Annotated in this window: 58 protein-coding genes and 1 riboswitch (2 of these 59 cut by a window edge); of the genes, 32 read left to right on the forward strand and 26 right to left on the reverse strand. The window is 71.4% G+C overall.

The genetic code is table 11. The features are described from left to right. Positions 1-1,030, reverse strand: partial view of a cytochrome ubiquinol oxidase subunit I gene (locus Vau01_RS32275; RefSeq protein ID WP_204000511.1) — the 5' portion only. The gene continues 254 nt to the left of window position 1, outside the view; only the first 1,030 of its 1,284 coding nucleotides appear in the window; its start codon is at positions 1,028-1,030; the stop codon falls past the left edge of the window. A gap of 50 nt (positions 1,031-1,080) precedes the next feature. On the opposite strand from Vau01_RS32275, the gene Vau01_RS32280 reads away from it, so the two are divergent. Both Vau01_RS32280 and Vau01_RS32285 read left to right on the forward strand, forming a co-directional pair. Then, positions 1,081-1,428 carry a BlaI/MecI/CopY family transcriptional regulator gene (locus tag Vau01_RS32280; RefSeq protein ID WP_204000513.1) on the forward strand — a complete coding sequence of 116 codons (348 nt, stop codon included), beginning with the start codon at positions 1,081-1,083 and terminating at the stop codon, positions 1,426-1,428. Next, positions 1,425-2,147 carry a M56 family metallopeptidase gene (locus Vau01_RS32285; RefSeq protein ID WP_204000514.1) on the forward strand — a complete coding sequence of 241 codons (723 nt, stop codon included), beginning with the start codon at positions 1,425-1,427 and terminating at the stop codon, positions 2,145-2,147. Before Vau01_RS32280 ends, Vau01_RS32285 begins: the two co-directional genes overlap by 4 nt. Here Vau01_RS32285 and Vau01_RS32290 read toward each other — a convergent pair. Then, a complete protein-coding gene (locus Vau01_RS32290; protein ID WP_204000515.1) occupies positions 2,124-2,480 on the reverse strand; it encodes a BlaI/MecI/CopY family transcriptional regulator in 357 nt (118 codons plus the stop codon). The genes Vau01_RS32285 and Vau01_RS32290 overlap by 24 nt on opposite strands. Before the next feature lie 46 nt (positions 2,481-2,526). Here Vau01_RS32290 and Vau01_RS32295 point away from each other — a divergent pair, with 46 nt between their 5' ends. The 3 genes from Vau01_RS32295 (at position 2,527) to Vau01_RS32305 (ending at position 6,878) form a co-directional block, all read left to right on the forward strand. After that, positions 2,527-3,648, forward strand: coding sequence for a sensor histidine kinase (locus Vau01_RS32295; protein ID WP_239152024.1), 1,122 nt, complete (start codon positions 2,527-2,529; stop codon positions 3,646-3,648). Then, the gene (locus tag Vau01_RS32300) at positions 3,645-4,310 is read left to right on the forward strand and encodes a response regulator (RefSeq protein WP_204000516.1); all 666 of its coding nucleotides are present in this window, start codon (positions 3,645-3,647) and stop codon (positions 4,308-4,310) included. The genes Vau01_RS32295 and Vau01_RS32300 overlap by 4 nt, the downstream gene beginning before the upstream one ends. An 81-nt stretch (positions 4,311-4,391) precedes the next feature. Then, complete coding sequence (locus Vau01_RS32305; protein WP_239152025.1) at positions 4,392-6,878, forward strand: ABC transporter permease; 2,487 nt, start codon at positions 4,392-4,394, stop codon at positions 6,876-6,878. 8 nt (positions 6,879-6,886) lie between these two features. Here the strand turns inward: Vau01_RS32305 and Vau01_RS32310 are convergent, their stop codons facing one another. The 3 genes from Vau01_RS32310 to Vau01_RS32320 form a co-directional block, all read right to left on the reverse strand. After that, the gene (locus tag Vau01_RS32310) at positions 6,887-9,745 is read right to left on the reverse strand and encodes an Hsp70 family protein (RefSeq protein ID WP_204000519.1); all 2,859 of its coding nucleotides are present in this window, start codon (positions 9,743-9,745) and stop codon (positions 6,887-6,889) included. Positions 9,746-9,810: 65 nt separating this feature from the next. Next, complete coding sequence (locus Vau01_RS32315) at positions 9,811-10,737, reverse strand: serine protein kinase RIO (protein WP_204000522.1); 927 nt, start codon at positions 10,735-10,737, stop codon at positions 9,811-9,813. 120 nt (positions 10,738-10,857) lie between these two features. Next, on the reverse strand, positions 10,858-11,511 hold the full coding sequence (locus Vau01_RS32320) for an HAD family hydrolase (protein ID WP_204000525.1): 654 nt from the start codon (positions 11,509-11,511) through the stop codon (positions 10,858-10,860). A 152-nt stretch (positions 11,512-11,663) separates the two neighbouring features. Here Vau01_RS32320 and Vau01_RS32325 point away from each other — a divergent pair, with 152 nt between their 5' ends. The 4 genes from Vau01_RS32325 to Vau01_RS32340 all read left to right on the forward strand — a co-directional run bounded on the left by Vau01_RS32325 (position 11,664) and on the right by Vau01_RS32340 (position 14,451). Continuing rightward, the gene (locus tag Vau01_RS32325; RefSeq protein ID WP_204000528.1) at positions 11,664-12,233 is read left to right on the forward strand and encodes a TetR/AcrR family transcriptional regulator; all 570 of its coding nucleotides are present in this window, start codon (positions 11,664-11,666) and stop codon (positions 12,231-12,233) included. A 31-nt stretch (positions 12,234-12,264) separates the two neighbouring features. Continuing rightward, a complete protein-coding gene (locus Vau01_RS32330) occupies positions 12,265-13,116 on the forward strand; it encodes a TIGR04222 domain-containing membrane protein (protein WP_204000531.1) in 852 nt (283 codons plus the stop codon). A gap of 64 nt (positions 13,117-13,180) precedes the next feature. Further along, a complete protein-coding gene (locus Vau01_RS32335; protein ID WP_373320337.1) occupies positions 13,181-13,999 on the forward strand; it encodes an MbnB/TglH/ChrH family RiPP precursor modification enzyme in 819 nt (272 codons plus the stop codon). Continuing rightward, a complete protein-coding gene (locus Vau01_RS32340; protein WP_204000537.1) occupies positions 13,996-14,451 on the forward strand; it encodes an SCO6045 C-terminal-like domain-containing protein in 456 nt (151 codons plus the stop codon). Before Vau01_RS32335 ends, Vau01_RS32340 begins: the two co-directional genes overlap by 4 nt. Here the strand turns inward: Vau01_RS32340 and Vau01_RS32345 are convergent. After that, the gene (locus Vau01_RS32345) at positions 14,448-15,929 is read right to left on the reverse strand and encodes a class I SAM-dependent methyltransferase (protein WP_204000540.1); all 1,482 of its coding nucleotides are present in this window, start codon (positions 15,927-15,929) and stop codon (positions 14,448-14,450) included. The genes Vau01_RS32340 and Vau01_RS32345 overlap by 4 nt on opposite strands. Before the next feature lie 136 nt (positions 15,930-16,065). Here Vau01_RS32345 and Vau01_RS32350 point away from each other — a divergent pair, with 136 nt between their 5' ends. Beyond that, entirely contained in the window at positions 16,066-18,042 is a 1,977-nt protein-coding gene (locus Vau01_RS32350; RefSeq protein WP_204000542.1) for a putative bifunctional diguanylate cyclase/phosphodiesterase, read from the forward strand. Here the strand turns inward: Vau01_RS32350 and Vau01_RS32355 are convergent. After that, positions 18,039-19,253: an ArgE/DapE family deacylase gene (locus tag Vau01_RS32355; RefSeq protein ID WP_204000545.1), complete on the reverse strand. Its 1,215-nt coding sequence runs from the start codon at positions 19,251-19,253 to the stop codon at positions 18,039-18,041. The two genes, Vau01_RS32350 and Vau01_RS32355, sit on opposite strands and share 4 nt — an antisense overlap. Positions 19,254-19,462: 209 nt before the next feature. Here Vau01_RS32355 and Vau01_RS32360 point away from each other — a divergent pair, with 209 nt between their 5' ends. From Vau01_RS32360 to Vau01_RS32375, 4 genes are read left to right on the forward strand one after another with little or no spacing between them, the layout of a single operon-like run. Further along, positions 19,463-20,020 (forward strand): snapalysin family zinc-dependent metalloprotease, encoded by a 558-nt coding sequence (locus Vau01_RS32360; RefSeq protein ID WP_239152026.1) that lies wholly within the window; start codon positions 19,463-19,465, stop codon positions 20,018-20,020. Then, the gene (locus tag Vau01_RS32365; protein ID WP_204000548.1) at positions 20,020-20,760 is read left to right on the forward strand and encodes a S1 family peptidase; all 741 of its coding nucleotides are present in this window, start codon (positions 20,020-20,022) and stop codon (positions 20,758-20,760) included. Before Vau01_RS32360 ends, Vau01_RS32365 begins: the two co-directional genes overlap by 1 nt. 19 nt (positions 20,761-20,779) lie before the next feature. Continuing rightward, positions 20,780-21,646 (forward strand): CHAD domain-containing protein, encoded by an 867-nt coding sequence (locus Vau01_RS32370; RefSeq protein ID WP_204000550.1) that lies wholly within the window; start codon positions 20,780-20,782, stop codon positions 21,644-21,646. Between the two features lie 9 nt (positions 21,647-21,655). Continuing rightward, entirely contained in the window at positions 21,656-22,411 is a 756-nt protein-coding gene (locus Vau01_RS32375; protein ID WP_204000552.1) for an SDR family oxidoreductase, read from the forward strand. Here Vau01_RS32375 and Vau01_RS32380 read toward each other — a convergent pair. The 4 genes from Vau01_RS32380 to Vau01_RS32395 all read right to left on the reverse strand — a co-directional run bounded on the left by Vau01_RS32380 (position 22,376) and on the right by Vau01_RS32395 (position 27,236). After that, entirely contained in the window at positions 22,376-24,286 is a 1,911-nt protein-coding gene (locus tag Vau01_RS32380) for an ABC transporter ATP-binding protein (protein ID WP_204000554.1), read from the reverse strand. The genes Vau01_RS32375 and Vau01_RS32380 overlap by 36 nt on opposite strands. Positions 24,287-24,350: 64 nt before the next feature. Beyond that, positions 24,351-25,124 carry an enoyl-CoA hydratase/isomerase family protein gene (locus Vau01_RS32385; protein WP_204000556.1) on the reverse strand — a complete coding sequence of 258 codons (774 nt, stop codon included), beginning with the start codon at positions 25,122-25,124 and terminating at the stop codon, positions 24,351-24,353. Positions 25,125-25,134: 10 nt separating this feature from the next. Next, positions 25,135-25,359, reverse strand: coding sequence for a helix-turn-helix domain-containing protein (locus Vau01_RS32390; RefSeq protein WP_204000558.1), 225 nt, complete (start codon positions 25,357-25,359; stop codon positions 25,135-25,137). Positions 25,360-25,631: 272 nt separating this feature from the next. Then, positions 25,632-27,236: an ABC-F family ATP-binding cassette domain-containing protein gene (locus Vau01_RS32395; RefSeq protein WP_204000559.1), complete on the reverse strand. Its 1,605-nt coding sequence runs from the start codon at positions 27,234-27,236 to the stop codon at positions 25,632-25,634. Positions 27,237-27,465: 229 nt separating this feature from the next. Here Vau01_RS32395 and ypfJ point away from each other — a divergent pair, with 229 nt between their 5' ends. The 8 genes from ypfJ (at position 27,466) to thiD (ending at position 33,158) form a co-directional block, all read left to right on the forward strand. Then, positions 27,466-28,404: a KPN_02809 family neutral zinc metallopeptidase gene (gene ypfJ, locus Vau01_RS32400; protein ID WP_204000562.1), complete on the forward strand. Its 939-nt coding sequence runs from the start codon at positions 27,466-27,468 to the stop codon at positions 28,402-28,404. Between the two features lie 16 nt (positions 28,405-28,420). Then, positions 28,421-29,131, forward strand: coding sequence for a DNA alkylation repair protein (locus Vau01_RS32405; protein WP_204000563.1), 711 nt, complete (start codon positions 28,421-28,423; stop codon positions 29,129-29,131). 13 nt (positions 29,132-29,144) lie between these two features. Beyond that, positions 29,145-29,254, forward strand: a riboswitch (TPP riboswitch). Further along, a complete protein-coding gene (thiE, locus tag Vau01_RS32410) occupies positions 29,250-29,870 on the forward strand; it encodes a thiamine phosphate synthase (RefSeq protein ID WP_204000564.1) in 621 nt (206 codons plus the stop codon). Its footprint overlaps the riboswitch before it by 5 nt. Next, positions 29,867-30,895 carry an FAD-dependent oxidoreductase gene (locus tag Vau01_RS32415; RefSeq protein ID WP_373320338.1) on the forward strand — a complete coding sequence of 343 codons (1,029 nt, stop codon included), beginning with the start codon at positions 29,867-29,869 and terminating at the stop codon, positions 30,893-30,895. Before thiE ends, Vau01_RS32415 begins: the two co-directional genes overlap by 4 nt. Then, positions 30,892-31,095 (forward strand): sulfur carrier protein ThiS, encoded by a 204-nt coding sequence (thiS, locus tag Vau01_RS32420; protein WP_204000565.1) that lies wholly within the window; start codon positions 30,892-30,894, stop codon positions 31,093-31,095. Before Vau01_RS32415 ends, thiS begins: the two co-directional genes overlap by 4 nt. Beyond that, a complete protein-coding gene (locus Vau01_RS32425; protein WP_204000566.1) occupies positions 31,088-31,858 on the forward strand; it encodes a thiazole synthase in 771 nt (256 codons plus the stop codon). Before thiS ends, Vau01_RS32425 begins: the two co-directional genes overlap by 8 nt. Then, positions 31,852-32,397 carry a thiamine phosphate synthase gene (locus Vau01_RS32430; protein ID WP_204000567.1) on the forward strand — a complete coding sequence of 182 codons (546 nt, stop codon included), beginning with the start codon at positions 31,852-31,854 and terminating at the stop codon, positions 32,395-32,397. The genes Vau01_RS32425 and Vau01_RS32430 overlap by 7 nt, the downstream gene beginning before the upstream one ends. After that, positions 32,373-33,158, forward strand: coding sequence for a bifunctional hydroxymethylpyrimidine kinase/phosphomethylpyrimidine kinase (thiD, locus tag Vau01_RS32435; RefSeq protein ID WP_204000568.1), 786 nt, complete (start codon positions 32,373-32,375; stop codon positions 33,156-33,158). Before Vau01_RS32430 ends, thiD begins: the two co-directional genes overlap by 25 nt. A 3-nt stretch (positions 33,159-33,161) precedes the next feature. On the opposite strand, the gene Vau01_RS32440 is transcribed toward thiD, so the two are convergent. Together Vau01_RS32440 and Vau01_RS32445 are read right to left on the reverse strand one after the other, a co-directional pair. Further along, positions 33,162-34,091 (reverse strand): diacylglycerol/lipid kinase family protein, encoded by a 930-nt coding sequence (locus Vau01_RS32440; RefSeq protein ID WP_239152027.1) that lies wholly within the window; start codon positions 34,089-34,091, stop codon positions 33,162-33,164. A gap of 33 nt (positions 34,092-34,124) precedes the next feature. Beyond that, a complete protein-coding gene (locus Vau01_RS32445) occupies positions 34,125-35,120 on the reverse strand; it encodes a phosphatase domain-containing protein (protein WP_204000572.1) in 996 nt (331 codons plus the stop codon). Between the two features lie 150 nt (positions 35,121-35,270). Here Vau01_RS32445 and Vau01_RS32450 point away from each other — a divergent pair, with 150 nt between their 5' ends. Further along, positions 35,271-35,606, forward strand: a complete 336-nt coding sequence (locus Vau01_RS32450; protein WP_204000574.1) for an ArsR/SmtB family transcription factor — start codon at positions 35,271-35,273, stop codon at positions 35,604-35,606. Then, positions 35,596-36,021: an SRPBCC family protein gene (locus tag Vau01_RS32455; RefSeq protein WP_204000577.1), complete on the forward strand. Its 426-nt coding sequence runs from the start codon at positions 35,596-35,598 to the stop codon at positions 36,019-36,021. Before Vau01_RS32450 ends, Vau01_RS32455 begins: the two co-directional genes overlap by 11 nt. Here Vau01_RS32455 and Vau01_RS32460 read toward each other — a convergent pair. Genes Vau01_RS32460 through Vau01_RS32495 form a run of 8 tightly spaced genes read right to left on the reverse strand, consistent with a single transcriptional unit; the run spans position 36,018 to position 42,452 of the window. Further along, entirely contained in the window at positions 36,018-36,386 is a 369-nt protein-coding gene (locus Vau01_RS32460) for a metal-sulfur cluster assembly factor (RefSeq protein WP_373320339.1), read from the reverse strand. The two genes, Vau01_RS32455 and Vau01_RS32460, sit on opposite strands and share 4 nt — an antisense overlap. After that, positions 36,353-36,811: a Fe-S cluster assembly sulfur transfer protein SufU gene (gene sufU, locus Vau01_RS32465; protein ID WP_204000582.1), complete on the reverse strand. Its 459-nt coding sequence runs from the start codon at positions 36,809-36,811 to the stop codon at positions 36,353-36,355. Before sufU ends, Vau01_RS32460 begins: the two co-directional genes overlap by 34 nt. Then, positions 36,811-38,055 carry a cysteine desulfurase gene (locus Vau01_RS32470; RefSeq protein ID WP_204000585.1) on the reverse strand — a complete coding sequence of 415 codons (1,245 nt, stop codon included), beginning with the start codon at positions 38,053-38,055 and terminating at the stop codon, positions 36,811-36,813. Before Vau01_RS32470 ends, sufU begins: the two co-directional genes overlap by 1 nt. A gap of 4 nt (positions 38,056-38,059) precedes the next feature. Next, on the reverse strand, positions 38,060-38,833 hold the full coding sequence (sufC, locus tag Vau01_RS32475; protein WP_204000588.1) for a Fe-S cluster assembly ATPase SufC: 774 nt from the start codon (positions 38,831-38,833) through the stop codon (positions 38,060-38,062). Then, positions 38,830-39,165: a non-heme iron oxygenase ferredoxin subunit gene (locus Vau01_RS32480; RefSeq protein ID WP_204000591.1), complete on the reverse strand. Its 336-nt coding sequence runs from the start codon at positions 39,163-39,165 to the stop codon at positions 38,830-38,832. Before Vau01_RS32480 ends, sufC begins: the two co-directional genes overlap by 4 nt. Continuing rightward, positions 39,165-40,304 (reverse strand): Fe-S cluster assembly protein SufD, encoded by a 1,140-nt coding sequence (gene sufD / locus Vau01_RS32485; RefSeq protein WP_204000594.1) that lies wholly within the window; start codon positions 40,302-40,304, stop codon positions 39,165-39,167. Before sufD ends, Vau01_RS32480 begins: the two co-directional genes overlap by 1 nt. Continuing rightward, positions 40,304-41,725 (reverse strand): Fe-S cluster assembly protein SufB, encoded by a 1,422-nt coding sequence (gene sufB / locus Vau01_RS32490; protein WP_204000597.1) that lies wholly within the window; start codon positions 41,723-41,725, stop codon positions 40,304-40,306. Before sufB ends, sufD begins: the two co-directional genes overlap by 1 nt. After that, complete coding sequence (locus Vau01_RS32495; RefSeq protein ID WP_204000600.1) at positions 41,718-42,452, reverse strand: helix-turn-helix transcriptional regulator; 735 nt, start codon at positions 42,450-42,452, stop codon at positions 41,718-41,720. Before Vau01_RS32495 ends, sufB begins: the two co-directional genes overlap by 8 nt. Positions 42,453-42,545: 93 nt before the next feature. Here Vau01_RS32495 and Vau01_RS32500 point away from each other — a divergent pair, with 93 nt between their 5' ends. Continuing rightward, entirely contained in the window at positions 42,546-43,598 is a 1,053-nt protein-coding gene (locus Vau01_RS32500; RefSeq protein ID WP_204000870.1) for a COX15/CtaA family protein, read from the forward strand. Further along, a complete protein-coding gene (locus Vau01_RS32505) occupies positions 43,595-44,527 on the forward strand; it encodes a ribose-phosphate diphosphokinase (protein WP_204000602.1) in 933 nt (310 codons plus the stop codon). Before Vau01_RS32500 ends, Vau01_RS32505 begins: the two co-directional genes overlap by 4 nt. Here the strand turns inward: Vau01_RS32505 and Vau01_RS32510 are convergent. The 3 genes from Vau01_RS32510 to Vau01_RS32520 all read right to left on the reverse strand — a co-directional run bounded on the left by Vau01_RS32510 (position 44,508) and on the right by Vau01_RS32520 (position 46,913). Further along, positions 44,508-45,449, reverse strand: coding sequence for a DcsG N-terminal domain-containing protein (locus Vau01_RS32510; protein WP_204000605.1), 942 nt, complete (start codon positions 45,447-45,449; stop codon positions 44,508-44,510). The genes Vau01_RS32505 and Vau01_RS32510 overlap by 20 nt on opposite strands. Beyond that, on the reverse strand, positions 45,433-45,756 hold the full coding sequence (locus Vau01_RS32515) for a hypothetical protein (protein ID WP_204000607.1): 324 nt from the start codon (positions 45,754-45,756) through the stop codon (positions 45,433-45,435). Before Vau01_RS32515 ends, Vau01_RS32510 begins: the two co-directional genes overlap by 17 nt. Before the next feature lie 242 nt (positions 45,757-45,998). Continuing rightward, the gene (locus Vau01_RS32520; RefSeq protein WP_308440498.1) at positions 45,999-46,913 is read right to left on the reverse strand and encodes a heme o synthase; all 915 of its coding nucleotides are present in this window, start codon (positions 46,911-46,913) and stop codon (positions 45,999-46,001) included. A 420-nt stretch (positions 46,914-47,333) separates the two neighbouring features. Between Vau01_RS32520 and tkt the strand changes: the two genes are divergently transcribed. The 6 genes from tkt to pgl are packed head-to-tail and all read left to right on the forward strand — an operon-like array spanning position 47,334 to position 55,535. Beyond that, positions 47,334-49,460: a transketolase gene (gene tkt, locus Vau01_RS32525; protein ID WP_204000874.1), complete on the forward strand. Its 2,127-nt coding sequence runs from the start codon at positions 47,334-47,336 to the stop codon at positions 49,458-49,460. A 15-nt stretch (positions 49,461-49,475) separates the two neighbouring features. After that, positions 49,476-50,609 carry a transaldolase gene (tal, locus tag Vau01_RS32530; RefSeq protein WP_204000610.1) on the forward strand — a complete coding sequence of 378 codons (1,134 nt, stop codon included), beginning with the start codon at positions 49,476-49,478 and terminating at the stop codon, positions 50,607-50,609. Beyond that, a complete protein-coding gene (locus Vau01_RS32535) occupies positions 50,606-52,231 on the forward strand; it encodes a phosphoglucose isomerase-related protein (protein ID WP_204000612.1) in 1,626 nt (541 codons plus the stop codon). The genes tal and Vau01_RS32535 overlap by 4 nt, the downstream gene beginning before the upstream one ends. Positions 52,232-52,236: 5 nt before the next feature. Next, positions 52,237-53,763, forward strand: a complete 1,527-nt coding sequence (zwf, locus tag Vau01_RS32540; protein WP_204000614.1) for a glucose-6-phosphate dehydrogenase — start codon at positions 52,237-52,239, stop codon at positions 53,761-53,763. Beyond that, on the forward strand, positions 53,763-54,749 hold the full coding sequence (locus tag Vau01_RS32545) for a glucose-6-phosphate dehydrogenase assembly protein OpcA (RefSeq protein WP_204000615.1): 987 nt from the start codon (positions 53,763-53,765) through the stop codon (positions 54,747-54,749). The genes zwf and Vau01_RS32545 overlap by 1 nt, the downstream gene beginning before the upstream one ends. A 9-nt stretch (positions 54,750-54,758) precedes the next feature. Next, positions 54,759-55,535, forward strand: a complete 777-nt coding sequence (pgl, locus tag Vau01_RS32550) for a 6-phosphogluconolactonase (protein ID WP_204000617.1) — start codon at positions 54,759-54,761, stop codon at positions 55,533-55,535. A 177-nt stretch (positions 55,536-55,712) separates the two neighbouring features. Here the strand turns inward: pgl and Vau01_RS32555 are convergent, their stop codons facing one another. Both Vau01_RS32555 and secG read right to left on the reverse strand, forming a co-directional pair. Beyond that, positions 55,713-56,051, reverse strand: a complete 339-nt coding sequence (locus tag Vau01_RS32555) for an RNA polymerase-binding protein RbpA (protein ID WP_204000619.1) — start codon at positions 56,049-56,051, stop codon at positions 55,713-55,715. A gap of 89 nt (positions 56,052-56,140) precedes the next feature. Beyond that, on the reverse strand, positions 56,141-56,312 hold the 3' portion of the coding sequence (secG, locus tag Vau01_RS32560; RefSeq protein WP_204000620.1) for a preprotein translocase subunit SecG. 89 nt of this gene lie beyond the right edge of the window; 172 of the gene's 261 nt are visible here — the last part of the coding sequence; its start codon lies beyond the right edge, outside the window; the stop codon is at positions 56,141-56,143.

Below are 56,312 nucleotides of genomic sequence, written 5' to 3' on the forward strand. Positions count from 1 at the left end.
AGGTCCCGTCGAAGAAGCCGGCCCGGCGCCGGTAGAAGAGCCACAACGCCCACGCCGCCAACGCGAGCAGCCCGAACCCGATCCCCACCATGAGGTCGAACGAGTAGTGGGTGATGCCGACCGGCGGCCGGTCGTCCGGCGGGACGACGTCGAGACCGGTGACCACGGCGTCGGTGCGGCCGTGCAGCAGCCACGACAGCACACCGGGCAGTTCGACCGGCCCGACGGTGAGCGGCGCGTTCGGCCCCGTCGTCTGGAGCGTCTCCATCGCCGCCAACTTCACCGGTTGCTGCTCGGCGACCGCGCGCACCGCCCAGTCACCGACCACGACCTGAACCGGCGCGACCACCGCGCCCAGCACCAGCCCGACGGCGAGCCCGCGCCGGTGATAGGGATCACGTCGCTTGGCCGGCGCGCGCAGCATCGCGACCGCGTACACCGATGCGACGCCGAAACCCGTGCACAGCAACGCCGCCAGCAGCATGTGCACCACCTGGTGCGGCGCGGCCGGCGCGATCAGCGGCGCGATCGGCTCGGCCGACGTCACCACCCCGTTCACCTCGACGAACCCGACGGGCGTGTTCATCCAGGCGTTCGCGGTGGTGACGAACAGCGCCGACGCCATGCCCGACAGGGCCACCGGCACGCCCGTCCACCAGTGCGCCCGCGGCGACAGCCGGTCCCACCCGTAGAGATACAGGCCGAGGAACACCGCCTCCAGGAAGAACGCGAACGCCTCCAGCGTGAACGCCAGCCCGAACACGCCGCCGTAGCGCTCCATGAACGTGGGCCACAGCAGGCCGAACTCGAACGACAGCACGGTGCCGCTCACCGCGCCGACCGCGAACACCACGGCGAACGCCTTGCACCAGCGGCGGGCCAGCACGTACCAGATGCGGTCGCCGGTGCGCATCCACCGGTACTCCAGGAACAGCAGCAGCCACGGCAGGCCCATCCCGAAGACCGCGAAAATGATGTGGAAGCCGAGCGAGAACGCCATCTGCTCGCGGGCCGCGGTGAGGTTGTCCATGATCACCTTCTACGAGCTGTAGAACTTCTACGTGTCGTAGAGTACATGGCGTGGCACGACTGGGTGAGCTGGAACGGGCCGTCATGAATGTGCTCTGGGCCGCATCGGAGCCGTTACCGGCCAAGGCGATCGGCGACGCGGTGGGCGCCGATCACGCCATCACCACCGTGCTCACGGTGCTGTCCCGGCTGGAACGCAAGGGCGTCGTCGTCCGCGACAAGACGGGCCGCGCGCACACCTACCGCGCCGCCGCGTCACGCGAAGACCACGTGGCCGAACTCATGCGCGAGGCCCTGGGCACCGCCGCCGACACCGATGCCGCGCTGGCCCGGTTCGTCAGCCACGCCAGCCCGGAAGAGGCGGCGGCACTGCGGCGGGCACTGGAGGGGCTGGGATGATCGCTCTCGGGTTGCTTTTCACGGCGCTGGTCCTCGCCGGGCCGGTGCCGTACCTCCTGGCCCGCAGCCGCACCGCGCTCCGCCACCCGGTGCCGGCGCTGCTCGCCTGGCAGGCGATCGGCGCGTGTACCGGGCTCGCCGCCGTCGGTGCCGCGCTCACCGTCGGCGCCGGCGAGGGCCCGTTCGCGCTCGTGGCGCTGGGCGCCGGCGTGCTGCTCGCCGGGTACCTGCTCGCGGTGTCCGCCTGGGTCACGGTCCGCACGCTGGCGCGGCGTCGCAGTCACCGCGATCTTCTAGATCTTGTCGGGACGCCGCTGCCGGCGCTGCCGGGCGGCCGCCTCGTGATTTCGGCGGCGCCGGTGGCGTACTGCCTGCCCGGACGCCGGCCGCGGCTGGTGCTGACCTCGGCGGTGCTCGCCCGGCTGGCACCCGCCGCCCTCGACGCGGTGGTGGCGCACGAGCGGGCACACCTGCGGCAGCGGCACCACCTGGTGCTCCTGCCGTTCGCGGCCTGGCAGGCGGCCCTGCCGTTCCTCCCGGCCGCCCGCACGGCGCGGGCGTCGGTGGCGCTGCTGGTCGAGGCGCTGGCCGACGACACCGCACGGGCACGGGTCGGCACCGCGCCGCTGGCCGACGCGCTGCACACGGTGGCGCTGGCGCAGGAGCCGGGCGGAGTGTCGACGACCGACGTGCCGCTACGGCTGGCCCGCCTCACCTAGCGCCGCCCGCAGCGCCCTCGCCTCGTCGGCGCTCACCGACCGCGCGAAGTGGACCAGGGCCGCGTCGCGGCTGCCGGCCTGGTCGAGGACGCCGAGCATGAGCCGGGCGATGAACTCCTCGCGGCTCAGCGCGGCCGTGTACAGCCACGCCTTGCCGTCCAGCTCCCGCGTCACCACGCCCTTGCGGGCCAACCGGTCGAGCACCGTCATCACGGTGGTGTAGGCGGGGCGGCGGTCATCGAGACGGGTGAGCACGTCGCGGACGCTGATCGGGGTGACCGCCGACCAGACCACGTCCATGACCGCCCGTTCCAGGTCTCCGAGCTGCTTCACCGCACCTCCCGCATCCTACAAAGCGTAGTAGACATAGGCTCGACCTGTGCCGTTCGCCCAGCTTGATCAGCGTCGCCAGTCGCTGCTGTTCGATCTGACCACCGCGGCCGCGATCGGGCTCGCGGCGACGAGCATCGTCATGCTCGGCCCCGGCATCGTCATACATGGGTGGCTGATGGCGGTCGCGCTCGTCTGGCGGCGGCGCTGGCCGGTCGCCGTGTTCGGCGTGGTCGCGGGCCTCGCGGCCGGACAGTTGCTGCTGCCCGGCGACATGTACACGCTGGTGCCGCACGACATCGCGGTGCTCGTCGCGATGTACAGCGTGGTCAAGTACGCCGACCGGCCGGTGCATGCCGTCGGCGCCGGCGCCGTCTGCCTGATCGGCTCGGCCCTCGCGCCGTTGAAACTGCCCGACGGCGGCTGGTACCTCGCCCTCGTCATCGCGCTCTCGGTGGTCGTGGTGTGGTTGCTCGGCTGGTCGATGCGCACCCGCCGGCTGTACGTCGACAGCCTCGAGGACCGCGCCGCCACCGCCGAGCGGGAGCGCGACCACCTGGCCCGGATCGCCGTGGCGGAGGAGCGCGCCCGCATCGCCCGCGAACTGCACGACATGGTCGCCCACTCGCTGTCGGTGATGATCGTCCACGCCGACGGGGCCACCCTCGCCCTCGACAGGGCGCCCGACCGGGCCCGCGAGGCGTTGCGGACGGTCAGCGACACCGGCCGCGGCGCGCTGGTCGAGATGCGTCACCTGGTCACCGTCCTCAAATCGACCGATGGCGCGGAGGACGCGCGCACCAGCGTCACCACGACGTTGGACCGCGCCCGGGCCGCGGGCCTCAGCGTCCGCGCGGACGTCTCGGGCGACCCCGCCGCGCTCCCGGCGGGCGTCGAACTGGCCGCGTTCCGGATCGTGCAGGAATCGGTGACCAACGCGTTGAAACATGCGGGACCGGGCGCGTCGGCGGCCCTGCGCCTCGCCTATTCGCCCGTCGGGGTCGAGATCGATTTCCGGGACGACGGCGAAGGTGGGCCCGTGAATGCCGGCGGACACGGTCTCATCGGCATGCGCGAACGGGTGGCCCTCTACGGTGGCACCATCACGGCCGGCCCGGATCCGGCCGGCGGCTGGCGGGTCACCGCTTCGATCCCGGTGGAGGCCAGGTGAGTGTTCGTGTCGTTCTTGTCGACGACCAGGCCCTGGTGCGGGCCGGATTCCGGATGGTGCTGGAGTTCTCCGGCGGCATCACCGTGGTCGGCGAGGCCGGCGACGGCGCCGAGGCGCTGCGCCTGTTGCGCACGGTTGACGCGGACGTCGTGGTCATGGACGTCCGCATGCCGGTGCTCGACGGGGTGGCGGCGACGCGCGAGATCTGCGCGGCCGGCCCGACGCCCCGGGTGCTGGTGCTCACCACGTTCGACACCGAGGCCGACGCGTTCGCCGCGTTGCAGGCCGGCGCCAGCGGGTTCCTGCTGAAGAACGTGCCGCCGGAGGAACTGGTCGCGGCGATCCACGTCATCGCGACGGGCGACGCGGTGGTGGCGCCGCGCATCACGCGGCGCCTGCTGGACCGGTTCGCGGGCGCGCTCCTGTCGGCGCCGTCGGCCTCGGTGGACGGGCTGACCGAACGCGAGCACGAGGTCCTGTTGCACGTGGCGCAGGGGCTGTCGAACGCGGAAATCGCCGCGCGACTGGTGGTGAGCGAGGCGACGGTGAAGACGCACGTCGGCCGGATCCTGGCGAAGCTGGGGCTGCGCGACCGGGTGCAGGCGGTGGTGCTGGCGTACGAGTCGGGTCTGGTGAAGCCGGGCTCTCCTCCTCAGGGCTGAGGCGTGCGACCTGAGGGGTACGCGGCGGTCCAGCATCGCGGCTGACGCTCTCTGCTCTCCGCTTTCATAGCGTCGGTTGGCGTGTGGAGACCAATGATGCGCCAGAACCTGTCCCGGTTGCTGCTGTCGGCCACGGCGGTCGTCCTCGGTGTCGCGTTCGTCGCGGGAACGCTCCTGTTCTCCGACGGACTCACCGCCGGCCTCGCCGACTGGGTCGGCCGCCTCGACCGCGGGGTCGACGTCGACGTCTCCTCGATCGACGCTCTCGACGACGCGACGGTCGCGCGGGTGCGCGCCCTCGACGGCGTGCGCGCCGCGGAAATTCTGAGAACCGCCGCCGGGGTCGGGCTCGTCGGCCCGGACGGCCGGAAGATCTCCGGGACGCACTTCGCGGTCACGGTCCCCCGCGACCCGGCGCTGCGCTCCTACGACGTCACGTCGGGACGCCTGCCGGAGACAACCGGCGAGGCCGTGCTCGACGCGGAGACCGCGCGGGAGCGCCGCATCCGGGTGGGCGACGAGATCCGGGTCGGCGGCCGGTCCGCCGCCGTGCCGTTCCGGGTCGTCGGCGTCGTCGACATCGAAGGGTCGGCGGTGGACGTCGGCACGGCCGTGGTGGGGTTGACGCTCGCCGACGTCCGGCCGCTCACCGACGAACCCGGTTCCGACCGGCTCGTGGTGGCGGCTACTTCGGGCGCCACCGACCTGGTGCCGCGGGTCAAGGCGGTCACCGGCGGAACGGTGCGCACCCACCGGCAACTGGTCGACGCGAACCTCGACGTCGCCCTCGGCGACCTGCGCCAGTTCCAGGCCGGGATGCTGGCGTTCGCGCTGGTGTCGGTGCTCGTGGCCGCGTTCGTCATCGCGAACACGTTCACGATCGTGCTCGCCCAGCGCAGCCGCGAGAGCGCGATGCTGCGGATGCTCGGCGCCTCCCGCCGCCAGTTGTTCGCGGCTTCTCTCGCCGAGTCCTCGGCGGTCGGCGTGCTCGCCTCGGTCGCCGGTGTGCTGCTGGGATTCGGGATCGCGGCGGCGATCGGCGCCGTCTACGGTGCGTTGACCGGCGGGCCGGCCACGGGTCCCCGGCTGTCGCTCGTGTCGGCGTTGGTCCCGGTGCTCACCGGCACGGCGGTGACGGTCGGCGCCGCGGTCATGCCGGCGTGGCGGGCGTCGCGGGTCGCGCCGGTGCAGGCGCTGTCGGACGCGGCCCTGCACCCGGGCCAGGGCGCGCGCCGCGGCCGGCTGTTCCTCGGTGCGGCGGTGCTCGCCGCCGGTGTCCTGGTCCTGGCGTTGCGCGCGAGCATCCTGGTGGTGGTCGCCGGCGGCGCGGTGACGTTCCTCGGCCTGGTGCTGTTCGGCCCGGTCCTGGTACCGGCCGTGATCCGCGCGGCCGCCTGGCCGCTCGCCGCGCTGGCCGGCCGGCGGCCTCGGGGCCGCCGCGCCGCGCAGCGGCCAGCCGGCGCCGCGCGGCCGCTCGCCCGCATGGCGCGGTTGGTCGGCCTCGCCGTTGCCGATGCCGGTCGGAACCCGCGGCGCGTCGCGTCGACGGCGATGGCTTTGGTGATCGGGATCGGTCTCGTGTCGGCGTTCGCGGTCGGCGCCCGCAGCGTCCGCGAGGGTGCGGCGCGGGCGATCGACGCCCGCTACGGCGCCGCGTTCCTCATCACGTCGTTCGGTGGCGACCTGCCGCCGGAGCTGATCGGCCGGCTCCGGGCCGAACCCGGGCTGGGCACGGTCGCGCTGCACTTCTTCCACCACGACGAGGCGCTGGACGCCGACGTCACCGCCGCCGATCCCGCGCTGCTGGCCCGCGCGCAGCGGCCCGCGTCGGGCGACATCCGCGCGCTGGCGGCGGGCGGCGCGGTCGTCCGCAACATTCCGGGCGCGCGGCCGGGCGGTGCGGTCACCGTGGACGGCCGCGAGTTGCGGGTCGTCGCGGTCCTGGCAAAATCTCCGGGACGCGCTGAGATCTTCCTCACCGAGGGCGACTTCACCGCGTTCTACCCGAACGTACGCAGCGACCTCGCCGAGCTGGAGCCCGCCACCGGCGTCTCCACCGACGCCGCCCGCTCCGCGATCGACCGCGTGCTCGCCGACTATCCCGCGGTCGACCTCCAGGACCGGGCCTCGTTCAAGGAGGCGCAGTCGCGCGGCATCGACCAGGCGCTGGGCTTCGTGACCGCCCTGCTCGCGCTGGCGGTGCTCATCTCCCTGATCGGCGTGGCCAACACGTTGACGCTCTCGGTGGTGGAGCGCACCCGCGAACACGCCCTCCTGCGCGCCCTGGGCCTGACCACCCGCCAACTGCGGTGGCTGCTGGCCATCGAGGCCATGCTGGTGGCACTGGCCGGCGCGATACTGGGCGTGGCAATGGGAATCGGCGTGATAGCGAGCGCGATGGGCGCCCTGAGCGCCTCGAACGCCGGCACGGCCAGCTTCCACCTGGTGCTGCCCTGGAACCACCTGGCCCTGATTCTGCTGGGCGCCGCGGCCGCCGCGGTGCCGGCCTCGATCCTCCCGGCCCGGCGCGCCCTGCGCCAACCCGTCGTGACGTCCCTGACCGCCTGATGCGGGTGCTACGGGGCCTGGCCGAGGACGAGCTGACGGCTCTTGGTGACGACCGCGGTCATGTTCTGGGCGACGGAGCCGTTCTCGATCTGCTCGGACGAGGAACCGATGTCGACGCCGGTGGTCATCTTGCCGGTGCCGATGTCGACCGCCGCCACCGTGTTCACCGATCCCTTGCTGCCGCCCAGGTACCGCGACGTGCGGACGAGCAGCCACCGGCCGTCGGCGGCCAGGGCGGTGACGCTGGTGATTCCCGAGTCGAGGGCGTGCTTCTTCGTGCCGGTTGCCGGGTCGTACAGGGCGGGCTTGCCGATGTTGCCGAACTGCCAGTCACCCAGGACCAGGCCGTCCTTCATCAGGTACCAGTCGGGCTTGTCGCCGGTGGAGAAGGTGGACTTCCAGGCTTCCTTGTTGCTCTTCAGGTCCATGGCGAACAGCGTGTACGTGCTGTTGGCGTTGTAGAGGACGCACATCTGCTGCGGCCCGCACGGGCGCACCATCTCGACCCGCGCGCCGGCCGGCAGCGGAACTTCCCACCGCTTGGCGAAGTTGTCGAGGCCGTAGGCCGCCATCACGACGCGACCGGGTGACGTCTTGTCGTTGAGCTGGCCGATCAGCACGCCCTGGTACGCGGTGAAGCTCTCGCCGTCGAGCGGAACCGAGCCGGAACCGCGCGCCTTGCCGGTGTTCGCGTCGTAGACGGTGGCGATGGCCTTGGTCGCGTCGAGCCCGACGAACGTGGCCGGGTCGGCGGCCACCGACTGGTGCCAGTCGGCCGCCGTGGGTGCCCGGCTCAGCAGGCCCGGCACCGGCCCGAACGTGCCCTGCTGGGCGGTGGGACCGTCGGCGGCGTAGACGCCCATCGGCACGGCCAGCAGGTCGAAGATGCCCGGCCGGGCCGGCTGGACGACCTCGTTCCACTTGGCCTGGCCGGTGGTCAGGTCGATCCGCTGCATGCGACCGTTGGGCGAGCCCGTGTTGAGCTCGATGAACGCGTCGTTGCCGACGAAGTGCGTCACCCGCTCGTCGTCGTACGGGCGCAGCATCTTCTCCGCGCCGGTTGCGGCGTCGACCACCAGGCGCACGTTCTTGCCGCCGTGGGTGGCCGCCTTCTCGCAGTCGATGTGGAGCACGCTGCCGGTGGCCGTGATGCGGACGTCGGTGGGCTCGACCGGGTAGGACTTCTTCCACTTCTCGGTGCCGTCGGCGGTCAGCGCGGCGATGTCGAGCTTGCCCTCGTTGACCGCGGCGTAGTACCCGACGCCGTTGGCGACCGCCGTGGTGAGCGTCCCGCCGCCGCCCAGCGTCACCGTGCCGGTCTGCTTGTAGCTTCCGCCGGCGCCGAACTTTCCGTCGTCGGCGACGCCGGAGCCCCCGTCGGTCGCGTCGTCGAACGCGCCGCGGATCGACGTGTACGCCCAGAACGCGCCCGAGCCGCACAACAGCACGACAACCGCGACCACGCCCATGATGACGTACCGCAGGCCGCCCGATCGCCGCCGCGGCGGCCGGTGCGGACCCATCGTCGGGCTCATCGGCGGCGGCATCTGCGGCGTCATCTGTGGTGGCGGCGTGAACTGCTGCGGCGGTACCGGCGCCATCGTGCCCGAGACCGGGAACGCCGGCCCGCTGCTGACCGGGACGGCCGGCCCGCCGCTCGACGGCGCGTACGAGCTGACCGGACCGGACGCGAACCCGCCGACCTGTTGCGTGTGGTGCGTGGGCGGCGGGTTCGACGGCGGCGGGGCGTGCGGCGCGCGCGAAGGTTGCGGCGGTGCGGTGGGACCCGTGGGAGCACCGTTCCGGCCACCACCGGCGATGAACCCGCCGTAGGCGACGGGCAGTTCGGGCTGCTCCGGCACCACCGGCGCCAGCCCGAACCGGGCGTGCAGGCGGCTCGCCACCAGCGGGATCCGGCTGGACCCGCCGACCAGGAACAGCCCGGAGAGGTGGTGCGGTTCCAGGCCGGACGCGCGCAGCACCCGCCGCGTCTCGTCGACGGCCCGGTCGATCAGGGGTCCGGCGACCCGTTCGAGTTCCTCGCGGGTGAGGTGCAGCGCGCTGTCGGTACCAGGGACGTGCACCGGCGCCGACGTCGTGCGGGACAGCATTTCCTTCGCCGCGCGCACGTCGTCCCAGAACTGCTTGCGCTCGCGCTGCTCGCTCTGCGGACCGGGGCTGCTGATCCGCTGCCACACCCGCGGGCTCTGCATCTGGATCAACTGGCCGAGGTGGCCGACGAGCGCCGCGTCGATGTCGACGCCACCGAGGTCGTCGAGGCCACCGACGGACAGGACCCGCAGGCCGCCCGGCTCGCGCCGGAGGACGGACGAGTCGAGCGTGCCGCCGCCGAAGTCGAACACCAGCACCGCGCCGCCGATCGGCACCTGCTGGCTCATGACCTCCATGCAGTAGGTGGCCGCCGCGACCGGCTCGTCGACCAGTTGCACCCGGCCGAGGCCAGCGACGTTGGCCGCCTGCATGAGGACGTTGCGGCGGGCGGCACCCCAGTCGGCCGGGCAGGTGAGCACCACGCCGTCGCCGATCTGCACGCCGGTCTGGTTGGCCTCGGCGATGACCCGCCGCAGCAGCGCCACGAACATGTCGACGACGGTGACCTCGACGCTGCCCAGCAGCACGCTGCCCTCGTCGACCCGGCGCTTCGGATGCGGCTCGAAGCGACTCGGATCGATCAGAGCCATCCGTTCGGCGTCTCGACCCACGTGCAGCCGGGGTGGCTCGGAGAAGACGGCCGAGGGCAGCACGGGTGAACCGTCGAACAGCAGCGGCCGGGGTTCGGACTCGCGCCGTACCACCGCCACGGTGTGTGAGGTGCCCAGGTCGATCGCAAGACGGAGCTGCGACACGCCCGACCTCCCCTCGATGGACCCCGGCGATGGTACGGCAACGATGCTCGCGACATGGAACGCCGTTACCCGACCCCGGCGTCCCGCAACAGATCGTCGACGAGAGGCGACGGATCGTGTTCGAGGCCGCGGGCGGCGAACCATTTGGCCATCACCGTGACGTCGCGCGCCAGGAACTGCGCACCCTGCGGGTTGATGACCACGTCGACCACCTGGGGAAGGTCGATCAGCACCAGCTGACCCTCGTGCACCAGCACGTTGTACGGGCTGAGGTCGCCATGCGCGAGGCCCATCCGGGCCAGCACGGTGAGCGCCTCGACCAGCTGGCCCCACAACGATCGCAGCTCCGCCATGGAGGGACGGGTCTGCACCAGCCGTGGAGCGGCCTCGCCGTCGGGCGAACCGACGAACTCGAGCAGCAGTTCGGTGCCGACGAGCTGCACCGGGTACGGCACCCGGACGCCGCCGTACTCCGCGCCGATCTGCCACAGTCGGCCGAGCGCGGCGAACTCCGCACCGGCCCACTGCCCGGCGATCACCTCGCGGCCGAACGAGGTGCGTTTGCCGGTGGCCCGGTTCAGCCGGGACTCCCGCTCGCGGCGCCCTTCGAGGTAACCGGCGTCGCGGTGGAACATGCGGTGTTCCGACGACCGGTACCGTTTCGCCGCCATCAGCACGCTCCGGCCGCTGGTGGGGCCGGACCGCTCGATGAGGAAGACGTCGGCTTCCTTGCCCGTTTTCAGCAGGCCGAGTTCGGTGTCGATGCCACCGTCGTCGGTGACCACCCACTCGGGCCACGGTTGCGGGCCGTGCAGGGTGCCGGAGTCGGTGAACGTGGACCACCGGTCGCCGGTGGGTGGCCCGTCGTCGGGATTCTCGACCGCGACCTGGGCTTGAGCCCCGGGCCGGCGGCGCTTCAGGTAACGCGGTTCGTCATCGTCAAAGCGGCGGCGACGGTTCGACCGCCCACCGCCGAGGTCGTGCTCTCGCAACGGAGGAACTCCTCGATTGAAGGAAACGGAGGCAGGGCGAAGCCCTTGACAGGCGCCATTTCGAACCTCCTTCTCCCTCGATCGGGTCGTAGTGCACTTTCCCCGGGCCCGTAGGCCGGGTCAACCGGTTTTCGTGGCGAGCACCGCGGCCACGGCCTCGATCAGGCCGTCGCACTGCATCGTGGGCGCGAACCGGTCGTCGGGCCAGGTCCGCCCGCGCCGGACCCACGCCGACGGGATGCCCAGCGCGTTCGCGCCGCCGATGTCGACCTCGGGGCTGTCGCCGATCAGCCACGCGCCGGCCAGCCGCATGCCGACCTTGTCGGCCGCGATCGCGAAGATGCGCGGGTTGGGCTTCCGGACGCCGACGTCCTCCGAGACGACGTACGCCGCCACCCGGTGCGCCAGTCCGGTGCGCACCATCTTGTCGGTCTGCACCCGGCTCTCGCCGTTGGTCACCACCACCGGCGTCCAGCCGGCGTCGACGGCGATCCGCAGCGCGAATGCCACCAGCGGATCGAGCCGCAGGTGGGCGAGCAACCCCTCGCGGATCTCCTCGACGAGGTCGATCGGCCGGCGACGCAGCCGGTAGCGGGCGCGGATCGCGTCGGCAAGGTCCCAGGCCGACGTGAGGCCGTCGGCGTCGACCGAGTCGAGCCAGTCGACCTCGTGGGCGGGGACTCCGATTTCGGCGAGAAAGTCCCTTCCCCAAGCCTGAAACGCCCCTGCCCGATCGAGCAGGGTGTTGTCCAGGCTGAGGAACAACAGGGGCACGCCGGGAGATTACGGCAGACTATCCGATCCGCGACAGTCCCCTTGACCCAGAAATGAATCTTGAAATCTGCTGGCAACGATCCATGCGTCTGGATTCACAACCTTTCGGGCCCGGCGATGCAAGCCGTACGTACGTCTTGCATAATCGACCCGTGCCCCGGGTCAGCCAGAACCAGCTCGATGCCCGGCGCCGGCAGATCCTCGCCGGCGCCCGGGCATGCTTCGCGCGGCACGGATACGAGGGTGCCACGGTGCGCCGGCTCGAAGAGGAGACCGGTCTGTCCCGCGGTGCGATCTTCCACCACTTCCGGGACAAGGAGTCGCTTTTCCTGGCCGTCGCCGAGGACGACGCGGCCACGATGGTCGCCACGGTGGCCGAGAACGGCCTGGTACAGGTGATGCGCGACCTGTTGGCCCACGCCGAGGAGCCCGACCAGGCCGGCTGGCTCGGCACCCAGCTCGAGGTATCGCGCCGGCTGCGCACCGACCCCGCGTTCGCGAACCGGTGGGCGGCCCGCGCCGAGGCCATCGCGACCGCCACCCGCGACCGGCTCAGCCGCCAGCGCGACGCCGGCGTGCTGCGCGCCGACGTGCCGGTCACCGCGCTGGCCCAGTTCCTCGAACTCGCCTACGACGGGCTGGTGCTGCACCTCGCGATGGGCCGCCCCGCCAAGGACCTCGGGAGCGTGCTCGACCTCGTGGAAGGCGCCGTCCGCCGGTAGTGCCATTGACGCCGATGAACGAGAATGAGTCATGGGTGTCACCCTCGATCTCGTCGTCCTCGTCCTGTTCCCCCTGATCGGCATCGCTGTCGTCGCCTGGGTCGCGGATCTCAGCGACCGGCGGGTCGCGGCCTGGCCGCCGCCGGAGCGTGACTGGGCCGACCCCGATCTCCTCACGGGCGAGCAGCTCGGCCTCCTGGCGAACGGCGAGACCCGCGCCGTCGAGGCGGCGGTGGCCCGGCTCCGCGTCGCCGGCGCGGTGCGGTACGACCCGGCGGCCGTCGCGCTCGTGCCGACCGGCGAGCCGCTGCCCGAGGCGACCGACCTGTCGACGGCGGTGCTCATCGCCGCGGCCGACCGGGTTCCCGTCGCGGAGCTCCGCGCCGAGCCGGGCGTACAGGCGGCACTGGCCGAACTGCGCGACGGGCTCGGCGACGCCTGGTACAAGGTCGACATGCCGCCACGGCACTTCGTCGTCGTCGGCCTTCCGGTGATCGGCTACGGCCTCGCGGGCCTGGGCTGGGCGCTGATCGCGCCGTTCCGGTGGTACACCGACGTGCCCATGTACCTCATGGCCGGCATCGCGATCATCCTCGGGCTGGCGGGGCTCGTCCGGCCGGACACGGTGCCGCTGCCGGCGGCGCGGGCGGTCGACCGGGCCAGGAAGCGGCACGACGACCTTCACCCGCGGAGGAAGCCGGCGCTGACCACCTACGGACCGGCGGCCGCGGCGACCGCCGTCGGCCTGTTCGGGCTCGGGGCACTGCAATCCGTCGACCCGGGCCTGGCCGTGCTCTCGTTCCGGTCGGATGTCGAACCGGAGGAGGACGACGATCCGGACGACAGGTTCGTCGTCGGCTGTGCGTCGGTCAACGCCGGCTGAAGGTTCGGTTCAGAAAGCGGCCGGATCCACGCTCCCGTTGCCGGTGCGACGCACTATGAGACCCATGGACGCTCGGTACGGGGTGGGGATCGGCTGGCGGCCCGAGATCGCGGGTTACGTGGCGGGCCTGCCGGGTCTGCGCTTCACGGAGGTCATCGCCGAGTCGGTGCGGCCGGCGGCGGTGGACCCGGCCCTGGTCGCGCTCCGCGCGAGGGGCGTCACGGTGATTCCGCACGGCGTCAAGTTGTCGCTCGGTGGCGCGGAGCCGGTGGACCCGAAGCGGGTCCGGCACATGGCCGAGTGCGCCGAGGCGCTCGGCTCGCCGTGGGTGAGCGAGCACATCAGCTTCTGCCGGGCCGGCGGCCTGGAGGTCGGTCACCTCACGCCGCTTCCCCGCACCCGCGACTCGGTGAACGTGATGGTCGACAACGTCAAGCGGGTGCAGGCCGACCTGCCGGTGCCGATCGCGCTGGAACCCATCGCGGCCCTGTTCGACTGGCCCGATCCGGAGCTCACCGAGGCGGAGTTCCTCACCGAGATCCTCGACCGCACCGGCGCCCTGCTGCTGCTCGACATCGCCAACGTCTACGCCAACGCGGTGAACCGCGGCGAGGAGCCGACCGCGCTGCTCGACGGGATACCGCTGGAGCGCGTCGCGTACGTGCACGTCGCCGGGGGCGAGGAGCACGACGGGATCTACCACGACACGCACACCGACGCGACGCCGCCCGAGGTGCTCGACCTCGTCGGCGAACTGTGCAGGCGGCACCGGCCGCCGGCCCTGATCCTGGAGCGCGACGGCCACTACCCGCCCGCCGCCGAACTCTCCGGCGAACTCGACGCGATCGCCGACGCGTCGGGCTATGAGCGGATCACCTCATGAGCGACGTCGACGCCGCCCGGGAGCGGCTGGGCGAGCAGCTGGCCGACCTGACGGAGGCGCTCGTCGCCGGTGCGCCGGTGCCGGCCGGATTCGACCCGCGGCTGTTCGCCGTCGCCAGATCGTCGTTGCTGAACAAGCGCGCCGGCGAGGTGGCGAACGCGTGGCCGCGGCTGGCCGCCGCACTCGGTCCACAATGGAGGGACACGTTCCGCGAGTGGGCCGCGGACCGCCCGCCGCGCGGATCCCTGTGCGACGGCTTCGATTTCGCCCGCTACCTCGCCGTCACCGGCGGCATCCCGCCAGGTCCGGCCCGCGCGGCGGCGCTCGCCGAACTCGCCACGCGCGAGGGCCACTGGCGCTACACCGGCGACCGGCCGCCGCGGCCCCGCCGGCTGCCGGCGTTCGCCAGGCGGTGGGTCGGCCGGGCGAAGACCCGGATCCTGACGGCCTAGGTGTTGACCGGGCGGCGCGCCACCAGGAGCGCGTGCGTCACCGGCCAGTCCAAACCGTCGAGGGACGCGACCGGCGCGATGCGGTTGTCGACGATCCAGTCGTTGCGCCAGGCGTGCGACGCGGGCGCCACCTCGAAACCGACGTCGGTGAGCAGCGCGACCCAGTCGGCGTAGGAGAGGCCGCAGAACTGCTCGTGCGCCTCCGACAGCCAGTTGTCGGCGTAGTCCTTGCGGGTCAGGTAGTCCATCGCCGCACCCAGCGGCATGTCGACCGCACCACCATCGAGCGCCGTATATGGGAGCGGGAACTTGAAGTCGACCGCGAACTGGTCGAGCCGGGCCCGCGTCGAGAGGCCCGAAACGTACGCGCTCACCGCGTCACGTTGAAGCTCTTCAAGGTCTTTGCGCGGTTCCGCCGGATTGAGGCCGTCGTCGGTGCGCAGCGTCAGGCGGACCGTGCGGCCGGGATCGTCGGGGCCGCAGACGTCGGAGTTGATCCAGACGCCACCGGGCACGGTGTGCTCGAAGATCGCCTCGGCGAACCGCCGGATGGACGCGCGACCCGAGCCGTACGACCAGATCTCGTGGGTGAGCGCGAACGTCAGCGTGGTGTCGATCGAGCGGGCCGGAAACACCGCGCCGCCCAACACGTTGCGGCAGTAGAAGTAGACGTTCGGGTTGCGGAACCCGCCCTGCGCCTTGCGGTGCACGCACTCCTCGTAGAGGTGACGGGCGACCTCGACGCCGATCAGGTCGCTCTCCCGCAGCGCGGGTTCGCCGTCGGCGAGGGCGAGCACGGCGCCGGCGCCGCAGCCGATGTCGACGATCCGGCCCGGCCGCACGTGGTCGCGCACGGCCGTCCACTTGCGGGCCGCGCTCTCCTCGAACGCCTCGGCGTAGACGCGGTAGTCGCGGGTCGTCGTGAGGCCGCCCTCGTCACCGACGACAGGATCGTTGACAACAGTGCTGACAAGCGTGTCGAGGCCGTACCGGTCGAAGACGTCGAGGGTCGCCGGATGGGCGAGGTCGCGCCAGCGCTCGTCGCCGTCGGCCAGCATCAGCAGGACGTCCCACGGGCGTTCCGGCTGCGGATCGGGCTCGCCGGCCTCCACGGGCGCGATGCGGAACCCGAGTTCGGCGTACATCGCCGCCACCTCGGGGGTGGAGCACGCCACGACGCATCCCGCCGGGTCCGGCCGGCGTCCCGTCGCCGCTTCCACCGTCTTCAGGGTCACCTCGGCGAACCGGTCGGTCGGCGCGGTGTCGAACACCGGAATCACCAGGGAGCGCAGGCCCTCCGCGATGCTGAACCGCTCGATGGCGGCCTCCCGCCGGTCGAACGGCACCGGGTTGCGCTTGGTGTTCTGGTGATTGGCGCTCGTCACCGGCCAGATGATCGTGTCGCCGCCGAGGTCGCGCAGGTAGCGCGCCTGGAACCGGGTGAGCACGTGATGCCGGCCCGGGAAGAGGATCTCCACCTCGCATTCCTACCAAAGAGGCCGGGGTCACTGCGGTGCGGCGTCGGTCGATACACTCTGCGTTCGGTCGAGGGCATCGATGGGGGGTGTGGTGGGAGCCTTGTCCGGTTCGATGCCAGAAGCCGTGGTCGATGCCGTGTCGGCAGGTCTGTTGCTCACCACATCGGCCGGTGATCCGGTGTGGTTCAACCGCGCGCTCCGCGAACTGGCCGGGTCGGCCCTACCCACCTTGCCGTTGGCCGGCGTCACCGTCGGAGGTCCGCCGGTGCAGGCGCCGTTCGTCGACGCCGACGGCATCGAGCGCCAGTTGCGGATCGCCTGCACGCCGGTGGGCGACCGGCTGCTCTACGAGATCACCGACGCGAGCGACCTGCACGAGGCCAGGACGGCCGCCAACAACCACGCCTGGCGGCTGGCCCACGTCGAGCGGATCGCCAAGATCGGCACCTGGGAATGGGACCTCGAGACCACCCAGATCCAGTGGTCCGTGGCGCTGATGCAGACGTTCGGCTTCCCGGCCGGCACCGAACTGGACTTCGACGGGTTCCGGGCGATGGTGTTGCCGGAGGACCTGCCGGCGGTCGAGGCGACGCTGCGCCAGGCGCTCGACGCCGGCGGCCAGTTCAACTACACGCTGCGGATGTACCTGGCCGACGGCGTGACGCTGCGCACGTTCGAGTGCTACGGCGAGGTGTTCACCGACGCCGACGGCACGCCGGCCCGGGTGCTCGGCACGGCGCACGACATCACCGAGATCCGACGGGTGCAGGACGAACTGGCCTACCTCGCCGACCACGACGCGCTCACCGGGCTGGTGAACCGCCGCTCGTTCACCGCCCGGCTCGACGCGGTGCTCGCCGCGCCGGCCGGTGGCGGCGCGCTGCTGCTGGTCGACGTCGACAACTTCAAGGACATCAACGACCTGCGCGGGCACGCCGTCGGCGACGAGGTGATGCGGTCGCTGGCCCGGCGGTTGCGCCAGCACCTGCCCGAGGGTGCGGTGCTCGGCCGCCTCGGTGGCGACGAGTTCGCCGCGCTGCTCCCCGACTGCGACGCCGGCACCGCGCTCGACATCGCCGAGAAACTGTGCCACACCGCCGGCGACACCCCGATGGTGCTCGGCGAGGAGGCGTTGCGGATCTCGGTGAGCATCGGCGCCGCGCCGCTCGACGGCGAGGCCGACTGCGAGGTGCTGCTCGCCCACGCCGACCTGGCCCTGTACGAGGCGAAGAACGCCGGCCGCAACCGGGCCCGGCTGTTCGCGCCGGAGCAGTACCGGCACGCGGTGCAGCGGGTGAACATCCTGAGCCGGGTGCGGTCGGCGCTCGACACCGGCCACCTGAAGCTCGACGCGCAGCCGATCGTCACGCTCGCCGACGGGCAGACGGCCAGCTACGAACTGCTCGTGCGGCTGCGCGACGGGCTGTACCCGCACGTCGGCCCGGCCGACATCCTGCCCGCGCTGGAACGCGGCGACCTGGTGCGCGAACTCGACCGGTGGGTGGTCAGCGAGGCGATCAGCGCGCTGGCGCAGGCCCGCGAGCTGCGGCTCGACGTCAACCTCAGCACCCGGTCGATCGACGATCCGACGTTCGGCGACTGGGTGGTGTCGTCGCTGTCGCGGGCCGGCATCGACCCGCAGCGGCTGGGTGTGGAGATCACCGAGACGGCGGCGATCAGCAACCTCGACGCGGCCCGCCGGTTGGCGGCGGCGCTCACCGGTGCCGGCTGCCGGTTCAGCCTCGACGACTTCGGCGCCGGCTTCGGCTCGTTCGCCTACCTCAAGCACCTGCCGTTCACCACGGTGAAGATCGCCGGCGAGTTCGTGCGGCAGGCCGACATCCGCAGCGTCGACCGGGTGCTGGTCGACGCCGTGGTGCGGGCGGCGAGCGGGCTGGGCATGACGACGGTGGCCGAGTACGTCGACCGGGCGCCGCTGGTCGACGCGCTGCGCGATCTCGGCGTCACCAAGGGCCAGGGCTACTACCTGGGCCGGCCGGGCAAGCTCGACGACCTGCTGGCCCGGCACCGCACCGAACCCGGCGCGACGATGAAGATCCGGATCCCCGAGATGCTGGCGGCGATCCGCGACCAGAAACCGGACACGCCCTAAGCGCACCAGTCCTGGGCCAGGCGCACGAGCGTCTCCGTGCACCGGTGCACCTGCTCCAGCGGCACCCGCTCGTCGGGCGCGTGCGCGAAGCGGGCCTCGCCCGGCCCGTACTGCAGCGTCGGCACGCCCGCGGCGGACATCAGCCTCAGGTCCGACCCGTACGGCGCGCCTCCGGAGACCGGCGACCGCCCGTCGGCCCGGGCCACCCGCGCGACGAACCCGTCGTCGACACACCGGCCGGACGCGAACTGCCCGCCCCACCACTCGACGGTCACCGGGTGCCCGCTCAGCCACGGGTCCTCCGCGCAGGCGGCGGCCACCGCGTCTTCGAAGGCGGCCTTCGCGACCGCGACCGGCTCGTCGAGCAGCACCCCGAAGCGGCCCTCGGCGACGAGGAGGTCGGGCACGCTCGACGACCAGTCACCGGCCCGCACCGTGCCGATCTCCAGCGGGTACGCGATGTCCCAGCGCGCCATCACCGGGTCGACCGATGCGTTCCGAACCGCCTCGAACGCCCGCAGGGCCCGGAAGACCGGGTAGAACTTCTCGATCGCGCTCACGCCGGCCGTGCGCGTCGACGCGTGGGTGGCCCGGCCCGGCACCCGCAGCCGGAACGTCAGCGCGCCGCCGTTGGCGACGAGCAGGTCGAGCCCGGTGGGTTCGGTGATCACGCACGCGTCGGCCCGCCAGCCGCGGTCGAGCATCGCGTAGGTGCCGAGCCCGCCGTCCTCCTCGCCGACGACGGCGGAGAACAGCACGTCTCCGGCCAGTTCCACACCGGAGCGGTGCAGCGCCAGCAGCGCGTAGAGCGCCGACACCAACCCGCCCTTCATGTCGCAGGTGCCGCGCCCGAAGACCTGGCCGTCGACGAGCCGCCCGGAGAACGGGTCGTCGGTCCAGGCGGCGAGATCGCCGGGCGGAACGACGTCCACATGGCCGTTGATCATTAAAGAGCGACCGCCGCCGCGGCCCGGCAGCCGCGCAACGAGCCCGAGCGCGGCGGACCGGGGGACCTCCATGCCCGGAAAGTCGGTTCGTGCGGCGAATTCCGCGACGGGGATCGGCCAGCGGTCGATCTCGACGCCCTCGGCGCGCAGCATTCCGGCGAGCGTGTCGACGATCGCGACCTCGGCCTCCGTGCCGTCGACGCTCGGCACCCGCACGAGTTCGACCAGCGTACGGACCTGTTCATCCTCGAACGTGTTGATCACGATGCCACGCTAGCGCGGCATCGTGCGGGCATGCCGCCGCGCGGAGCGCGGCGCCATGTCCCGCCGAGCTGATGGTTCGCTCGCAAGCTCGCTCACGGCCGCACCCTAACGCAGCGATAGGGGCAAGCTGGTATCTCGCCTAGAGATTGACGTATCTCTCTGTCTCGATAGCGTTACGGGCATCACTCCCACACCCCCGGAGGTGGTCCTTGACGTCACGAAGACGCCGTTGGCTGTCGGCAGGAACCCTGGCAGCGGCCGCATTCCTCGCCACTCAACTGGCCGGTGCACCGGCCGCTCAGGCCGAACCCCAACTCGCCGCCCGCATCCTGTACTACAACGCGAGCGGCGCCGCCGAGTTCGTCTCCGCGGTCAACCAGGGCGCGGCCAACTGGAACGCCAGCGTCACGAACGTCCAGTTGCGCCCGGTTCCGGCCGGTGGTCGCGCCAACATCACCGTCGTCGCCGACAACGGCTGGCCGCGCGCCCAGGTCACCTCGCTCGGCAACGGCCGCATCTGGATGGGCCGCCAGGCCGTGCAGCAGGGCCACTACCCGCCCCGGATCGCCGCACACGAGTTCGGCCACATCCTCGGCCTGCCCGACCGGCGCACCGGGCTGTGCACCGACCTGATGTCGGGCAGCAGCGCACCCGCGACCTGCCGGAACGACCGGCCGAACGCGGCCGAGGCGCGGGAGGTCAACGCCCTGTTCGCCGGCTCGCTCGTGAGCACCGCCACCGCCGCCACCTTCACCTGGGAGTTCTGATGAGAAGACTGATCCTTCTCCTGGCGGTCACCGCGCTCGCGGCCGTCGGTTTCACGGCGACGCCGGCAGCGGCGCAGCCCGGCAACGACGGCCCGAGCATCCTCGTCGTCGGTGGCCGGCCGGCCACGGAGAACTACTCGTTCCTCGTCTACACGTCCGGCTGCACCGGTTCGCTGATCAAGGCGAACTGGGTCGTCACGGCCCGGCACTGCCCGACGCCGTCGAGCGTGCGCGTCGGCAGCATCAACCGCACCAGCGGCGGCGTGGTCGTGTCGGTCGTCCAGGCCGTCAGCCACCCGTCGGCCGGATCCGACGTCAAGCTGATGCGGCTCGCGTCGAACGTCTCGTACGCACCGGCGCCGATCCCGACGACCTCGGGAGCGGTCGGCACAGCCACCCGCATCATCGGCTGGGGCCAGACCTGCGCCCCGCGCGGGTGCGGCAGCGCACCGACGATCGCCAACGAACTCGACACGTCGATCCTCGCCGACAGCCGCTGCTCGGGCATCTACTCCTCGACCGAGATCTGCACCAACAACACCAACGGCAACTCGGGCGCCTGCTACGGCGACTCGGGTGGCCCGCAGGTGCGCCAGATCAACGGCCGCTGGAACCTGATCGGTGCCACCAGCCGCGCCGGCAACAACAACTCGACCTGCGCCACCGGGCCGTCGATCTACGGCGACCTGCCGGCGATCCGCACCTGGATCAACAGCACGGTCGGGGGTTTGCCCGCGTAGTTCGGGGTACGGGTCAGAAATGAGGTTCGCATCGACAGCGCGCCGGCTCCCCCGGGAGCCGGCGCGCCGCCCGTCCCTGCTGTCCGGCTATCTCCAGGAGCAACGGGACGCGGTACGCGCCACCGAGGCGGGCGCCCGCTCCGGTGACGCGGACGCGGTGCACGACATGCGCGTGGCGACCCGTCGACTGCGGTCGGCGCTGCGGACGTTCCGGCCCGTGCTCCGGCGCTGGCAGCCGGTCCGGGACGAGCTCAAGTGGCTCGCGAACGAGCTGGGCGGCGTGCGCGACCGCGACGTGATGGCGGCCCGCCTCGGCGCCGAACTCGATACCCAGCCACCCGAACTGGTGGTGGGCCCGGTCCGGAGCCGGTTGCGGTTGACCGGCGACCACGCCCGTGCCCTCACCCGGCTGCGGGCGGCGCTGGACTCCCCCCGCTACCGCACCCTGCTCGGCACGCTCGACGACCTCGTGGCGGCCGGCCCCTACCTGAGCCGGAACCGGCTCCGGAAGGCGGCCCGCAAGGACCTGCGCCGCGCCGACAAGCGGCTGTCCCGGGCCCGCCGCGACGACGAACTGCACGACGCGCGCAAGGCGTACAAGCGGGCGCGGTACGCGGTCGAGGTGCTCCGTCCGGCCTACGGCAAGCCCGCGCAACGCTTGCGCAAGAACCTCGGCGAACTGCAGGACGTGCTGGGCGACCACCAGGACGCCACGGTGACGATGGCCCTGCTGCGCCGCGAGGCGATGCGCGCGTACGCGGCCGGCGAGAACACGTTCACCTACGGGCTGCTGGCGGCGCGCCAGCAGCGGGCCGCCGAGCGCAGCCGGGCCCGGGTTACGCGGGTGCGCAAGCGCGCCGGCAAGGGCCGCGGCTGGCTGAACTAGGGTCTTCGCATGGAACTTGGCCTCAGCGACCGGGTCTACGTCCTCACCGGCGCCACGAAAGGGCTGGGCTTCGCCACGGCCCGGTGCCTGGTGGCCGACGGCGCCCGGGTGATCGTCTCGTCGCGGAGCCAGGAGTCGGTCGACAAGGCGGTTGCCGAGCTGGGCTCGAACGCCGCCGGCATCGTCGCCGACCTGGCCGACCCCGGCACGCCCGACGCGCTCGTCGCGGCCGCCCACGACCGGTTCGGCCGGCTCGACGGCGCGCTGATCTCGGTGGGCGGGCCACCGGCCGGCGGCCCGCTCGACGCTACCGACGAGCAGTGGACCGCCGCGTTCAACTCGGTGTTCCTCGGCGCGGTACGGATGGCGCGCACGGTTGCCGGCGTGCTCGGCGAGGGCGGCGCGATCGCGTTCGTCCTCTCGACGTCCGTGCGCACGCCGCTGAACGGCCTGGCGGTCTCGAACGGGCTGCGGCCCGGCCTGGCCATGTGGGCCAAGGACCTCGCCGATGCGCTCGGGCCGCGGGGCGTGCGGGTGGTGAGCCTGCTGCCCGGCAGCATCCTCACCGACCGCGGACACCAACTCCTCGCCGGCAAACCCGACCCCGCGAAGGCGAAAGCCGACACCGAGGCCCGCATCCCGTTGCGGCGCATGGGCGAACCCGCCGAGTTCGGCCGGGTGGCCGCGTTCGTGCTGTCGCCCGCCGCCAGCTACCTGACCGGCATCGCCCTACCGGTCGACGGCGGGATCCTGCGCGCGCTCTGACGGCGAGTCGGCGAACTGGGTTCGGTACAGCTCGCCGTACAGGCCCGACCGGGCGACCAGGTCTTCGTGCGTGCCGCGCTCGACGATGCGACCGTCGTCGAGCACCAGGATCAGGTCGGCGTCGCGGACGGTGGACAGGCGGTGGGCGATGACCAGCGCGGTGCGTCCGCTGAGCGCCTCGGCCAGCGCCTTCTGCACGGCCGCCTCCGACTCGGAGTCGAGGTGCGCGGTGGCCTCGTCCATGATGACGATCGACGGCGCCTTCAGCAGCAGGCGGGCGATCGCGATGCGTTGCTTCTCGCCACCGGAGAACCGGTACCCGCGCTCGCCGACCACGGTGTCGAGCCCGTCGGGCAGGCCGCGCACGAGCTCGCCGACCTGCGCCCGGTCGAGCGCGGCCCAGATCTCCCCGTCGGTGGCGTCGGGCCGGGCGTAGCGGAGGTTCTCGACGATCGTCTCGTGGAACAGGTGGGAGTCCTGCGAAACCACCCCGATCGTGTCGCGCAGGCTCTGCAGCGACGCCTCACGCACGTCAATGTCGCCGACGAGCACCACCCCACCGGTGACGTCGTAGACGCGCGGCAGCAGCATCGCCGTGGTGGACTTCCCCGCACCCGAGGGCCCGACGAGCGCCACCATCTGTCCAGGGTGGACGGTGAACGACACACCGCGCAGCACCTCCTCGCCGACGGTGCGGTCGAGCGTCGCGACGTCTTCCAGCGACGCGAGCGACACCTCCGCCGCGCTCGGGTACCGGAACCGCACGTCGCGGAACTCGATTCGCCCGGTGCCCGGCGGCACCGGCTTTGCGTTGGCGGGCTCGGCGATCGACGGCTGCAGGTCGAGCACCTCGAAGACGCGCTCGAACGACACCAGCGCGCTCATCACGTCGACTCGGACGTTCGACAGCGCGGTGAGCGGGCCGTAGAGCCGGGTGAGCAGCAGCGCCAACGTGACGACGGTGCCGGCGCTGATCGATCCCCGCACGGCGAACCAGCCGCCGAGCCCGTACGTCAACGCCTGCGCGAGCGACGCGACGAGCATCATCGCGACGAAGAACGTGCGCGAATACATCGCCGACTGGACACCGATGTCGCGCACCCGCTCGGCCCGCTCGCTGAACCGCTGCGCCTCCTTCTCGGGACGCGCGAACAGCTTCACCAGCAACGCGCCGGCGACGCCGAACCGCTCGGTCATCGTGGCGTTCATCTTCGCGTCGAGCTGGTACGCCTCCCGGGTGATCTCGGCCAGCCGCCGGCCGACCCGGCGCGCCGGCAGGATGAACACCGGCAGCATCACCAGCGACAGCGCGGTGATCTGCCAGGAGAGGGTGACCATCACCGCCGCGGTGAGCACGAGCTGGATGACGTTGCTGACCACACCGCTGAGCGTGCTGGTGAACGCCCGCTGTGCACCCATCACGTCGTTGTTCAACCGGCTCACCAGCGCACCGGTCTGCGTGCGGGTGAAGAACTGCACCGGCATGCGCTGCACGTGGTCGTAGACCATCGTGCGCAGGTTGAAGATGATGCCCTCGCCGATGCGCGCGGAGTACCAGCGCTGCACGAGCGACAGCAACGCGTCGACGACCGCCAGCCCGGCGATGAGCAGCGCGATGCGCACGACCGTGCCGCCGGCATCGGACCCGCCCCGGGTGATGGCGTTGATGACGTCGCCGGCGAGCACCGGGCCCGCCACCCCGATGGCGGCGCCGACAACGACGGTGAGCAGGAAGACCGCGATCGAGCGCCGGTACGGACGGGCGAACGCGGCGATCCGCTTCGCCGTTGCCCGCCCGACGCGCTTGTTGCCGAGCTCGCCCTCACGGCGCAGCGAGCTCAGCATCGACCAGCTGCTGCCGGAATGGAGACTCATGAACAGTTACCTAACCCGAGGGGTGTGACACTTCGCGGGTAAAGCAACCGCCGGGCGTCAGATTTTATTCACCGGTGCCCGCGAGATCCCGCAGGCGGCGCAGTTGGGCCTCGCGCTCGTACCGGGTCTGGGTGGCGAGATCCCGCTCGCCGGCGCCCGCGATGAGCGCCTTGATTTCCACCACCGCGTCGCGATTTCCGGCGACGATGGCGGCCGCGAGTTCGGCCACCGCGGTGTCGAGTTCGGCCGCCGGCACGAGCCGGTTCACCAGGCCCATCCGGTCGGCCTCGGCGGCACCGACCCGGCGACCGGTGACGCACAGGTCGAGCGCGCGGGCCGGCCCGACGAGGTCGTACAGGGGTTTGGTGCCGCCGAGGTCGGGAACGAGACCGAGCGATACCTCGGCCATACAGAACTTTGCATCATCAGCAACAACACGCAGATCACACGCGAGGGCCAACTGGAACCCGGCACCGATCGCGTGACCCTGAACGGCCGCGATCGACACGATGTCGGGCCGCCGGAGCCAGGTGAAGGCCTCCTGATACCCCTCGATACGGGTCAATGCGACCTCGTCGGCGGAGCCGGCGAGCAGGTGGAACTCGCCGCTCCGTCCGGCCGAGGCAACCGATAGATCGATACCCGCCGAGAACGCCCGGCCCTCGCCCCGCACCACGACCACCCGGACGTCACCGGGCAGTTCCTTGCCGATCTGGCGCAGGGCACCCCACATCTGCGGGGTCTGTGCGTTCAGCACTGCGGGCCGGGACAACGAGATCGTTGCCACCGGCCCGTCGCGGGTGAGCTGAACTCCGGGCTCGTTCTCAGTGGTGCTCACGTTGCGGCGCTCAGGCCTTCTTGCGCCGCCGAGCGCCGCCGCGCTGCCGGAGTTGGACCCCGGACTCGGTGAGCACGCGGTGGACGAATCCGTACGAGCGGCCGGTCGACGCGGCGAGAGCCCGAATGCTCTCGCCGCTGGTGTACCGCTTCACAAGGTCCTTCGCGAGCGTCTGCCGTTCCGCTCCGACGATGCGGCGGCCCTTCTCCGTGCTGGTGGTGGCGGTGGCTGCCATGCTGATCCCTCACGTCCCAGGCTGGCGGTGATGGTTGCGGTCTTCATCCATTAGACCGTCTAGTTGGATCATGCGCTAGATATCGACCGGGCGCCAACCGACACGCACTGCATTGTCATCAACCCGATACCGTCACCGTCACGAGGGATGAAAGCGTTTCCAACGGTGGATACATCCGGGCAATGTACGAATTGTCTTTTATTGCACTCCGTGCGCGCGAGGAAACGCGTCCAATGTGGACACCCGTCGCGCGAGACGGTATGGCCGTTGCCTCAGGCCAGCTCCACCAACTCGAGAAGGTCGTCGCTCCAGGCGTCTTCGACCCCGTCGGGCAGAAGGATCGCCCGATCGGGCTTGAGTGCCGCCACCGCGCCCGGGTCGTGGGTCACCAGCACGATGGCGCCCGGGTACCGGGCGATCGCGTCGAGCACCTGCTCACGACTGATCGGATCGAGGTTGTTCGTCGGCTCGTCGAGCAGCAGCACGTTGGCGCCGGAACACACCAGCGTCGCCAACGCGAGCCGGGTCTTCTCGCCACCGGAGAGCACACCCGCCGGCTTGCTCACGTCGTCTCCGGAAAAGAGAAACGCCCCGAGGATGCGCCGCAGGTCGCCGTCGGTCTGATCGGGCGCGGCCGATCGCATGTGCTCCAGCACCGTGCGCCCGACGTCGAGCGTCTCGTGCTCCTGCGCGTAGTAACCCAGCCGGAGCCCGTGCCCGGGAACCACCTCACCGGTGTCGGACGGGAGGATCCCCGCGAGCACGCGCAGCAGCGTCGTCTTGCCCGCGCCGTTCAGGCCGAGGATGGCGACCCGCGAGCCGCGGTCGACCGCGACATCGACGTCGCAGAAAATCTCCAGCGATCCGTACGACTTGCTGAGCCCCTGCGCGGTGAGCGGGGTCTTCCCGCACGGCGCCGGCGCCGGGAAGCGCACCTTGGCCACCTTGTCGCCGGCCCGCTGGTCCTCCAGACCGGACAGCAGCCGCTCGGCCCGCTTCGCCATGTTCTGCGCGGCGACCGCCTTCGTGGCCTTCGCGCGCATCTTGTCGGCCTGCGCCATGAGGGCGCCGGCCTTCTTCTCGGCGTTGGCCCGCTCGCGCTTGCGCCGCCGCTCGTCGGCCTCCCGCTGCTCCAGGTACTTGGCCCAACCGACGTTGTAGGCGTCGACCGTGGCCCGGTTGGCGTCGAGGTACCAGACCTTGTTGACGGTGGCCTCGAGCAGCCCGACGTCGTGGCTGATGACGATGAGGCCGCCCTTGTGGCCGCCGAGGAAACCGCGGAGCCAGCCGATGGAGTCGGCGTCGAGGTGGTTGGTGGGCTCGTCGAGCAGGAGCGTGCCGCCGCCGGTGGCCGCCGCGTCGGCGAACAGGATCCGGGCCAGCTCGATCCGGCGGCGCTGGCCGCCGGAGAGGGTGCCGATCTGCTGGGCGAGCACCCGGTCGGGCAGGCCGAGGTTGGCACAGATGCGGGCGGCCTCGGCCTCGGCGGCGTAGCCGCCCAGCGCGGCGAACCGCTCCTCGACCGCGCCGTACCGGCGCACCAGCCGCTCGTCACCACTGCTCTCGAGCTCGACCTCCAGCTTGGCCATCTCGGCCAGCAGGCTGTCGAGACCACGGGCGGAGAGCACCCGGTCGCGGGCGGTGACGTGCAGGTCGCCGGTGCGGGGGTCCTGGGGGAGGTACCCGACCGCGCCGCGCCGCTCGACCTGACCGGCGAACGGCTGGCCCTCACCGGCGAGGACCTTGAGCGTGGTGGTCTTGCCGGCGCCGTTGCGGCCGACGAGGCCGATGCGGTCGCCCGGCTGTACCCGGAGGTTGATGTCGGAGAGCAGGATCCGGGAACCGGCGCGCAGTTCCAGACCGGTGGCGGAGATCATCTAAGGGCTCGCTTCCGTATTTTCAAAGATGGCCGAGGACACGCAAAGGCACCGGCGACCCCTTCATTCAAGCTGGGGAGCCGGTGCGGCGGGCCATTCAGGCACAGCGTGCGAGCACGTGGACCATGGTACCCGGCATCCTGAGCCAGCCGCGATGTGATTACCCTCCAAGATCATCGGGTAACGAACGCGCGGGCAGGTTTCTCACGTCGACAGGCAGGTACCCCGGATGGAGCTCAACGAGAACGCCAACCTCGACACCGGCCAGGTGGAGGACCTGCGCGGATCCGGGGGCGGCGGCGGCCGGACCGGCGGCGGCGGGATCCCGATCCCGCTCCCCAGCGGCGGTGGCGGCTGGGTGGGCCTGATCGTCACCGCGGTCCTGGTGATCGGCGGTGCGATCTTCGGCGGCGTCAACGTGCTCGGCGGCGACGGTGGCGGCAACCAGCAGGGCGACAACACCAACCTCGAACAGAAGTGCGCCACCTCGAACCCCAACCGGTTCCAGGAGGTCGACTGCCGCAACCTGCTCTACGTGAACTCGGTTCAGGCGTACTGGCGGGTGGCCCTGCCGCAGGTCTTCGGCAAGCAGTACCAGCCCGCCGAGACCAACTTCTTCTCCAACCAGGTCAGCACCGGGTGCGGCGCGGCCGACTCGGGCGTCGGGCCGTTCTACTGCCCACCCGACCGCGAGGTGTACATCGACCTCACGTTCTACAACGAGTTGTCGCAGCGGTTCGGCGCCGAGGGCGAGTTCGCCGCCCCGTACGTGATCGCCCACGAGTACGGCCACCACGTGCAGAACCTGCTCGGGACGTCCGACGAGGTCAGCCGCCAGGAGCAGCGCGACCCGAACAACGCCAACAAGTACTCGGTGATGCTCGAACTGCAGGCCGACTGCTACGCCGGCGTCTGGGCGAAGTTCGCCACGACCACCACCGACGCGGGCGGCCAGGCGCTGTTCAAGAGCATCACGGAGGCCGACATCTCGCAGGCGGTGGAGACGGCGGAGGCGATCGGCGACGACGCCATCCAGAAGAAGGCCGGCGGCGGCGTCAACCCGGACAAGTTCACCCACGGCACCTCCGCCCAGCGCAAGCAGTGGTTCCTCACCGGCTACCAGGGCGGCGATCCGAAACGCTGCGACACATTCACCGCCGGCGTCTAGGCCCTAATCTGGCGGCATGGTGTCGTCCGACACTCCCTTGTCCCGCACCGTTCTCGACCGTCTGATGCTCGCCTACGGCGCCGCGGCCGATCCGGCCGACGCCGGCCCGATGCGCGCCTACATGCGCGACGCGTTCCCGTTCCTGGGTATCAAGACCCCGCGCCGCCGCCAGCTGGCCAGGCAGATCATGCGTGGCCTGCCCGCGCCCGACCAGCAGGACCTGCGCGCGGTGGCGCTGGCGTGCTGGGCCCAGCCGGCCCGCGAGTACCAGTACTTCGCGGTCGACTGGCTGGTGAAGCACGCCAACCGGCCGGAACCGGGATTCCTCGGCACGATCGAGACACTGGTGACCACCCGATCGTGGTGGGACACCGTCGATCCGCTCGCCACCCGCGTGGTCGGACCGATCGTCACCCGGCACCCCGGCGCGGTGTCCACAATGGACGACTGGGCCGCCGACGACAACCTGTGGCTGGCCCGCACCGCGGTGCTGCATCAGTTGCACTACAAGGAGAAGACCGACACCGACCGGCTGTTCGGATACTGCACCGCGCTCGCCGGTCACCCCGATTTCTTCATCCGGAAGGCGATCGGCTGGGCGCTCCGGCAGTACGCCCGCACCGATCCCGAGGCGGTCCGCGCGTTCGTCGACGCGACACCGACCCTGTCCCGGCTGTCGGTCCGGGAGGCGATGAAGCACCTGGCGGGTCCGCCGGCCGAGGGCTAGGGTCGACCAGGAAACAACACCCCGCGGGAGTCCGGTGCACCGGGCTGAGAGGGGGGCTGCGAGCCCCCGACCGCTGAACCTGATCCGGGTCATGCCGGCGCAGGAAGAGGAGCCCCGGATGCTCACGATAGGTCGCCTCCACCTCGTCACCGATGTCTCCCCGGGCCGCGACGTGCCGGCCACGGTCGCCGCCGCACTGGCCGGCGGGGTCGACACGGTGCAGGTCCGGGTCGGGTCGGAGATCAGCGACCGGGCCGCCTACGAGCTGGCCGGGGTCGTGCTCGGGCTGTGCCGCGCCGCCGGGGTCACGTGCCTGGTCAACGACCGGTTGCACGTCGCGCTCGCGGTGGGCGCCGACGGCGGGCACGTGGGCGACACCGACCTGCCGGTGGCGGCGGCGCGCGCGGTACTGGGTCCGCACGCCGTGCTCGGCGCGACCGCCCGCGATCCGGAGTCGGCCCGCCGCGCGGTCGCCGCCGGTGCGGACTATCTCGGCACCGGGCCGGCGTACGTGAGCACCACGAAGACCACGTTGCCGGCGCCGATCGGGCCGGCCGGCGTCGCGGCGGTCGCGGCCGCGGTGCCGGTCCCGGTGATCGCGATCGGCGGCGTCACCGAGGAGACGGCCGCCGCGTTGCGCGCCGCCGGCGCGCACGGCGTCGCGGTGGTCGCGGCGATCTGTTCGGCGCCGGATCCGCGTGACGCCGCGGCGCGCCTGAAAAGAGCGGTGACGCCGTGACCACCGTGGCTGTGATCGGTGGCGGGGTCATCGGGCTCGCCATCGCGTGGCGGTGCCTCGAACGCGGGCACGAGGTGAGCGTCCACGACCCGGACCCGGGCGGCGGAGCCACCGGGGTGGCGGCCGGGATGCTCGCCGCCACCGGTGAGGCCCGCTTCGGCGAGGAGCCGCTGCACCGCCTGCTGCTGGCCGCCGCACGCCGATGGCCGGAGTTCGCGGCGGCGCTCGCATCGGCGTCCAAGAAAGATCTTTCGTACCGGAGCGACGGCACGGTGCTGGTTGCCGGCACCGACGACGACCTCCGTGCGGTGACGCGGCTCGTGGACTTCCACCGGCGCTGCGGCCTGCCGGTGCAGCCGCTGACCGCGGCCGAGGTGCGCGAGCGCGAGCCGCTGCTGTCGCCGCGCGTGCGCGGTGGCGCGTTCCTGCCCGACGACGGCCAGGTCGATCCCCGCAGGGTGGCCCGGGCGCTGATGTCGTTGGTGCCGGTGTCCGACACCCCACCCGAAGACGCCGAGCTCACCGTGATCGCCGCGGGTCACGCCAGCGCCGGCCTCGTGCCGGGCCTGCCGGTGCGGCCGGTGAAGGGCCAGATCCTGCGCCTGCGCGGGATGGGGCTGACGCGCGTGATCCGCGGCCACGTCGCCAACCGGTCGGTGTACATCGTGCCGCGCGCCGACGGCGAGGTGGTCGTCGGCGCCACCGAGGAGGAGCGCGGCACCGACACGACGGTGACCGCCGGTGGCGTGCTCGACCTGTTGCGACCCGCCGTCGCGCTGGTGCCCGGGCTGGCCGAGTACGAACTGGTGGAGGCGACGGCCGGCCTCCGGCCGGGCACGCCCGACAACGCGCCGCTGATCGGGGTGGTGCGACCGGGCGTCGTGGTGGCCACCGGTCACTACCGCGACGGCGTGCTGCTGGCACCGGTCACCGCCGACGCGATCGTCGAACTCCTTGACACGGGCGAGCTTCCGGAGCTCGTCAAGCCCTTCCATCCCAACCGGTTTACGGATGTGCACCGATGAATGTGACTGTCAACGGAACCAACCGCGAGACGCCGGCAGGGTCCACAGTGGACGATGTCGTGCGCGAACTGTCGCCGACGAACGACCGCGGGCTGGCGGTGGCGGTGAACGGCGAGGTGGTGCCGCGCTACCGGTGGGGGGTCACCCCGTTGGGCGAGGGCGATTCGATCGAGATTCTCACGGCGGTGCAAGGTGGATGACCCGTTCCTGATCGGCGGCACCGAGCTGCCGTCGCGGTTGATTCTCGGCACCGGTGGCGCGTCGAGCCACACCACGCTCGCCGACGCGATCCGGGCGAGCGGCACCGCGCTCGTCACCGTTGCCCTGCGCCGGCTCGATCCGGCCGCCAAGGGTTCGGTGCTCGACGTCATCGAGACGTGCGGCGTGCGCATCCTGCCGAACACGGCCGGCTGCTACACGGCCACCGAGGCGGTCCGGCTGGCGCAGCTGGCCCGCGAGGCGTTCGACACCGACTGGGTGAAGCTCGAAGTCATCGGCGACGAGGGAACCCTGCTGCCGGATCCGGTGGAAACCCTTGCGGCGGCCCGCATTCTGGTCGACGACGGCTTCACCGTGTTGCCGTACACCAACGACGACCCGATCCTCGCCCGTCGCCTCGCCGACGCCGGCTGTGCCGCGGTGATGCCGTTGGGCGCGCCGATCGGGTCCGGGCTGGGCATCCGCAACCCGCACAACATCATGCTGATCCGGCAGGCGGTGAGCGTCCCGGTGATCCTCGACGCGGGCATCGGCACCGCGTCCGACGCCGCGCTGGCGATGGAACTCGGCTGCGACGGCGTGCTGCTCGCGACCGCGGTCACCCGGGCCGAGCACCCGGCGCGCATGGCGGCCGCGATGCGACTGGCCGTCGAGGCCGGCCGGCTCGCACACGGCGCCGGCCGGATCCCGCGCGTCGAGTACGCGACCGCGTCGAGCCCGCTCGACGGCCTGCCCGCATGGTGATCGTCTACACCGACCGGGCGCTCGCCGGGGAACGGCCGCTGGCCACCGTCGCGGCCGGGGCGGTCGCGGGCGGCGCGGCCCGCGTCGTCCTGCGGGAGAAGGACCTTCCGGTGGACGCGCGCGGCGCGCTCGCCTCGGCGCTGCGGCAGAGCATCGGCGACCGGCTGCTGGTGTCCGATGTGGACGGTGCCCACCGCGACGGGTCCGGACGCGTGGTCGGGCGGGCGTGCCACTCGGCGGCGGAGGTGGCTTCCGTCGCTGACCTCGAGTACGTGACCGTGTCGCCCGTGTACGCCTCGGCGTCGAAGCCGGGATACGGCCCGCCGCTGGGCCTGTCGACGCTGCGCGACTGGTGCTCGGGAGCTGCCGTGCCGGTGCTGGCGCTCGGCGGGGTCGACTCGCCGGAGCGGGCGGCCGCGTGCGTGCGGGCCGGCGCGGCGGGCGTCGCGGTGATGGGCGCGGTGATGACGGCCGCCGATCCGGCGGCCGTGGTGCGAGAACTGGTGGAGGCGGTATGCGCGAACCTGCGGTGGCCCTGACGATCGCCGGATCCGATTCCGGTGGCGGTGCCGGCATTCAGGCCGACCTGCGGGCGTTCACGATGCACGGCGTGTTCGGCACGAGCGTCGTCACGGCGCTCACGGCGCAGAACACGATGGGCGTGCACGGGGTCGAGGCGACGTCGACCGGGTTCGTCGCCGCCCAGTTGGACGCCGTGCTGAACGACCTTCCGGTGGCGGCGGTGAAGACCGGGATGCTGGCCCAACCGTCCACTGTGGAGCTTGTCGCTTCCTATGCGGCCCGCCTTCCCAACCTGGTGGTGGATCCCGTGCTGGTGGCCACCAGCGGCGACCCGCTCTTCACCGGCGACGTCGCGGCCGCCTACCGCGAGGCGCTGTTCCCGCACGCCACCGTGGTGACGCCCAACCTGCACGAGGCCGGCGTCCTGCTGGACCGCAAGGTGTCCACAGTGGACGAGATGCGCGCGGCGGCGGCGGATCTGGGCGCCCTCGGCGCGCGCTGCGTGGTGGTGAAGGGCGGCCACCTGCCGGGAACCGAAGCGGTCGACGTGGTCTGGCACGAGGGCACGCTGTCGACGCTGACGGCACCGTGGATCTACACGCCGAACACCCACGGCACCGGCTGCACGTTCGCCGCCGCGGTCGCCGCCCTGCTGGCCACCCGCTCCGACGTCGCCACGGCCCTGGCCGGCGCCAAGCGGTACGTCAGCGAGTCGTTGCGGCGGTCGGCACCGTGGCGCCTGGGTTCGGGCGCCGGCCCGGTCGGCTGGCCCGGCTGACCGTCAGGGGTGGCCCTCCGCCAGGTCGGGGGCGTCGGCGGGTTGCGGGACGCACAGCCAGAGCGCCTCGTGCCGGATCTGCACCGACAACTTCTCCGCCGGCTCGATGACGTCGCCGTCGAGTTGCCGGGGTTGCGGACGGTCGCTGATCACCTCGACGCGACGGGCCCGGTACACCTCCATCCGGGGGGTGCGGTCACGGCGCGCGAGCACCGCGAACGCCAGCACCGCCCAGTGGCGCAGCGTGCCCGGGGTGATCAGGGCGACGTCGAGCAGGCCGTCGTCGGGTTCGGCGTCGGTCAGCAGCCGGATGCCGCCCTGCAGCCGGCCGACGTTCGCGACCAGCACCGACCGGGCCCGCCGGTGCAGCGGCGGCCGGTCGTCGAGCCGGACCTCCACCCGCATCGACTTGGCGCGCAGGTTCTTCGCCGCCGAGACGGCGTACGCGGGCCAGCCGAGGATCCGCTTGAGCCGCTCCGGCGCCTCACCCACCATCGCCGCGTCGAAGCCCATCCCGGCCATGACGGCGAACGCCCGGTCGCCCACCACGCCGACGTCGATCTTGCGGCGGCCCATCCTGATCGCGACCTCGACACCGGCCGCCGGGTCGTCGGGCAGGCCGAGGTTCGCGGCGAGCAGGTTGCCGGTGCCGGCCGGCAGCACGGCCAGGGCCACCTCGGTGTCGACCAGCGCCGACAGGCACGCCATCACGGTGCCGTCGCCGCCGCAGGCGAACACCACCTCGGCGCCGTCGGCGACCGCCTGCTTCGTCTGGCCGAAGCCGCCGTCGTCGCGGGTGGTCTCGAACCACGCGGGCTCGGGCCAGCCGGCCTTGGCGAGGGTGGCGATGATGCGCCGTCGACGGTCGACCAGGTCGACGACCTTGGTGGGGTTGATCACCACGGCCGACCGGGGTTTGTCCGCTCTGGGCACGGCTAGCAGCATGCCACCGCTGTCGTCGACGGCTCAGCCCGCCCTGACAAGATCCGCACCGGTGGCGGCCGTCAGCAGGTCCACGGGCTCACCCACGCACAGCATGACCCCCGCCGCCCGGGCCCGTTCGTGGTCGGGTCCGTGGTCCTTCGGCACCAACCCGGGCACCTCCCGGATCAGGATCGCCAGCACGCGCCCCGGGTACGCCTCCGCGATCGCGAGGTACGCGGCGAGGTCGTGCTGGCCGCTGTCGCCGACCAGCACCACGTGCCGCCCCGGGAAGTCGTCGAGCACCCCGCTGATCGTCTCGACCTTGTACTCCAGTGCCGGCCGCACCAGCATCTGCTTGCTGCCGAAGCCCCAGTCGGTGAGCAGCATCGGGCCGGCCGGCACCTCGTGGTAGGCGAGCGTGTCGGCGAGTCGCTGGTAGAGATTCCACGGGCTGGTCGAGACGTAGAACACCGGTGCGTCCTTACCGGCCAGCGCGGCCAGTAAACCCGGCATTCCGTCGACGACCTCGCGGTCGGTCGGGTCGCCGATCAGCGTGCGGCCGACCATCTTCAGGCGCTCCTTCACGCCGGTGATCAGCACCGTGTCGTCGATGTCGCTCACCACGAGGGGACGCCCGTCAGCCGGCACCACGTACGCCGGCGCGACGGTGTCCGGCGCCCGACGCGCGGTCAACTTCACGCCGACCCGGCTCTCGGTGGGCGGGCTCACCCGCACCCGGGCCTCGATGTAGCCCTCGTCGTCGCTCACCGCGTGGGCGCTCGCGACGTCACTGATCGCCTCGACCGGCACCCCCGGCACCTCGGACGTCGTGAACCAGGCCACCGTCTCCATGAACGTCCGCCAGCCGCGCACCGGGCCGGCCAGCGCGACCACCGTCCGGCGCAGGACCCGGCCGCGCACCCGCGCCTCCGGCCCGCCGGGCGGCAACGCCACGTACCCCATGTAGGTGATCACGACGACCGGCTCGCCGGGCACCCACCGTCTCAACGTCGACCGGATCCACCGGCGTGCTGCCACGTCCCACCTCCGATACCGACCCTCAGTTTCCCGCCCGGCCGCCACCCCAAGCATGGACGGACCGGCATGTCGGCGCTCCGATCGCTCCATGATCCCTGAGACGCTCGACGATGAGTTGACAACATTCAACGTTAACCATAAGTTTTGAGCGTGCCCCGCCCCACCGCCGACGAGGACGTCTTCCGCGCCGTCGCCGACCCGACCCGTCGCGCCCTGATGGAGACCCTCGGCCGCGACGGCGAACAGACGGTGGGCGCTCTCGCCGAAGCGGTCGGGCAGTCGGTGCCCCTGGTGTCGCGTCACCTGGCCGTGCTGCGCGGCGCCGGCCTGGTCGACGAGCGCCGCGCCGGCCGGCACCGCATCTACCGGCTCAACCCCGCACCCCTGCAGGACCTCTTCGACTGGGCGGCGCTGTTCTCCGGCTTCTGGACCGAACGCGTCCTCAACCTGCGGGCCTACCTGGAGCGACAGAAGCATGAGACGTGACCTGACGGTCGAGACCGACCTGCCCTACCCCATCGCCGACGTCTGGGCAGCGCTGACCGACCCCGAAGCCCTGTCGGAGTGGGTGATGCCGGTCGAGGGCTTCGAACCGGTCCCCGGCCGGCGGTTCCGCTTCAAGGCCAAGCCGATGCCCGGCTGGGACGGCGTCATCAACTGCGAGGTGCTGGAGATCGATCCCCCGAAGCGGATGGTGATCCGCTGGCAGGGCAGCCGGATGCGATCACCGACGACGCTCACCTGGACGCTGGCCGAAACGGCCGGCGGCACGAGGTTCCGGATCGACCACCAGGGCTTCAGCGGCCCCGCTGCCGTGGTCTCCGCCCTGATGCACAAAGGCGGCTGGCGCAGAATGGCCGCCAACCGCCTCCCCGCCCGCCTCTCGGCCGGCACCACCTAGACGTTGAACCCCAGTGACCGAAGCTGGTCGCGGCCCTCGTCGGTGATCTTGTCGGGGCCCCACGGCGGCAGCCACACCCAGTTGATCCGGAAGTCGCTGACGAGCCCGCCGCCCGGGCCGCCGGTGAGGGCCTGGCGGGTCTGGTCCTCGATCACGTCGGTCAGCGGGCAGGCCGCCGAGGTCAGCGTCATGTCGATCGACGCGATGTTCTCGTCGTCGACGTGGACGCCGTAGATGAGGCCCAGGTCGACCACGTTGATCCCGAGTTCGGGGTCGACGACGTCGCGCATCGCCTCTTCGACGTCGTCGACGGATGCCTTCGTGGTCTCAGTCATGCTTCTGCCTTTCCGTCTGACGACGCCGATGCCCGGGCCACCGCGTCCTTGAACGCCATCCACGCCAGCAGCGCGCACTTGACCCGCGCCGGGTACTTCGCCACGCCGGCGAACGCGATGCCGTCACCGAGGATGTCCTCGTCGGGCTCGACCTCGCCGCGGCCGGTCATCACCTCGGTGAACGAGTCGCCGGTGGCCAGCGCCTCGGTGACCTTGCGGCCGCGCACCAGTTCGTACAGGACGCTCGCCGAGGCCTGGCTGATCGAGCAGCCCATGCCCTGGTAGGAGACATCGTCGACCACGCCGTCGCCCAGCTGGACGCGCAGCGTGATCTCGTCGCCGCACGTCGGGTTGACGTGGTGCGCCTCGGCATCGAACGGCTCCCGCAGGCCCTTGCCGTGCGGGTGCTTGTAGTGGTCCAGGATGATCTCCTGGTAGAGCTGGTCGATCCGCATCAGTCGAACACCTTCCGCACCGCGTACAACCCCCGCACCAGTGCGTCGATGTCTCCGGTGGTCGTGTACAGGTACGGCGAGACCCGTGTGGTGGCGGGAACCCCGTACCGGACGCACACCGGCCTGGCGCAGTGATGACCCACGCGTACCTCAACACCTTCGGCGTCGAGAATCTGCCCGACGTCGTGCGGGTGCACGCCGTCGACCACGAGCGAAATCGTAGCGGCCCGCTCGGTAAGGTCGGTAGGACCGATCACCCGCACATCGGGAACGGTGGCCAGAGCCTCCAGCGCGTAGCGCGTGATCAGCTTCTCGTGCTCGGCGATCGCGGCCATGCCGATGCCGGAGAGGTAGTCGACCGCCGCACCGAGGCCGACGACCTCGGCGATCGGCGGCGTGCCCGCCTCGAACCGGGCCGGCGGCGCCATGAAGGTCGAGCCGGCCAGCGTCACCGTCTCGATCATCGACCCGCCACCGAGGAACGGCGGCATCGCGTCGAGCAGCTCGAACCGGCCCCACAGCACGCCGGCGCCGGTTGGCCCGCACATCTTGTGGCTGGTGAAGGCCAGGAAGTCGGCGCCCAACGCGGCCACGTCGACGGGCGAGTGCGGCACCGACTGCGACCCGTCGACCAGCATCAGCGCGCCGACGGCGTGCGCCTTCGCCGCGAGCGCGGCCACCGGGTTGATCGTCCCGATGATGTTCGAGTAGTGGACGATCGACACGAGCTTGGTGCGCTCGGTGATCAGCTCGTCGAGGTTCGCCAGGTCGAGCCGGCCGTCGTCGGTGAGCCCGAACCAGCGCAGCGTCGCGCCGGTGCGCTCGCACAGCAGCTGCCACGGGACGATGTTCGAGTGGTGCTCCATCTCGGAGATCACGATCTCGTCGCCCGGGCCGAGGCGGAACCGCTCGTCCTTCGCCCGTTCCGAGAACGCGTGCGCCACGAGGTTGATCGCCTCGGTGGAGTTCTTGGTGAACACGATCTCGTCGGCCGACGCGGCACCGACGAACGCCGCCACCTTCGCCCGCGCGCCCTCGTACGCCTCGGTCGACTCGGTGCCCAGCGTGTGCACCGACCGGGCGACGTTGCCGTTGTGCCACTCGTAGTGCCGGCTGATGGTGTCGATCACCTGCCGCGGCTTCTGCGAGGTGTTGCCCGAGTCGAGGTACACCAACGGGTTGCCGTTGATCTCCCGCTTGAAGATCGGAAAGTCGGCGCGGATCGCCGCAACGTCGAGGGTCATGGCGCTACGCCTTCGCCGGGCCGGCACCCGCCAGGTAACGCTCGTACCCTTCGTCTTCCAGCTTGGTGGCCAGCTCGGAGCCGCCCTCCTCGACGATCTTCCCGCCGACGAACACGTGCACGAACTCGGGCTTCACGTACTGCAGGATCCGGGTGAAGTGGGTGATCAGCAGCAGGCCGGTGTCGCCGTTGTCGCGGACCCGGTTGATGCCCTTGCTGACCACGCGCAGCGCGTCGATGTCGAGGCCGGAGTCGGTCTCGTCGAGGATCGCGATCTTCGGCCGGAGCACTTCCAGCTGCACGATCTCGTGCCGCTTCTTCTCGCCGCCGGAGAAGCCCTCGTTGAGGTTGCGCTGGGCGAACGTCGGGTCCATCTGCAGGCGTTCCATCGCGCCGCGCAGCTCGCCGACCCAGGTGCGCAGCTTCGGCGCCTCGCCGTCGACGGCGGTCTTCGCGGTGCGCAGGAAGTTCGCCACGGACACGCCCGGCACCTCGACCGGGTGCTGCATGGCCAGGAACAGTCCGGCGCGGGCCCGCTCGTCGACGGTCATCGCGAGAACATCGGCGCCGTCGAGCGTGAGCGTTCCGCCGGTGACCTCGTAGCGCGGGTGACCGGCGATCGCGTACGCGAGCGTCGACTTGCCGGAGCCGTTCGGGCCCATGATGGCGTGCGTCTCGCCGGCGCGGATGGTGAGGTCGACGCCGGCCAGGATCGGCTTCAGGTCGCCCTCGGGCAGCTTCACCGAGACCTGCAGGTCGCGGATCTCAAGGACACTCACAGATTCACTCCGTTGCTGGGTTCCAAAGTCACGTAGACGTCGCCATCGCGGACCTCGACCGGAAACACCGGCACCGGCTCGGTGGCGGGCAGGCCGCTCGGGTGGCCGGTGCGCAGGTCGAACCGCGACCCGTGCAGCCAGCACTCCAGGGTGCAGCCGTCGATCTCGCCCTCGCTGAGGGCGATGTTGGCGTGCGAACACTCGTCGCGGATCGCGTAGAAGGTGTCGTCGTCGCCGTGCACGACGGCGAGTTCGAGCTCGCCGACCTTGACCGCGATCACCTCGCCCTTGGCGACGTCGCCCGTGCCGCAAACGCGTACCTGAACAGTCACTACGCACCCACCTCGTCGAGGCGGGCCTCGATGGTGGTGGCGAGCCGCTCGCGCAGGTCTTCGAGCGGCACCTTCGCCAGCAGCTCGTGGAAGAAGCCGCGCACGACCAGCTTCCGCGCCTCGTCGGACGGGATGCCCCGGGACATCAGGTAGAACAGCTGCTCGTCGTCGAACCGGCCGGTTGCGCTCGCGTGGCCGGCACCGGAGATCTCGCCGGTCTCGATCTCGAGGTTGGGCACGGAGTGGGCCACCGCGCCGTCGGTGAGCACCAGGTTCCGGTTGATCTCGTACGTGTCGGTGCCGGTGGCCTCGGCCCGGATCAGCACGTCGCCGACCCACACGGTGGTGGTCTTCGCGCCCTGCAGCGCGCCCCGGTAGTTGACGTTGCTGCGGCAGTCGGGGATCGCGTGGTCGATCAGCTGGCGGTGCTCCAGGTGCTGGCCGCCCGCGCCGAAGTAGAGACCGTAGATCTCGCAGTCGCCGCCCCGGCCGGCGTACTCGACGCTGGTGTACTGGCGCACCAGGTCGCCGCCCAGCGACACCTGGATGTGCTGCGCGCGGGCGTCGCGGCCGAGCCGGAACTTCACGTGCTGCGCCTGCACCGCGTCACGGGCCCAGTCGGCGACCGTCACCAGCGTGAGGTGCGCGCCGTCGCCGACGCTGACCTCGATGTTGTCGGCCAGCGTGACGCTGCCGGACTGGTCGAGCACCAGCGTCGCCTCGGCCAGCTGGCCGACCTCGATGAACGTGTGCGCGAACACCGTTTCCCGGACTTCGTGACCCACGACCCGGACGGTGGTCGGGCCGCCCGGCGTGGCGCGCCGCGCGACGGTGACGAGCAGCGCCTCGGTGGCACCGCCGTGCGCGAGCGCACTGATCCGGTCGAACGGGGTGAGCACGCTGCCGATCCGGGGATCGGACCGGTCGACGACGGACACGCCGACGCCGGCCGGCAGGTCGCCGTACTCGTAGCTGAGCTTGCCGGTGGGCTCCGCGACAACCGCCGTGGCCAGGCCGCGCAGGCGCTTGAGCGGCGTGAAGCGCCACTCCTCCTCGCGGCCGTTCAGCGCCGGGTAGTCGTTGACGTCGGTCGAGCGCAGCGCGTGGGCGCGGGTCTTCGGGGGCAGAACCGTCGTCATCAGCCGACAGACCCTTCCATCTGCATCTCGATCAGGCGGTTCAGCTCGAGCGCGTACTCCATCGGCAGTTCCTTGGCGATCGGCTCGATGAACCCGCGCACGATCATCGCCATCGCCTCGTCTTCGGTGAGGCCGCGGCTCATCAGGTAGAAGAGCTGGTCGTCACTGATCTTCGAGACGGTGGCCTCGTGGCCCATCGACACGTCGTCTTCGCGGATGTCGACGTACGGGTAGGTGTCGGAGCGCGAGATCGTGTCGATGAGCAGCGCGTCGCACTTCACCGTCGACTTCGAGTTCGTGGAGCCCTCGAGCACCTGCACCAGGCCGCGGTAGCTCGTGCGGCCACCGCCGCGCGCGATCGACTTGCTGATGATCGTGCTGGAGGTGTTCGGCGCGGCGTGCACCATCTTGGCGCCGGCGTCCTGGTGCTGACCCTCGCCGGCCATGGCGACACTGAGCACCTCGCCGTGGGCGTGCGCGCCGGTCATGTAGACGGCCGGGTACTTCATGGTGACCTTGGAACCGAGGTTGCCGTCGACCCACTCCATGGTGGCGCCCTCGTGGCACACCGCCCGCTTGGTGACCAGGTTGTACACGTTGGTCGACCAGTTCTGGATCGTGGTGTACCGGCAGCGGCCGCCCTTCTTCACCACGATCTCGACCACGGCCGAGTGCAGCGAGTCGGACGAGTAGATCGGCGCGGTGCAGCCCTCGACGTAGTGCACGTAGGCACCCTCGTCGACCAGGATCAGCGTGCGCTCGAACTGGCCCATGTTCTCGGTGTTGATCCGGAAGTACGCCTGCAGCGGGATGTCGACGTGCACGCCCTTCGGCACGTAGATGAAGCTGCCGCCGGACCACACCGCGGTGTTCAGCGCGGCGAACTTGTTGTCGCCGACCGGGATCACCGTGCCGAAGTACTCCTTGAACAGGTCCTCGTGCTCACGGAGCGCGGTGTCGGTGTCGAGGAACAGCACACCCTGCTGCTCCAGGTCTTCCCGGATCTGGTGGTAGACGACCTCGGACTCGTACTGCGCCGCGACGCCCGCGACCAGCCGCTGCTTCTCCGCCTCCGGGATGCCCAGCCGGTCGTAGGTGTTCTTGATGTCGTCGGGCAGGTCCTCCCAGGACGCCGCCTGCTTCTCCGTGGACCGCACGAAGTACTTGATGTTGTCGAAGTCGATCGTGGTGAGGTCGGCGCCCCACGCCGGCAGCGGCTTGCGTCCGAACAGGCGCAGCCCCTTCAGGCGCAGGTCGAGCATCCACTGCGGCTCGCTCTTCTTCGCCGAGATGTCGCGGACGACATCCTCGTTGAGGCCGCGTCGGGCGGCCGCGCCGGCCACGTCGGAGTCGGCCCAGCCGTACTCGTAGCGTCCGAGGCCCGCAAGCGGGTCGGTTATCGGCGTGATCTGCTCAGTCACGAGTGGTCCTCACGGTTCGGTTACTCAGATTCCGGCGCGGGATGTGCGTGGTGCACACACCGTCGCCGTTGGCGATCGTGGCGAGGCGTTGGACGTGCGTGCCGACCAGCCGCGAGATCACCCGCGTTTCGGCCTCGCACAACTGTGGGAACTCGGCGGCCACGTGGGCCACCGGGCAGTGGTGCTGGCACAGCTGGCCGCCGGTGGCGATCGTGGTTGCGCCGGCAGCGTACCCCTCGGCCGTGAGTGCCCTGGCCAGCGCCTCGGCCCGGGCGATCGGGTCGGCGCCGGCCTCGGCCATGGCCGTGCGGCACCGCTCCTCCAGGCCGGCGACCTGGTTCGCGGCGAACGCCGCGACGGCCTCCGGGCCACTGCGGCTGGCGATCCAGCGCAGGGCAGCGGACGCGAGATCGTCGTACGTGTGCGGCAGGCCCTCGCGGCCCGCGTCGGTGAGCGCGAAGACCTTCGCCGGCCGGCCCCGGCCGCGGGGCGCGGTGGTGGCCTGCTCGCGGGTGAGAACCAGGCCGTCGGCGAGCATGGCGTCGAGGTGACGGCGGATGCCCGCCGCGCTCAGCCCCAACGCACAGCCCAGCTCGGTGGCCGTGGCGGCACCCCGTTCGAGCAGAAGCTCGGTGAGACGATCACGGGTGCGCCGGTCGGCACCACCCGCGGCGCCCACTCCGGCGACGGGTGGCGCCTGCCCAGGAAGCAGCACCACGTTTTTCACAACACGAACGTTACGTAATTCGCGGGAGATCGGCAAATCCGTCTCGGGCGACGGGAAGTGATCCACGCAACAGACGTACGATCAGGCATCGTGATGCCACTGCGCTTCATCGTTCTGCGGGCGCGGGTGTTGCTTGCCTCGCCATCGGCGCTGCGTCGCCTCGCGCTCGCCTCGATCATCGCGAACGTCGGAATCGTGATCACCGGCGGGGCGGTCCGGCTCACCGGATCCGGTCTCGGCTGCCCCACCTGGCCCCGCTGCACCGACGACTCGTACGTCGCAACCGCCGAAATGGGCATCAACGGCGCGATCGAGTTCGGCAACCGGCTGCTCACGTACGTCGTCGGGCTGATCGCGCTGCTCGTGGTGGTCTCGGCGCTGCTGCAGCTGCCGCGCAGCCGCCGCACGGTCGTCCTCGCCGCCGCCGTGCTCGCGCAGATCCCGGCGCAGGCCGTGGTCGGCGGTGTGACCGTGCTCACCGACCTCAACCCGTGGGTGGTCGGCTGCCACTTCCTGGTGTCCATGGTCATCATCGGGTTCACCTACGCGCTGTGGCGGTCGGCGATCGACGACGCCGCCCGGGTCGACGCCCCGCACGAGCGGCCCACCTGGAGCGCCCCGCGCCCGCTGCGGTGGTTCGGCCTGTCGATCGTGGCGGTCACCGCCGCGGTGCTGTTCGTCGGCGTGGTGGTCACCGGCAGCGGCCCGCACGCCGGCGACGCCGACGCAAGGCGCAACAACCTCGACCCCCAGGCGGTGACCCAGTTGCACGCCGACGGCGTGTTCGTGCTCGTCGGGCTCACGGTCGGGATGCTGTTCGCGGTGTGGGCGGTCGACGCGACGCGGGTGGTGCGGCGGGCCGCCGTGCTGCTGCTCGTGGTCGAGTTGGCGCAGGGCCTGGTCGGGCTGGTGCAGTACCTCACCGACCTGCCCCGGCTGCTGGTCGGGGCCCACATGGCCGGGTCGTGTGCGGTGCTGCTGGCCGCGCTCGCGGTCCACTCGAACCTGCGCCGGGCGTACCGGGCCCCGCTCACGCGCGTCCGCGCGGATCTGCCCGAAGCGTTGACGCGGCCGCAACCGGCGGGCCCGAACGGTGGAGCGCCGGCCAACGGCGAGGCCGCGCTGCGACTCGGAGGCAGGACATGAGGGAGATCGTCGTCTTCAGCGGCAGCGCACACCCGGCGCTGGCCGACGAGATCTGCGCGCACCTCGGGCAGCCGCGGCAGCCCGTGACGATCAAGCGCTTCGCGAACGACTGCCTCGAGGTGCAACTGCAGGCCAACTGCCGCGACCGCGACGTATATATCGTGCAGCCGCTGGTGGCGCCGGTGCAGGAGCACCTGGTGGAGCTGCTGCTGATGCTCGACGCGGCGCGGGGCGCCTCGGCCGCCCGGATCACCGTGGTGATGCCGCACTTCGCGTACGCGCGCTCGGACAAGAAGGCCGCGCCGCGCATCTCGATCGGCGCCCGCCTGGTGGCCGACCTGCTGGTGACCGCCGGCGCCTCCCGCGTCCTCACGGTGACGCTGCACGCGCCCCAGGTGCACGGGTTCTTCAGCGTGCCCGTCGACCACCTGCACGCGCTGCGCGAACTGGCCGGGCACTTCCGGCGCTACGACCTGAGCGAGGCCGTGGTGGTCTCGCCCGACCTGGGCAACGCGAAGTCGGCGGCGGCGTTCGCGCGCATGCTCGGCGTGCCGGTCGCGGCCGGTGCGAAGGAACGCATCAACGACGACAAGGTCCGCATCACGGCGGTGATCGGCGAGGTCGACGACCGCGACGTGATCGTGCTCGACGACGAGATCGCCAAGGGCACCACGATGCTGGAACTGCTCGACCGGTTGCGGGAGCGCAAGGTCCGGTCGATCCGGGTGGCGTGCACCCACGGCCTGTTCGCGGCGGGTTCGCTGGAGAAGCTGGCCGCGCAGGAGGACGTCCTGGAGATCGTCGCCACGAACACGGTGCCGGTCGCAAACCGCTCGCCGAAGCTCCAGGTCCTGTCGGTGGCGCCGGCGCTGGCCGAGGCGATCCGCCGGATCCACAACGGCGAGTCGGTCAGCGCGCTGTTCGACTGACCGCGGCGGCCACCGCCGCAGCCACCGCCGCCGCCAGGCGTTCCGGTGCGCCTTCGGACATGCCGAGGAACAGCGAAGGCTCGGCCAGCTCCAGCTCCAGGAGAACCGGTGCGCCGGCCGCGTCCGGGATGAGGTCGACCCGGGCGTACAGGAGGTCGGCGCGGTCGAAGGGCACGGCGTCGAGCACCCGCTCGGCCACCGCCCGTTCGGCCGCTGAGGGCTCGCGCGGCGCGATCTCCTCCTCGCGGTACAGGCCCGCCACCCCGACGTCGGGACCGGTGAGGAGGGCGCCCTTGCGGATCGCGTGCGAGTACCGGCCGCCCAGGAAGACCAGCGCGGTCTCGCCGGCGGTGTCGACGGCGGACAGGTACGGCTGGATCATCACCGGCCGGCCGGCGTCGGCCAGGCGCCGCACGTGGGCCGCCGCCAGGTCCCGCTCCGCCGGGCCGTAGCGGCCGCTGTCGATCCCGCCGCAGCTGATGGTCGGCTTGACCACGACCATGCCGTCGGCCGGCGGGGTCCAGGAGCCGCCGGGCTCGACCCACTCGGTCGGCACGGTCGGTACGCCGGCGTCGACCAGCTCGCGCAGGTAGCGCTTGTCGGTGTTCCAGGCCAGCACCGGCGCCGGGTTGGCCAGTCGGGGAACGGCACCGGCCCAGGCGAGGAACCGATCGCGGCTCAGGTGGTAGTCCCACGTCGAGCGGACCAGGGCCAGGTCGTAGCCCGCCCAGTCGACGGCGGGGTCGTCCCACACCACCGGCTCGGCCGCCAGGCCGTGCTCCTTGAGCGGGGCGACGGCCAGCTCGTCGTCCGGGTCGAGGCCGTTCATGGGGGCACACGTGACGAGCGCGACCCGGGACGTACCCCGGGTCGCGCTGACGGTGGTGTTGGACTGTGGAACGGGTCTACCTCGCGTAGGCACGGCGGGCCATGGACCGCCAGAGGTCGTTGCTGGGGCGCATGTTGTCCATGAGCTCGCGCTCCCACTCATTCTCGACGACGACGCCAGCCCTGGCGCACGCCTCCCGAGCGACATCGGTGGCCGGAGCGAACTGATCGCCCCAGGCGCCATCGCCCCCCACGAGCACGATCCGACAACCGCGACGCCCGACATATTCGATGACTGCCTTCGCTCCACCGTGGTCGCCGGCGAACGACCGGAGCCCGGCAATGAGGCCACCGTCAACCGGCGCCTCAAGCGTCATCGTCGTATGGGAACCATCTGCCATGACGGCCACGATAAGCACATCGCGCCGCTCTGCGCCGGGTTTCGAAAGAGGTTTGTGACGCTGCACACTTGTCGATCACGTCGATTGGTGTCTGATTTGCCCCGATTCATCGAAACAAATGCCTGCTTAGACGCCTAGCGACTTCCACCCCTCGAAAGGGGCTCACATACACACCGTAATGGGCCGCGAAAGACGGCGCGTCTGGGGCATTCCGGACAGTGTCGGAGGCCCGACAGAACTGCTCAGGCGAGCAGCGCGTCGACGGCCACCGCGACGAAGAGCAGGGTCAGGTACGTGATCGACCAGTGGAAGAGGCGCATCGGACGGGTCGGTTCGCCCCGGAACGCCCGTCCAGCCAATCGATGAGCCTCGATCACGAAGAGTGCACCCACGACGATGGCCGTCAATCCGTAGATCGGGCTCATGCCGAGCGGCCACATCAGCAGCGACGCGATCACCGTGAGCCAGGTGTAGACGATGACCTCGATGCCGACCCGGCGCATGCTCGCCACCACCGGCAGCATCGGGATGCCGGCCCGGGCGTAGTCGTCCTTGAACTTGATGGCCAGCGCGTAGAAGTGCGGCGGCTGCCAGAGGAAGACCACCGCGAACAGCGCCCACGCCCGCACGTCGAGGCCGCCGGTGACCGCGGCCCAGCCGATGAGCACCGGTGCCGCCCCGCAGGCGCCGCCCCACACCGTGTTGGCCGGCGTGGTGCGCTTGAGCCACATCGTGTAGACGAGGTCGTAGTAGGCGATGGCGCCGACCGTCAGCGCGGTGGCCAGCGGATTGGTGAACGCCGCCATGAGAGCGGTGGACACGAGCCCGAGCACCAGACCGAACACCAGCGCGTTGCGCGGCGAGACGGTGTGGGTGACGAGCGGCCGGCGGGCCGTGCGCTTCATCAGGGGATCGATGTCGCGGTCGATGTAGCAGTTGAGCGCGTTGGCCGCACCGGCCGCGAGCGCGCCGCCCACCAGGACCACCACGAGCGTGGTGACCGGTGGCAGCCCACCCGCGGCGAGGAACATCGTCGGCAGCGTGGTGACCAGGAGCAGTTCGACGATGCGCGGCTTGGTGAGCGTCAGATATGCCTTTGCGACCGCGCCGTAGCGCGGTCGTGCCGCCGCGCGGGCACGCTTCCGGGCCTCGGCCAGTGCGCCGGGCGAAACGGGACGCAAGGGAAGGTCAGCAGCGGTGAGGACGGCGTTGCGAGACCGGCCGGACTGCTCGGTAACCGCCGTCACACACCCACCCCGAAATCGCTTGGTTTGCCGACCTTCGCGTTACGCGGCGGCCCTTGCGCATCCTAGAACAGCGCAAACGCGCCCCGGGGCGCGGCCCGCAAGATCCGTGCGGACCCGGAACCCCGCCGGCGTCCGTATGAAGAACGTCGGGCTAAAAACCGACTAAGTGAGCCTCGTTCACCGCCCCGGCCGGTGTTCAATAAGCCCAATGCCCGGCATGCGGGCAATGGGCAATCCGAAGGGTTCTCGGCCCAGGTGGTGGGTAGGGTCACGAGTGAGACATCAAATCGTTATTGAGGAGCAGCGAGCGCCGTGTCCACTGAAGCAAGTGTGTCCGCCGACCTGCCCGGATCCGGCGAGCTGACCTGGTCGGACCTCGACCGTCGCGCGACCGACACGGTCCGGGTCCTCGCGATGGACGCCGTGGAGAAGTCCGGCAACGGCCACCCCGGTACCGCGATGAGCCTGGCGCCGGCCGCGTACCTGTTGTTCAACCGGGTCCTACGGCACGACCCCACCGACCCCACGTGGCTCGGGCGCGACCGGTTCGTCCTGTCGGCCGGGCATTCCAGCCTGACCCTGTACATCCAGCTCTACCTCTCGGGCTACGGCCTGGCGCTCGACGACCTGAAGTCGCTGCGGCAGTGGGGCTCGCTGACCCCCGGCCACCCGGAGTACGGGCACACGGTCGGCGTCGAGACCACTACCGGCCCGCTCGGCCAGGGTCTCGGCAACGCGGTCGGCATGGCGATGGCCGCCCGCCGCGAGCGCGGCCTCTACGACCCCGACGCCGCGGCCGGCGAGAGCCCGTTCGACCACTTCGTCTACGCGATCTGCTCCGACGGCGACATCGAAGAGGGCATCAGCCACGAGGTGAGCGCGCTCGCCGGTCACCAGCAGCTGGGCAACCTCGTCTTCGTCTGGGACGACAACGAGATCTCGATCGAAGACGACACCCGCATCGCGAAGAGCGAAGACGTCGCCGCCCGGTACGAGGCGTACGGCTGGCACGTGCAGACCGTCGACTGGCGGGGCGCCGACGGCTACGCCGAAGACGTCCCGGCGCTGTACGCCGCGTTCCAGGCCGCGAAGGCCGAGACGTCGAAGCCGTCGTTCATCCGGCTGCGCACGGTGATCGGCTGGCCGGCGCCGAACAAGCAGAACACCGGCAAGATCCACGGCTCGGCGCTCGGCAAGGACGAGGTCGCCGCCACCAAGAAGGTGCTCGGCTTCGACCCCGAGAAGTCGTTCGAGGTCGCCGGCGACGTGCTCGACCACGCGCGCGAGGTGATCGAGCGCGGCCGGGCCCTGCACGCCGAGTGGAACAAGGGCTACGAGTCCTGGCGGGCCGCGAACGCCGAGCGCGCCGCGCTGCTCGACCGGCTCAGCACCCGCGCCCTGCCCGAGGGCTGGGTCGGCGCGCTGCCGGAGTTCAAGGCCGACGCCAAGGGCATCGCCACCCGGGCCGCGTCCGGCAAGGTGCTGGGCGCGCTCGCGCCGGTGCTGCCGGAGCTGTGGGGCGGCTCGGCTGACCTGGCCGAGAGCAACAACACCACGATGGAGGGCGAGCCGTCGTTCATCCCGTCGGAGTTCGCCACCAAGGCGTTCCCGGGTCACGAGTTCGGCCGCACGCTGCACTTCGGCATCCGCGAGCACGGGATGGGCGCCATCCTCAACGGCATCGTGCTGCACGGCGGCACCCGGCCGTACGGCGGCACGTTCCTGGTCTTCAGCGACTACATGCGGCCGGCGGTGCGGCTGGCCGCGCTGATGAAGATCCCGGTCATCTACGTGTGGACGCACGACTCCATCGGCCTCGGTGAAGACGGCCCCACCCACCAGCCGGTCGAGCACCTCACCGCGCTGCGGGCGATTCCGGGGCTCGACGTGGTGCGTCCGGGCGACGCCAACGAAACGGCGCAGGCCTGGAAGAACGCGCTGGAGCACACCGACCGGCCGACCGCGCTGGTGCTCACCCGGCAGAACCTGCCGATCGTCGACCGGGGCGAGTTCGCGTCGGCCGACGAGGTCGCCAAGGGTGGCTACGTCCTCAGGGACGCGTCCAACGGCCAGCCCCAGGTGATCCTCATCGCCACCGGGTCGGAGGTGCCGCTCGCCGTGGCCGCGCAGGAGCGGCTGGAGGCCGACGGCACGCCCACGCGCGTCGTCTCGATGCCGTGCCAGGAGTGGTTCCGCGAGCAGGACGCGGCCTACCAGGCCCGGGTGCTGCCGCCCGACGTGCTGGCCCGGGTCAGCGTCGAGGCCGGCATCGCGATGTCGTGGCGCGACCTCGTCGGCCCCTACGGCGAGTGCGTGAGCCTGGAGCACTACGGCGCCAGCGCTCCCTACCAGGTCCTGTTCGAGCAGTTCGGCTTCACCCCCGACCGGGTGGTCGCGTCGGCGCGGGCGTCGTTGTCGCGCGCCGGCGTCATCAAGGGCTCCACCACGGGCAACTGAAGGAGAGATCTCACAATGACGGACAGACTGGCTCAACTGAGCGCCGCCGGCGTCGCGGTATGGCTCGACGATCTCTCCCGGCTGCGGCTCGAGAGCGGCACCCTCGACGCGCTGCGGCGCGAGAACCACGTCGTCGGCGTCACCACGAACCCGACGATCTTCGCCAAGGCGCTCTCGTCCGCCGACGACTACGCGTGGCAGATCAAGGATCTTGCCGCGCGCGGGGTCACGGTCGACGAGGCCACCCGCATGCTCACCACGTACGACGTGCGCTGGGCGTGCGACGTGATGAAGCCCGCCTACGACGCGTCCAACGGCGCCGACGGGCGGGTGTCGATCGAGGTCGACCCGCGGCTGGCCCACGACACCGAGAAGACCATCGCCGAGGCGAAGGCGCTGTGGTGGCTGGTCGACCGGCCCAACCTGTTCATCAAGATCCCGGCCACCCGGGCGGGCATCCCGGCGATCACCGCCGTGCTCGCCGAGGGCATCTCGGTGAACGTCACGCTGATCTTCAGCCTGGAGCGCTACGGCGAGGTGATCGACGCGTTCCACGCCGGCATCGAGCAGGCCAAGACGAACGGCAAGGACCTCTCCGACCTGCAGTCGGTGGCGTCGTTCTTCGTGTCCCGGTTCGACACCGAGATCGACAAGCGGCTCGGCAAGATCGGCACCCCGGAGGCGCAGGCCCTGTTCGGCAAGGGCGCGATCGCCAACGCGCGCCTGGCCTACAAGCTGTACGAGGAGAAGTTCGCCACCGACCGGTGGAAGGCGCTCGCGGGCGCCAACCCGCAGCGGCCGCTGTGGGCGTCCACGTCGACCAAGAACCCCGAGTACCGCGACGTCATCTACGTCGAGGAGCTGATCGCGCCCGGCACCGTCAACACGATGCCCGAGCCGGTGATCCACGCGTTCGCCGACCACGGCGAGACCAAGGACTCGATCCGCCCGTTCTACGGGCAGGCCGAGCGCGAGATGCGCCAGCTCGCCGAGGTGGGCATCGACCTCGCCGACGTGTTCGACACGCTGGAGCGCGAGGGCGTCGAGAAGTTCGAGGCGTCCTGGAACGAGCTGCTCGACGGAGTCCAGAAGTCGCTCGACGCGGGGCGCAAGGGTGCCGACAAGCCCAACAAGGCGGCCGCGAAGTGAATCAGCTCGACATCGAGGGCGCCGCGGGGCTCTCCGTCCGTGGCGCCCGGCAGGTCCCGGGCGCCACCCAGGCGTACGACAAACTCGTGTCCGACGGCGTGGCGGCGAAGCTGCTCGACAAGGACCCGACGCTGTGGGGTCCGGCCGCCGAGGCGGAGTCGAAGATCCGGCTCGGCTGGGTCGACACCCACCGCCGCAGCCGCGAGCTGGTCCCCCGGCTCGCCGAGCTGCGCAAGGAGCTCACCGCGCGCGGGCTCGACCACGTCGTGCTCGCCGGCATGGGCGGCTCGTCACTGGCGCCCGAGGTGATCACCGCGACGCTCGGTGTCGCGCTGACGATCCTCGACACCACCGACCCGCACCAGATCCGGCGGGCGCTGGGCGACCGGCTCTCCCGCACGGTGGTGGTGGTCGCCAGCAAGTCCGGCTCGACGGTCGAGACCGACAGCCACCGCCGGGCCTACCTGACGGCCTTCGAGGACGCCGGGCTGGACAACATCGGTGGGCGATTTGTGGTCATCACCGACCCGGGATCACCTTTCGAGGGCACCGCCCGCGAGATGGGCGCGCACGTGGTGCTCGCCGACCCCGAGGTGGGCGGCCGGTACAGCGCGCTCACGGCGTTCGGGCTGGTGCCCAGCGCGCTGGCCGGCGTCAACATCGCCGAACTGCTCGACCAGGCGGAGGAGTTCTACGCCTCCCTCGGCGGCGACACCGGCAACCCGGCGCTCGCGCTGGGTGCGGCGCTCGGCGCCGCGGCGCTGTCGGGCCGCGACAAGGTCGCGCTGATCTCCGACGGCACCGGCATCACCGGCCTCGGCGACTGGGCCGAGCAGCTGATCGCCGAGTCCACCGGCAAGGACGGCCGCGGCATCCTGCCGGTCGTCGTCGAGACGCCCACCAGCCCCGGTGCCATCGGCTCCGACGTACTCACCGTCACCTACGGCGGTTCGCTCGGGCCCGACGCGGTGCCCGGTGGCGGGGTCACCCCGCACCTGGCCGTCAACGGCCCGCTCGGCGCACAGTTCCTGGCCTGGGAGTTCGCCACCGCGATCGCCGGCCGCGTGATCGGGATCAACCCGTTCGACCAGCCGAACGTCGCGGAGAGCAAGGAGAACACCAACCGCATCCTCGAGAACGGGCTGCCGTCGTCGCAGCCGTCCTTCACCGAGGGTGCCATCGAGGTGTACACGTCCGGCAGCGCGACCACGGTGTTCGACGCGGTCCACGAGCTGGTGACGGCCGCCGAGCCCGGCGGGTACGTGGCGGTCATGGCCTACCTCGACCGGATCGGTGACGCGGCGGCGGCCGACGTCCGCCCGGCGATCGCGGCGCAGACCGGCCGGTCGGTGACGTTCGGCTGGGGGCCGCGGTTCCTGCACTCGACCGGCCAGTACCACAAGGGCGGTCCGCAGGAGGGCGCGTTCCTGCAGATCACCGGCGTCGTCACCGACGACCTGCCGGTGCCGGGCCGGCCGTTCACGTTCGGCGAGCTGATCGCCGCGCAGGCCGGCGGCGACCGGCAGGCACTCAGCGGCCGGCACCGTCCGCTGCTGCACCTGCACCTCACCGACCGGTCGGCCGGTATCGCCCAGCTGGTCAAGGCCCTCCAAAAAGGCTAAGGAAGATGAAAATCTCCACGAACCCGCTCCGGGACCCGCAGGACCGTCGGCTCCCGCGGATCCCGGAGCCGTGCGCCCTGGTGATCTTCGGCGTCACCGGCGACCTGGCCCGCAAGAAGCTGATCCCGGCGGTCTACGACCTGGCCAACCGGGGCCTGCTGCCGCCGGGCTTCGTCGTGCTGGGCTTCGCGCGGCGCGACTGGGGCGACGGCGACTTCGAGACGATCGCGAAAGCGGCCGCGCAGAAGCACGCCCGCACCCCGTGGAGCGAGGACGTCTGGTCCCGGGTGCACGGCAACATCATGTTCGTGCCCGGGTCGTTCGAAGACGACACCGCGTTCGACCAGCTCGCCCAGACGCTCGACGACCTGCACAAGACGCACGGCATCCCGGGCAACGCGGCGTTCTACCTGTCGATCCCGCCGTCGGCGTTCCCGATCGTGCTCAAGCAGCTCGGGCGCACCGGCATGGCCGACAACAAGCGCAGCGGCGGCTGGCGCCGGGTCATCGTGGAGAAGCCGTTCGGCAACGACCAGGAGTCGGCCAAGCAGCTCGACGCGCTTGTCGACGACGTGTTCACGCCGCGCGACGTGTTCCGCATCGACCACTACCTGGGCAAGGAGACGGTTCAGAACATCCTCGCCCTCCGGTTCGCGAACACGCTGTTCGAGCCGGTGTGGAACTCGCACCACGTCGACTCGGTGCAGATCACGATGGCCGAGGACGTCGGCATCGGCACGCGGGCCGCGTTCTACGACTCGGTCGGCACCGCCCGCGACGTGGTGCAGAACCACCTCATGCAGCTGCTCGCGCTGATCGCGATGGAGGAGCCGACCAGCTTCTCCCCCAACCAGATCCGCGCCGAGAAGCTCAAGGTGCTGCGGGCGATCGCGCCGCCCACCGACGTCGCCGCCGACTCGGTGCGCGGGCAGTACCTGCCCGGCTGGGTCGCCGGCGAGCGGGTCAAGGGCTACCTCGAGGAAGACAACATCCCGGCGGGCTCGACCACCGAGACGTACGTGGCCATCAAGCTCGGCATCCAGAACCGCCGCTGGGCCGGCGTGCCGTTCTACGTGCGGGCCGGCAAGCGGCTGCCGCGCCGGGTCACCGAGATCGCGATGCTGTTCAAGAAGGCGCCGCACCTGCCGTTCGACGCCGACGACGTCGAGATGCTCGGCAACAACCAACTGGTCATCCGGGTGCAGCCCGACGAGGGCGTCGTGCTCAAGTTCGGCTCGAAGGTGCCCGGCACCGCGATGGAGCTCCGCGACATCGCGATGGACTTCTCCTACGGCGAGGCGTTCACCGACTCCAGCCCCGAGGCCTACGAACGGCTCGTGCTCGACGTCCTCATCGGCGACAAGACGCTGTTCCCGGACGCCGCCGAGGTCGAGGCCAGCTGGGCCGTGATCGATCCGCTGGAGGAGGCGTGGGCCGGCACGACACCGGCCACCTACCGGTCCGGGGAGTGGGGGCCACGCGCGGCTGACGAGATGCTCGGCCGCGACGGCCGCGCTTGGAGGCGGGCATAGTGATTTCTCTCTGGGATACCGACGGCGAGTCCGTCACGCACGCGCTCGCGTCGGAGCGTCGCTCCGCCGGCGGCGTCGCGAGCGGGCTCGCGCTGAGCCTCGTCGTGGTCGTCGATGAAAAAAGAATCCGGGACGCCGAGGCAGCGGCCACGATTGCCGCGGCCGCGCACCCGTGCCGGATCATCATCGTCGCCCGGTACGACGTGAAGACCGAGCAGTCGCGGCTCGACGCCGAGATCGTGGTCGGCGGGCGGCTCGGCCCGTGCGAGGCGGTCGTGATGCGCATGCGCGGGCGGCTCGCCCTGCACGCCGAGTCGGTGGTCATGCCGCTGCTGGCGCCCGACGTGCCGGTGGTCACCTGGTGGCACATGGTGCCGCCCGACCGGATCGCGCACGACCCGCTGGGCGTGGTGGCCGACCGCCGGATCACCGACGCCGGCCAGTCCCCCGACCCGGTGGCCGCGCTGCGCACCCGGGCCGACGACTACGCCCCCGGCGACACCGACCTGGCCTGGACGCGTACCACGCCGTGGCGCACGCTGATCGCCGGCGCGTTCGACGCGTTCCAGGGCCCGATCGAGGCCGTCTGCGTGCGGGCGCCGGAGAACGACCCGAGCGGGGTTCTGCTCGCCGGCTGGATGAAGGCCCGGCTCGGCGTCACGCCGACGCTGGAGTCGGCGTCGACGCTCTCCGGTGTGCGGGTGACGCTCGGCGGCGGCGTCGACGTCGAACTGGAGGCCCAGCGCGACAACACCGCCATCCTGCGGCGGCCCGGCCTGCCCGACCGCATCCTGCCGCTGTCCGGCCGGGCGCTCGGCGACGAACTCGCCGAGGAGTTGCGGCGGCTCGACCCCGACCAGCCGTACGCGGCGGCGCTGAGCGCGGCCACCGGCGCCACCGGGCTCGACCAGCGGACGCCGGTGCGGGTGCACGTCTGGCACGACCCGGCGCTGGCCGAGCGTCCCGAAGCCGTTTACGCCCAGTAGGGTTCGCGCGTGACCTCTGAAACCTCGGTCGTCGTCCACTCCGACCCGGACGTTCTCGCGCACGCCGCCGCCGCCCGGCTCGCGATCCGGCTGCTCGACGCCCAGGCCGTACGCGGCACCGCGTCGGTGGTGCTGACCGGCGGCACCATCGCCGCGAAGCTGTACCGCGCGCTGGCCGAGGCGCCCGTCCGCGACGCCGTGGACTGGTCACACGTCCACTTCTGGTGGGGCGACGAGCGGTTCGTGGCCGCCGACAGCCCCGACCGCAACGAGAAGCAGGCCCGCGAGGCCCTGCTCGACCACATCCCGGTCGACCCCGCGCTGGTGCACCCCATGCCGGCGTCCGACGGCCCCGACGGCGACGACCCGGAGGCCGCGGCCGCGCGGTACGCCGAGGAGCTGGCGGCGGCGGCGAAGCCGGGCACGGCGCGGCTGCCCCACTTCGACGTGGTACTGCTGGGCGTCGGCGAGGACGGGCATGTCGCGTCGGTGTTCCCCGAACACCCGGCGGCCTACGAGACCCGCCCGGTGTCGGCGGTGCGGGGCAGCCCCAAGCCGCCCCCGATGCGAACCACGCTCACCCTGCCCGCGATCAACACCGCCGAGGAGGTCTGGCTGATCGCGGCCGGCTCCGGCAAGACCGACGCGGTGGGGCTGGCGCTGAGCGGCGCCGGGCCGGTGCAGATCCCGGCGGCCGGCGTCCACGGCCTGGAGCGCACGTTCTGGCTCCTCGACCGAGCCGCGGCGGCGAAAGTCGCCCCGAAGTTCCGAAGCCTCCGCCGCTAGCGGTTCGACGCCTGCAAGATCGCTGTCCGAGGCGGCTTCCTCCCTCGGACAGCGATCTTGGGCGGGAAGGCATGGTCAGCAGCGCGAATGCGTCCGAGCCTCCCACGAATCGTCACAAATCGCGCGGGCGCACCATGCCTCGCCCGGGCTCATGGCGCCCGGGGCTCTCGACGAGGGTCAGCGGCGGCGTTGCCGCAGCGCGGCCAGGGCCTCAGCCAGGATCGCCGCGCCGTCTTCGTCGGAGCGGCGCTCCTTCACGTACGCGAGGTGACTCTTGTACGGCTCGGCCCGGTGCGCGGGCGGCGGGTTGTGCTCGTCCTGGCCCGCGGGGCCGCCGCAGTGCGGGCAGTCCCAGGTGGCGGGGGCGTCGACGCCCATCGCGAACGAGGGCTCGGTGACGTGCCCGTTGGCGCAGAAGTAGCGGAATATGCGGCGGGGCACCTGTTCGGAGCGTTCGCTCCACCGGACGGGGCCACCACCCACACGGGTGCCTCGGATCGCGTTTCCACCACCCACTGCGAACTCCCCTGGGATGCGCTGTCGAAAAAATGACTCGTGCGCGGTCCGTAACCGGACCGCGCACGAGTTTATGCGCAGATGGGTAGTTACGAGTTACCCGTCGCCATGGCAACCTTCAGCCACAAGCCCAAACCGACAATGCAGGCGAACCAGATAATGCCGACAAGGATCGTGTACCGGTCGAGGTTCTTCTCCGCGACCGAGGAGCCGGCCAGGCTGGAGGACACGCCACCGCCGAACATGCTGGACAGGCCGCCA

Origin of the sequence: Virgisporangium aurantiacum, from assembly GCF_016863635.1 — a bacterium.
GTDB classification, from domain to species: Bacteria; Actinomycetota; Actinomycetes; order Mycobacteriales; family Micromonosporaceae; genus Virgisporangium; species Virgisporangium aurantiacum.

Bases quoted from the DNA above. Each gene is read 5' to 3' on its own strand.
- Vau01_RS32405 (WP_204000563.1), top strand. From the start codon at position 28,421: ATGGTGTCGTCCGACACTCCCTTGTCCCGCACCGTTCTCGACCGTCTG.
- Vau01_RS32455 (WP_204000577.1), top strand. From the start codon at position 35,596: ATGAGACGTGACCTGACGGTCGAGACCGACCTGCCCTACCCCATCGCC.
- thiD (WP_204000568.1), top strand. From the start codon at position 32,373: ATGCGCGAACCTGCGGTGGCCCTGACGATCGCCGGATCCGATTCCGGT.
- Vau01_RS32340 (WP_204000537.1), top strand. From the start codon at position 13,996: ATGAGCGACGTCGACGCCGCCCGGGAGCGGCTGGGCGAGCAGCTGGCC.
- zwf (WP_204000614.1), top strand. From the start codon at position 52,237: ATGAAAATCTCCACGAACCCGCTCCGGGACCCGCAGGACCGTCGGCTC.
- Vau01_RS32380 (WP_204000554.1), bottom strand. From the start codon at position 24,286: ATGAGTCTCCATTCCGGCAGCAGCTGGTCGATGCTGAGCTCGCTGCGC.
- Vau01_RS32390 (WP_204000558.1), bottom strand. From the start codon at position 25,359: ATGGCAGCCACCGCCACCACCAGCACGGAGAAGGGCCGCCGCATCGTC.
- Vau01_RS32515 (WP_204000607.1), bottom strand. From the start codon at position 45,756: ATGGCAGATGGTTCCCATACGACGATGACGCTTGAGGCGCCGGTTGAC.
- ypfJ (WP_204000562.1), top strand. From the start codon at position 27,466: ATGGAGCTCAACGAGAACGCCAACCTCGACACCGGCCAGGTGGAGGAC.
- thiS (WP_204000565.1), top strand. From the start codon at position 30,892: ATGAATGTGACTGTCAACGGAACCAACCGCGAGACGCCGGCAGGGTCC.
- Vau01_RS32330 (WP_204000531.1), top strand. From the start codon at position 12,265: ATGGGTGTCACCCTCGATCTCGTCGTCCTCGTCCTGTTCCCCCTGATC.
- Vau01_RS32500 (WP_204000870.1), top strand. From the start codon at position 42,546: ATGCCACTGCGCTTCATCGTTCTGCGGGCGCGGGTGTTGCTTGCCTCG.
- tal (WP_204000610.1), top strand. From the start codon at position 49,476: ATGACGGACAGACTGGCTCAACTGAGCGCCGCCGGCGTCGCGGTATGG.
- Vau01_RS32375 (WP_204000552.1), top strand. From the start codon at position 21,656: ATGGAACTTGGCCTCAGCGACCGGGTCTACGTCCTCACCGGCGCCACG.
- Vau01_RS32470 (WP_204000585.1), bottom strand. From the start codon at position 38,055: ATGACCCTCGACGTTGCGGCGATCCGCGCCGACTTTCCGATCTTCAAG.
- sufD (WP_204000594.1), bottom strand. From the start codon at position 40,304: ATGACGACGGTTCTGCCCCCGAAGACCCGCGCCCACGCGCTGCGCTCG.
- Vau01_RS32285 (WP_204000514.1), top strand. From the start codon at position 1,425: ATGATCGCTCTCGGGTTGCTTTTCACGGCGCTGGTCCTCGCCGGGCCG.
- Vau01_RS32395 (WP_204000559.1), bottom strand. From the start codon at position 27,236: ATGATCTCCGCCACCGGTCTGGAACTGCGCGCCGGTTCCCGGATCCTG.
- Vau01_RS32335 (WP_373320337.1), top strand. From the start codon at position 13,181: ATGGACGCTCGGTACGGGGTGGGGATCGGCTGGCGGCCCGAGATCGCG.
- Vau01_RS32430 (WP_204000567.1), top strand. From the start codon at position 31,852: ATGGTGATCGTCTACACCGACCGGGCGCTCGCCGGGGAACGGCCGCTG.
- thiE (WP_204000564.1), top strand. From the start codon at position 29,250: ATGCTCACGATAGGTCGCCTCCACCTCGTCACCGATGTCTCCCCGGGC.
- Vau01_RS32365 (WP_204000548.1), top strand. From the start codon at position 20,020: ATGAGAAGACTGATCCTTCTCCTGGCGGTCACCGCGCTCGCGGCCGTC.
- sufU (WP_204000582.1), bottom strand. From the start codon at position 36,811: ATGCGGATCGACCAGCTCTACCAGGAGATCATCCTGGACCACTACAAG.
- Vau01_RS32505 (WP_204000602.1), top strand. From the start codon at position 43,595: ATGAGGGAGATCGTCGTCTTCAGCGGCAGCGCACACCCGGCGCTGGCC.
- Vau01_RS32370 (WP_204000550.1), top strand. From the start codon at position 20,780: ATGAGGTTCGCATCGACAGCGCGCCGGCTCCCCCGGGAGCCGGCGCGC.